Source organism: Methylobacterium sp. Leaf87 (genome assembly GCF_001422775.1).
In the GTDB taxonomy this organism is placed as follows: domain Bacteria; phylum Pseudomonadota; class Alphaproteobacteria; order Rhizobiales; family Beijerinckiaceae; genus Methylobacterium.
On the sequence record NZ_LMMI01000059.1, the window covers coordinates 57,420 to 115,090 of the forward strand.

Here is a 57,671-nt window from a genome sequence, read left to right on the forward strand (position 1 = left end):
GGCCGCGCGGGCGGCGGTGGTCTCCGGCACGATGCCGAGGCCGACGCCGCACTCGACGAGGCGGCACACGGCATCGAAGCTGCGCAACTGCACCCGCAACCGCATGGGCCGCCCCGTCCGCGCCGCCTTGTCGGTAAGAAAGCGGGTGAGGGCGCTCGTCCGGTCGAGGCCGACGAGGTCGTGCTCCAGCACGTCGGCGAACGCCACGGCCGGGTGGTCGCGCAAGGCATGGCCGCCGCCCGCCACGACGACGAAACGGTCCTGCCGGAACGGGTAGGTTTCGAGGGCTCCGGTGTCGACGGTGCCGGCCACGATGCCGAGGTCGGCGCCGCCCTCCGCCACGAGGCCGACGATCTCGTCCGACGTCCGCTCCTCGATGTCGACACTGACCCCGGTCTGGCGGGCGAGGAAGGCGCTCAGCACCTCGGGCAGGAACTCGGTCAGGGCGTTGGTGTTCGACAGGACCCGGATCTGACCGACGGTGCCGCCGGAGAAGCCCGCGAGCTCGCCCTGCATCCGGTCTATCCCATCGAGGAGTTCGCGCGCGTGGGCCAGGAGCGTGCGCCCGGCGGGCGTCGTGGTCACGCCTTGCCGGCCGCGTGTGAGGAGGGCGGCGCCGAGCGACACTTCCATGGCGCGGATGCGGGCCGAGGCGGCCGCCAGCGCGAGGTTGGCCCGTGCCGCCCCGTGGGTGATGGAGCCGGCCTCGACCACGTGGCGGAACAGGCCGAGATCGACGAGATCGAAGCGCATCATCGCGCCGTGTCCCCGCCCATGCCTCGCGAGAAGACTTTCTTAACCCTGCGGCGCGATGGTCTGACCATGGTGATCCGTCGTCGCGTCCGTTCCGTGCTGATGCCCCTGGCGTTGTACGCCGTCTCGGGGCTCGTCGTCGGCTATTTCGTGCATCAGGCCGAGGGCGGCAATCGCGGCCTCGAAGCGAAGCGCGCCCTGAAGATCCAGGCCTACGGCCTCAATCAGGAACTCACCGCCGTGAAGGCCGACCGGGCCGAGTGGGAGCACCGCGTCACCCTGCTGCGCAGCGAGCAGATCGACCGCGACCTCCTCGAGGAGCGGGCACGCGTCGTCCTCGGCCGGGTCCACGCCAACGATGTGGTGGTCATCAATCCGTAGCCCTGTTCCGCCGCTTCGCCGGGCGGCGATGGAGCGCACCTGACAACCGTTCCGATCTGTCGGGCGGCCGATCTCGCTTTCCGAAAACACGTGTCCTAGAACCTCCGGGAGAACAGACGGTCCCCGGGGAGAGAGCCGATGGATTCCGCAACCGAGGCGGGCCAGCCCAAATCCGATCCGACGCCGTCGGAGGCCGGCAGCCACGCGCCGGCGCCGAACACGCCGCAATTCATCCGCGACGAAGACCTCCACGCCTATCACGAGATGCTGCTCATCCGTCGCTTCGAGGAGAAGGCGGGACAGCTCTACGGCATGGGCCTCATCGGCGGGTTCTGTCACCTCTATATCGGCCAGGAGGCCGTCGTCATCGGCATGCAGATGGCCTCCATCGACGGCGATCAGGTCATCACCGGCTACCGCGACCACGGTCACATGCTCGCCTGCGGCATGGACCCGAAGGGCGTGATGGCCGAGCTCACCGGCCGTCGCGGAGGCTATTCCCGCGGGAAAGGCGGGTCGATGCACATGTTCAGTCGCGAAAAACAGTTCTTCGGCGGGCATGGCATCGTCGGCGCGCAGGTGTCCCTCGGCACGGGCCTCGCCTTCGCGGACGCCTACAGGAAGAACGGCCAGGTCAGCCTGACTTACATGGGCGACGGCGCGGCCAACCAGGGGCAGGTCTACGAGAGCTTCAACATGGCGCAGTTGTGGAAGCTGCCCGTGGTCTACGTCATCGAGAACAATCGCTACGCCATGGGTACCTCCGTCGCCCGCGCCTCGGCGCAGACGGACTTCTCGAAGCGCGGCATCTCGTTCGGCATTCCGGGCGAACAGGTCGACGGGATGGATGTGCGCACTGTCCGCGAGGCGGCCGCGCGGGCCATCGAGCACGCCCGCTCGGGCGAGGGTCCCTACATCCTGGAGATGCAGACCTACCGCTATCGCGGCCATTCCATGTCCGATCCGGCGAAATACCGGACTAAGGACGAGGTGTCGAAGATGCGCGACGAGCACGACCCCATCGAGATGGTGCGCAAGCGCCTGATCGAGGCGCACGGCGTGCCCGAAGCGGATCTGAAGGCCACCGACGCGAAGGTGCGCGAGACGGTCAACGACGCGGCCGAGTTCGCCACCCACGATCCCGAGCCCGATCCCGCCGAGCTGTGGACGGATATTTTGCTGGAAGCGCGCGCCTGAGCCGCGAGTCCCCGGACCGCGCCCCTCCTTCTCGATCGACGAGTCTTTCATGGCGACCGACATCCTGATGCCCGCCCTGTCTCCGACCATGGAGGAGGGCAAGCTGGCGAAGTGGCTGAAGAAGGAGGGCGATCCGGTGAAATCCGGCGACGTGCTCGCCGAGATCGAGACCGATAAGGCGACCATGGAGGTCGAGGCCATCGACGAGGGCGTGCTCGCCAAGATACTCGTCGCGGAGGGCAGCGAGGGCGTGAAGGTCAACACGCCCATCGCGATCATCACCGCCGAGGGCGAAGACGTCTCGGCCGCTTCCGCGCCGAAGCCCGCCGCCAACACCCCGGCCCAGACGGCACCGACGCCGACGATGCAGGCGGAAGGGCAGGCGGATGCCCCCGCCGCGACGGCGAAGAGCGGCGACGACGCTCAGAGGGCGCCGGCGGCCCCCGCCACCATCACCAACAAGGCGCCCGCCCCGGTGATGGCCGAGTTCCCAGAGGGCACCGAGATGGTCACCATGACCGTCCGCGAGGCCCTGCGCGACGCCATGGCGGAAGAGATGCGCGGCGACGATTCCGTCTTCGTCATGGGCGAGGAGGTCGCCGAGTACCAGGGCGCCTACAAGATCACGCAAGGGCTGCTGCAGGAATTCGGCGCGCGTCGGGTCGTCGATACCCCGATCACCGAGCACGGCTTCGCCGGCATCGGCGTCGGCGCTGCGTTCACGGGTCTGCGTCCCATCGTCGAGTTCATGACCTTCAACTTCGCCATGCAGGCCATCGACCACATTATCAATTCGGCGGCCAAGACCCTCTATATGTCCGGCGGACAGCTCGGCTGTCCCATCGTGTTCCGCGGCCCCAACGGTGCTGCCGCCCGCGTCGGCGCCCAGCACAGCCACGATTACTCTGCGTGGTACTCCAACGTGCCCGGCCTCAAGGTCATCGCACCCTACACGGCGTCCGACGCCAAGGGCCTGCTCAAGGCGGCGATCCGCGACCCGAACCCGATCATCTTCCTCGAGAACGAAATCCTCTACGGCCAGAGCTTCCCGGTGCCGAAGCTCGACGATTTCGTCCTGCCTATCGGCAAGGCGCGCATCCACCGCCCCGGCACGGACGTCACCATCGTGTCGTTCTCCATTGGCATGACCTACGCCCTCAAGGCGGCGCAGGCGCTCGCCGAACAGGGCATCGAGGCGGAGGTCATCGACCTGCGCACCCTTCGGCCCATGGACACCGAGACGGTGGTCGAATCGGTGAAGAAGACCGGCCGCTGCGTCACCGTGGAGGAAGGTTTTCCGCAATCGGGAATCGGCGCCGAGATCGTCGCGCGGCTCATGGTCGACGCCTTCGACTACCTCGACGCCCCGGTCCTGCGCGTCACCGGCAAGGACGTGCCGATGCCGTACGCGGCCAACCTCGAAAAACTCGCCCTGCCCAACGTCGCCGAGGTGATTGAGGCGGTGAAAGCGGTCTGCTACCGCTAAGCAGGTTCGCGTTGGCAAGCCAATGCTTCACCCAGCTTAGCTCCTTGATCTGTCGCAGGTTTTCGACGCAAAACCGGTGACCACTTTTGCGAAACCTGCTTAGGGTAGCTGGATGCGTCCCCCGGGGTGAGGTGGGCCAACGCTTTCGTTCGGATAGGACATGACGAAGACCTTCGTGGAACTCTCCGCCCCTCCGGATGCCATCGAGAATGGCGGCATCGAAGTCCTGCGTGCCGCCGTCGTGGACGGCGCGGTCAGCGTGGCCCTGCGCCGATCGTTCGACGATCCGGCGACCTGGGGCCGCCTGCTCATCGATCTCGCCCGACAAGCGGCGCGGACCTACGCCCTGGAGACCGAGATGTCGGACGAGGAAGCCTTCGAGCGTATCCGCGCCGGGTGGGAGGCCGAGGGTCTCGATCCCGGCGATCTGAACTAGCGGGGGGATTCAGCATGGCCGAGGCCGCGTTCCGCCGGGCCACCTACGCCGATCTCGAAGCCGTGCCGGATCATCTCGTGGCCGAGATCGTCGACGGCACCCTGGAGACGCATCCGCGGCCGCGCCCGCGGCATGCCATAGCGGCGGCGGGCTTGGCGGCCGAACTCGGCCACCCCTTCGGTCGCGGGCGTGGGGGGCCGGGCGGCTGGATCTTCATGGTCGAGCCGGAGCTTCACCTGGGGTCCCACGTCGTGGTGCCGGATCTGGCAGGATGGCGCCGCGAACGCCTCTCCGCCGAGCCGGAGACCGCCTATATCGAGACCCCGCCGGACTGGGTCTGCGAGATCCTTTCGCCCGCCACCGCGCGCCTCGATCGCGGCCCCAAGCGCCGCATCTACGCGGAGGCCGGTGTCGGCTATCTCTGGCTCCTCGATCCCGGCGACGGGGTGCTCGAAGCCTTCGCGCTCACCGGTCGGCAATGGCTTCTTCTCGGAACGGTCGAGCGCGGCGAGACCGTGGGCTTCCCGCCGTTCGACGCCGTCCCGTTCCCCCTCGACAGCCTGTTTCCCTTCGACGATCCGGCCGCCCCGCCGCCCCCCTCGCTCGAGACCTGATGCCATGCCGATCAACGTCCTGATGCCCGCCCTGTCGCCGACGATGGAGAAGGGCAACCTCGCGAAATGGCTGAAGAAGGAGGGCGACGCAGTGAAATCCGGCGATGTCCTCGCCGAGATCGAGACCGACAAGGCGACCATGGAGGTCGAGGCCATCGACGAGGGGATTCTGGCCAAGATTCTGGTGCCCGAGGGCACGGCCGACGTGCCGGTCAACGACCTCATCGCCATCATCGCGAGCGAGGGAGAGGACCCGTCGAGCGTCCAGGCCGGCGGGGCACCGAAGGCCGAGGCGCCGAAAGCCGAGGCATCGAAGGACCCCGTCGGCGAGAACGCGACGCCCGGCGGCGGCCAGATGTCCTATGCGCGGGTGAACGAGGCACCGGACGGCGCTCAGCCCGCCGCCACCCAGGGGGAGGGGGCCCGCGTCTTCGCTTCGCCGCTCGCCCGCCGCATCGCCAAGCAGGAGGGCATCGACCTCGCCGCCGTGACGGGCTCCGGCCCGCGCGGCCGCGTGATCGAGCGCGACGTCCGCGCCGCCAAGGCCGCCGGCCCCGCGCAGACCAAGGGCACGGCATCCAAGGAAGCGCCGGCCCCCGCCGAAGCTCCGAAGGCTGCCTCTGCGCCCGCCAAGGCCGCGAGCCCGGCCGGCCTGTCCGTCGATCAGGTGCGCGGCTTCTACGCCAAGGGCACCTACGAAGAAGTGCCGCTGGACGGCATGCGCAAGACCATCGCCAAGCGCCTCACCGAGGCGACGCAGGTGGCTCCGCACTTCTACCTCACGGTGGATTGCGAGCTCGACGCCCTGATGGCCCTGCGCGAGCAGCTCAACAGGAGCGCCGGCCAGGGCAAAGACGGCAAGCCGCTGTTCAAGCTCTCCGTCAACGACTTCGTCATCAAGGCCATGGGCCTCGCGCTCATGCGCGTGCCGGCCGCCAACGCCGTCTGGGCCGAGGACCGCATCCTGCGGTTCGACAACGCCGAGGTCGGCGTGGCGGTCGCCATCGACGGCGGTTTGTTCACGCCGGTGATTCGTAAGGCCGACCAGAAGACGCTCTCCACCATCTCCAACGAGATGAAGGATTTCGCGGGCCGCGCGCGGGCCAAGAAGCTCAAGCCCGAGGAGTACCAGGGCGGCGTCACCTCGGTGTCCAATCTCGGCATGTTCGGCATCAAGCACTTCACGGCGGTGATCAACCCGCCGCAATCCTCGATCCTCGCCGTGGGTGCGGGCGAGAAGCGCATCGTGGTGAAGGACGGCCAGCCGGCCGTGGCGCAGGTGATGACCGCGACACTGTCCTGCGACCACCGGGTGCTCGACGGTGCCTTGGGGGCGGAGCTGATCTCGGCGTTCAAGAGCCTGATCGAGAGCCCGATGGGCATGCTGGTCTGAGCTAAGTCCGCCTCACCTGAATCAACCCCGGCCCATTCCCGCAGAGGGGAGGGGCGTAGGAGCGCACAATGGCCGACACCTACGACATCCTCGTCATCGGCGCCGGACCCGGCGGCTACGTCGCGGCGATCCGGGCGGCGCAACTCGGGTTCAAGACGGCGGTGATCGACCGCGAGCACCTCGGCGGCATCTGCCTGAACTGGGGCTGCATCCCGACCAAGGCCCTGCTGCGTTCGGCCGAGATCTACCATTACATGCAGCACGCCTCCGATTACGGCCTGTCGGCGGAGAAGGTCGGGTTCGATACGGCCGCCATCGTCAAGCGCTCGCGCGCGGTCTCGACGCGCCTCAACGGCGGAGTCGGCATGCTGCTGAAGAAGAACAAGGTCGACGTGATCTGGGGCGAGGCCACCATCGCGGCGGCGGCCAAGGGCAACGCGCCCGGCAAGGTGACGGTGAAGGAGACCGCCCGCGCCCCAGCCCCGAAGGGGGCGCTCGCCGCCGGTTCGTATTCAGCCAAGCACATCATCGTCGCGACCGGAGCGCGGCCCCGTGCGATCCCGGGCATCGAGCCGGACAGACACCAGATCTGGACCTACTACGAGGCCATGGTGCCGGAGGCGATGCCGAAGTCGCTTCTCGTCATGGGCTCGGGCGCTATCGGCATCGAGTTCGCCTCGTTCTACCGCACCATGGGCGCCGAGGTGACGGTGATCGAACTGCTGCCGCAGATCCTCCCCGTCGAGGATGCCGAGATCGCCGGCCTCGCCCGTAAGCGCTTCGAGAAACAGGGCATCAAGATCCTCACGGGTGCCAAGGTGACGAAGGTGGAGAAATCCGCTGACGCGGTCACCGCCACCATCGAGACCGGTGACGGCAAGAGCCAGCAGCTCACGGCCGAGAAGCTCATCTCGGCGGTGGGTGTCGTCGGCAACATCGAGGGGCTCGGCCTGGAAGCACTCGGCGTCGGTATCGATCGTGGGATCGTGGTCACGGATGGCTTGGGCCAGACAAACGTGCCCGGCCTCTATGCCATCGGCGACGTCGCCGGGCCGCCGATGCTCGCTCACAAGGCAGAGCACGAAGGCGTGCTCTGCGTCGAGACCATCAAGGGCCTGCCGACCCATGCCATGGACAAGGCGAAGATCCCCGGCTGTACCTATTGCCAGCCGCAGATCGCCTCCGTTGGCCTCACGGAGGCCAAGGCGAAGGAGCTGGGATTCGCCGTCAAGGTCGGCCGCTTCCCGTTCGCGGGCAACGGCAAGGCCATTGCGCTGGGCGAGCCGGACGGTCTGGTGAAGACGGTGTTCGACGCGAAGACCGGCCAGTTGCTCGGCGCCCACATGGTCGGTGCCGAAGTCACCGAGCTCATCCAGGGCTACGTCGTCGCGATGAATCTCGAGACCACGGAAGAAGATCTGATGCACACGGTCTTCCCGCACCCGACCTTATCGGAAATGATGCACGAGAGCGTGCTCGACGCTTACGGCAAAGTGATCCACTCCTGATTCGGCAAAACGAAAGGCCGTCCATGCGCTAGCATGAACGGCCTTGAACGGTTGAACGACGGCGCTTGAGGCGCCGAAAGACTTACTTCTTCTTCGAATACTCGAAGGCCGGGGCGGACTTGAGCGTGTCCTTGTCGGTGTCGATGAGGGCGCGAAGGGTGTTTTCCTTCTTCGCCAGGGTGATGCTCGACGGGCTGACCGAGATGTAGCGCTCGCCCATGCCGAGAAAGCCGCCGACGCCGAGAATCACGGCGCTCACGGTCTTGCCGTCGACGATCACCAGATCCTCGATCTCACCCACGGTCTCGTTGGCGTTGTTGTAGACGTTGAGGCCGATGAGCTTGGACGACATCACGTCGGCGGGCTGCGCGGTCACGTAGGTGACCTTCACGCTGGCCTTGTCGGCCATGGTCATGCCGCCGGTGGTCGCGACGGGCACGGCCGGCTTCACCGTCTCCTGGGCGGAGGCGAGCGTCGGCAGCGCCGCCACGAGGGCAGCGGCGAAAATGGTCTTCAGGGCCATGGGGTTAACCTTCTGGGGCAGCTCGCAGCGCTCATCGCCGCGGAAACGCGGTCTGTAACGGGTTCGCCCGTAGTCGGTTCCCCCGATCGACGGCGATATGCGCGCGGATTGTGCAGCCAAGCGCGACTGACAGATCGGCCCGGGCGTTTGCGAACCCCCCGGGCTCGGTTTGCGATCGACCCGGCGACCCCTTAAGTCTGGCCTGTGGCACCCGCCGTCGCGGGCGCACCCTGTTGGTGTGAGATGGCCGTCGTTCTCGATCTCCTGCGCAACGATCAGCGCCCCCGGCACCCGGAAAAGGCGCACCGGCCCGACAAGCCGATCCAGCGCAAGCCGGACTGGATTCGCGTCCGGGCCCCCGGTTCCCCCGGCTGGGCCGAGACGAGCCGCATCGTCCACGAGCACGGCCTCGTCACCGTGTGCGAGGAAGCCGGCTGCCCCAACATCGGCGAGTGCTGGGAGAAGCGCCACGCCACCTTCATGATCATGGGCGACACCTGCACGCGGGCTTGTTCGTTCTGCAACGTTCGCACCGGCCTGCCGAAGGGTCTCGACGCCGACGAGCCCGAGAAGCTCGCGGATTCCGTGGCCAAGCTCGGGCTTCACCACGTCGTCGTCACCTCGGTCGACCGGGATGACCTCGCCGATGGCGGCGCCGAGCATTTCGCCCGCACGATCCGGGCGATCCGGCGGATGAGCCCCTCCACCACCATCGAGATCCTGACACCCGATTTTCTGCGCAAGGACGGCGCCCTGGAGGTCGTGGTCGCGGCGCGGCCCGACGTGTTCAACCACAACATGGAGACGGTGCCGGGCAATTACCTCACCGTCCGCCCCGGAGCCCGCTACTTCCATTCCGTGCGCCTGCTGCAGCGGGTGAAGGAGCTTGACCCGACGATCTTCACCAAGTCCGGCATCATGGTCGGTCTTGGCGAAGAGCGGAACGAGGTGGTTCAACTCATGGACGATCTGCGCTCGGCCGACGTCGACTTCCTCACCATCGGTCAGTACCTCCAGCCGACGAAGAAGCATCATGAGGTGGTCCGTTTCGTGCCGCCCGACGAGTTCAAGGGCTTGGAGACCACGGCCTATGCCAAGGGCTTCCTCCTCGTCTCGGCGACACCCCTGACCCGCTCCTCCCATCATGCCGGCGAAGACTTCGCTCGTTTGAAGGCTGCGCGGCTTGCCCGCTTCGCGCCGGAGATGGTGCACGCTTGACGCATCGGCCGGAAAACCGGTTCCCACCCTCCGGACCGATGCTGTAGAAGCCCCGCATGCCGTCTTTTCGTATCGACCGCCTCGTGCGGCACAGCCCGCGCGCGATGTACGACCTCGTCGCCGATGTGGAGCGCTACCCCGAGTTCCTGCCGCTGTGCGAATCCTTACGCGTCCTGCGTCGGCAGTCGGGTGAGAACGGCACCGAGATTCTCGTGGCCGAGATGGGGGTCGGCTACAAGGCGATCCGCGAGCGCTTCACGACCCGGGTGACCCTCGATCCGGCGAACCTGAAGATCATTGCCGAATACATCGACGGCCCGTTCCGCCACCTCGAGAACCGCTGGTTGTTCAAGGAGGCGGACGGGCGTGGGTGCAACGTCGACTTCTTCATCACCTATGAATTCAAGAGCCGGACCCTCGGCCTCCTCATGGGCACGATGTTCGATCGGGCTTTCCGCAAGTTCACGGATGCTTTCGAAGCCCGCGCCGACAAGGTCTACGGCGCCACCGCCTGACTGTCGCGGATTGCGTTGCGCATCACGGCGATCGCCCGGGTGCCGGGCGCGAACGGAGCTACGGGGCCCGTCGCCAGTTCCGGCGAGCCATCTGTCGACGACGTCGCGGTCGGCGTGCGTCGGGGCGTTCGACGGAGATCCTTCAGGGCAGGGGGCCTTCGACCGCCTCCAGGGGCGCCCGCATGCCGCGCAGGGCCCGCACGGCCCGATGCCAGCCATCGAGGCGCACCGAACGGTCGGCGTCCGGCATGGCGGGAGTGAAGCGGCGGTCTAGGTGCCAGAGGCCGGCGAAGTCGTCGGGTTCCGGATACAGGCCGGCGTGCCATCCGGCGAGGTAGGCGGCCCCCAGCGCGGTGGTCTCGCGCACCACCGGCCGGTCGACGGGTAGGCCGAGGAGGTCCGCGAGGCGCTGCATGGTCCAGTCGGAGGCGGCCATTCCGCCATCGGCGCGCAGGACTGTTCCGGTTTCCGCGTGCGGCCAGTCGGCCCGCATGGCCGCGAGGAGATCGTGGGTCTGGTAGCAGACGCTCTCGAGGGCGGCGCGTGCGAGGTCCTTCGGGCCCGTGTCGCGGACGAGGCCGAACAGGGCGCCGCGCACGTCGGGCTCCCAATGCGGTGCGCCGAGGCCGACGAAGGCCGGCACGAGATAGATCTCGGAGGCCGGGTCGGCCCTTGCGGCGAGGGGGCCGCTCTCGGCCGCGTCACGAATCACACCCAGCCCGTCGCGCAGCCACTGGATCGCGGCGCCGGCCACGAAGATCGAGCCTTCGAGGGCGTAGGTGCGCCGACCGGCGAACTGATAGGCGATGGTGGTGAGGAGGCGGTTGGTGGAGGCGCGAGGCTCCGCGCCGGTGTTGAGAAGGGCGAAGCACCCGGTGCCGTAGGTGGCCTTGACCATGCCGGGAGTGAAGCAGGCTTGCCCGATGGTCGCCGCCTGCTGGTCCCCCGCGATACCCCGGATGGGGATCGCGGCGCCGAACAGCTCGGCCCGCGTGCTGCCGAAATCCCCGGCGCAGTCGCGCACCTCCGGCAGCAGGGCGCGCGGAATGCCGAACAGGCCCAAGAGATCGTCGTCCCAGGTCCCGCGATGGATGTCGAACAGGGCGGTTCGGGCGGCGTTCGTGGCGTCGGTGGCGTGAAGGCCGCCGGTGAGGCGCCACAGCAACCAGGAATCCACCGTACCGAAGGCCAGTTCGCCGCGCTCGGCGCTGGCGCGGGCGCCCGGCACCGTGTCGAGGAGCCAGGCGATCTTGGTGGCCGAAAAGTAGGGGTCGAGGATCAGGCCGCTGCGGGCGGTGACGAGGGGCTCGTGCCCCTCGGCCTTCAGGCGCGCGCAAGCATCTGCCGTGCGCCGGTCCTGCCAGACGAGGGCCGGATGGATCGGCGCACCGGTGGCGCGATTCCAGATCAGCGTCGTCTCGCGCTGGTTGGTGATTCCGAGGGCGGCGACGGACGCCGCCGCCACCCCGGCGCGGGCCAGCACCGCCCGGACGGTGGTGAGCACGCTCGCCCAGATGCCCTCTGGATCGTGTTCGACCCAGCCCGGGGCCGGATAGGATTGGGCGATCTTGGCCTGTGCGATCCCGGCCACCGAAAGATCGGGCCGGAACAGCATCGCCCGCGTCGAGGTGGTGCCCTGGTCGATGGAGAGGACGAAAGTGGGCATGGGCAAGCCTCCGATCGGCGTCAGGCCGCGCTGGCGACACGGTGGAGATAGGCGTCGAGGGTGGCAACCTCGGACGGCCGGACGCGCAATCCGAGCTTCGAGCGTCGCCAGAGGATGTCCTCGGCGGTGCGCGCCCATTCGACCCGCACGAGGTAGTCGACTTCGGCCCGCGTCAGGTCGGCGCCGAAGACTTCGCCGAGGCCGGCTGGAGCGGTGGCGGTCCCGAGAATTTCCCTCGCGCGGGTCCCATAGGCCCCTGCCAGCCGCGCTGCATGCCCCGGGGCGAGCCAGGGCGCCGCGCCCCGAAGCCTTGCGACCAGGGTCGGCATCCCGTCGCGTGAGAAATCACCGCCCGGAAGCGTGCTTCCAGCTGTCCAGGGCGGCGCCAGGGCAGCGGGGAGGTGAGTCTTCAACCGGTCGAGGGCGTGCTCGGCGAGGCGCCGATAGGTGGTGATCTTTCCGCCGAACACCGACAGCAGCGGCGCTTCGCCATCCGGTGCATCGAGGTCGAGTCTGTAATCGCGCGTGGCCGCCTGGGCCGCGCCGGCCCCATCGTCGTGGAGCGGGCGCACCCCCGAGAAGCTCCGGACCACGTGCTCCGGTCGTACGGGTGCGCGAAACCACCGGCTCGCCGCATTGCAGAGATAGGCGATCTCCTCGGGGCCCGCCGCGACCTGGGCCGGGTCGCCGGCATAGTCGCGGTCGGTGGTGCCGATGAGGGTGAAATCCCCCTCGTAGGGTATCGCGAAGACGATGCGCCCATCGCCGTTCTGGAACAGGTAGGCGCGGTCATGGGTGAACAGGGCCGGTACCACGATATGGCTGCCCTGGACGAGGCGGATGGCGGCCCGCGTGTTGCGGCCGACGATCCCCGACAGCACGTCCGCGACCCAGGGGCCGGCGGCGTTGACGAGCACCCGGGCACGCACGACGGCGTTTCCTCCGGCCGCCCCCGTCTCGATCTCCCAGAGACCGTTCGTCCGACGCGCCCGCATCACTTTCGTGCGGGTGTGGATCGCGGCACCGCGCTCGGCGGCATCCAGGGCATTCAGAACGACGAGCCGGGCATCGTCGACCCAGCAATCGGAATACTCGAATGCCCGCGACGGTCCGGCCCGCAGGGGCGATCCGGCGGGATCGCGGGCGAGGTCGAAGGCGCGGGTCGGGGGCAGGTCACGGCGGCCGCCGAGATGGTCGTACAGGAAGAGCCCGAGGCGCAGGAGCCAGGCCGGGCGCTGCTCTGCCGTCTGCGGCAGGACGAACCGCAAGGGGCGAATGATGTGCGGGGCCATGCCCCACAGAATCTCGCGCTCGATCAGCGCCTCGCGGACGAGCCGGAAAGCACCCTGTTCGAGGTAGCGCAAGCCGCCGTGGACGAGTTTCGTCGAGGCCGACGAGGTGGCGCCCGCGAGATCGCCCTGCTCGAAGAGTACGACGCGCGCGCCGCGCCCCGCTGCGTCCCGCGCGATACCGCAGCCATTCACCCCACCGCCGATGATGGCGAGATCGTAGGGATGGACGTCCTCCGTCACGAGACCTCCGGGCCGAAATCGCTTAGCCGGGCCGATGTCGCGCGCGACGGAGACCGGACCGCCCGCATCCTTCCACGAGGTCGGCCCCGTCGTCGACCGTGACGGAAACGCCCGGTTTCAGGCGGCCAGGGGCAGGACCAACGGTTCGGCCTCGACGGTCGCAACGGCAGCGGCGGAGCGGGGGCCGAACAACGCGGCGTAGAGAGCCGTCGGGTTGTGGCTCCGCCCACTCGCATCGACGATGCGGACATCCGACATGCCGGCGGTCAGGAGGGACAGCCCCTGCTCGAGGGCACTGACGATCGAACCGTGCTGGTACGAGAGCGCGCGCAGCGAAATCCGCGCGTGGACGGTAAAGCTCACGGTTCATATCCTATGATGGCCGCCGAGCCGGCACGGGGCCGGCCCCGATGCAGGGTGTGGAAAACGACGGGGAAGGGAGCGTTCGATATCGGCCCGTTCGATCCGGTGGATCGTTGCGGCGGCCGGCCGTGCATGTGACCGGCAATAATGTCCAAGTCTTGACGAAGTTCTTACGAAATCATGGTGCCCGCCCATTGAACTTCACGAACCGCTGGATCTGTCAGGCGTGCTGTCTGGCCACGCAGGGGGTCGCCGGTTCTGCAGGGGGGATAGGTCGATGCGCGGGGTGGAAGGATTTTCCGCGCGCCTCAAACGTGCGCGGATAAGCACAACCGATCGGCCTTTGGCGTTGATCCGAAAGGAACTTTTGCCCCCATGCGGGCGTCATCGACCGCCGATCACAGCGGGAGATGCGGGTGACGACCGAACCGACGATCCGTGTTCTCGACGCCCCCCGGTGCCATCTCGGCGAGGGGCCGAGCTACGACCCGGCAACGGATACGGCCTGGTGGGTCGATATCCTGGACCGACGCCTGTTCGAAATGCCCCTTGGGGAGGGGGCCGGGCCCGTACGCGTCCACGACTTGCCGTTCATGGCCAGCTACATCGCCGCTATCGACGGAGCGCGCCACCTCCTGGCGGGTGAGGATGGTCTCTATGTCCGCACGCCCTTAGATGGCCGTCTGACGCGTCACTGCGCCCTTGAGGACGACGATCCGTCCACCCGTGCCAATGACGGCCGCGTGCACCCGAGCGGTGCCCTCTGGATCGGCACCATGGGACGCGACGCCGAGCGGGGGCGCGGCGCGATCTATCACGTCGCCGGCACCCGGGTGACGCGGCTGTATTCCGGGATCACGATCCCGAACGGTATCGCGTTCTCGCCCGATGGCGGGGTCGGATACTTCGTCGATACAATGGAGGGCGTGCTTCGGCGCGTCGCCGTCGATCCCGCCACCGGTATTCCGGTGGGGGAGCCGGACACCCATTACCACCACGGCGACGGCCCCGGTGGCATCGACGGGGCGGCGGTGGACGCGGACGGGGTGATCTGGACGGCGCGCTTCGGTGCTGCCTGCCTCGACGCCTACAGCCCGGCGGGAGACCGCATCCTCACCGTTCCGGTGCCGCCGCGCCAGCCGACCTGCCCGACCTTCGCCGGGCGCGACCTCGACCAGCTTTTGGTGACCTCGGCCTACGAGGGCCTGGACGAGGCGGAGCGTGCCGCAGACCCGGAGCACGGCCGGACGCTCCTCGTCGGCATCGGTGCACGCGGGCTGCTCGAACCGGCGTTCCGTCTCACCGCCTGACTGAACCGGTGTTCCGCATCCCACATTTCCACAGAGCGGGCGGCCGCCGAGCAGTGCCCCGCACAGGATCCCCATGACAGCGTTCGGCGACCGGCCCTACCAGCCCATCGAGGCCTATGCCCTCATCGGAAACTGCGAGGGCTGTGCCCTCGTCGCCCGCGATGGCGGTATCGACTGGGCCTGCCTCGAACGCTTCGACGCGGACCCGACCTTTTCGCGGCTCCTCGACCGGACGCGCGGCGGATACTTCACCCTTCAGCCAGCGGAGCGATTCGAGACGGCGCGGCAGTACGTGAGCCGCACCAACATCCTGGAAACGACGTTCACCACCCCGAGCGGCCTCGTCACCGTGCACGACTTCATGGTTCCGAGGCAGGCCGGCGTGGACCGCCCCCGCCTCGTGCGCCTCGTCACCGGTGTGTCCGGCGCCGTCCCGATGGTGACGCTCTACCGCCCCCTCGACGGATTCGCGGAAAGTTTCGCGGATCTGATGATTACGGACGGCCAGGTGACTGCCCCGGATCACCCCCATCTCGTGTCCGATGCGGCGTTCACCGTCGAGGACGGCATCGCGGTGGCCCGCTTCACCGTGGAGGGCGGCCAAGATGTCGGCTTCGCGCTCTATCTCCATGCAACCCCGGCTGCCCTGCCGAAGCTGCGCGACCTGCTGCAGGAGACACGTCGGGCCTGGTCGCTGTGGACGGAGGACGCGGCCTATCGTGGGCCGCTCGCCGATGAACTCATCCGCTCCGCCCTGGTCCTCAAGGCCCTGACCTACGAGCCCACCGGCGCCATCGTGGCGGCGGCCACGACCTCGCTGCCGGAAGAGATCGGCGGCATTCGCAACTGGGATTACCGCTTCTGCTGGATCCGCGACGCGTGCCTGTCGTTCTACGTTCTGAAGAAGTTCGGCATGATCGGAGAGGCGGAGGCGTTCTTCGGCTTCGTGGCCGATCTGGCCGACCGCAACACCGGCGCCCTCGCGCCGCTCTATAGCATCGCCGGCGAGGCAGATCTCACCGAGCGCACCATCACGCATTTCGAGGGCTGGCGCGGCAGTGCGCCCGTGCGCCATGGCAACGAGGCGGCCGAGCAGCACCAGAGCGACGCCTACGGTCAGGTGCTCGATCTCATCTATCTCTACGAGCGCCTCGGCGGCACCCTGAGCGGGTCGATGCGGGCGCACGGCGCGAAACTCGCCGACTTCTCGGCCGCGCACTGGAACGAGCCCGATGCCGGCCTGTGGGAGCCGCGCAAGCCGGAGGAACGCTACCTCCATGCCGCGATCATGAACTGGGTCGCCCTCGACCGGGCGATCCGTCTTTTCGGCGAGCGGCCGGACTGGTGTCGTGAGCGCGACCGGATCGTCGCCTGCGTCAACGGAGAGGCGGTTCACGCGGCGGGTTACTATCCGCAGTTCATCGGTAGCGACGATGTCGATGCCGCGCTCCTCATCGCCCCCATGGTGGGCTTTCCCGCGGACGAGGCGGTCTTCGCCCGCACCGTCGACGAAATCATTGCCCGCCTCGGGCACGATCATCTGGTGTACCGCTACGAGACCGACGACGGGCTGCCGGGGCATGAGGGCACGTTCGTGATCTGCGCGTTCTGGCTCGTCGACGCCCTGCTTTGGCTCGGGCGCGACGGCGAGGCCCGGACCCGCTTCGAGGCCCTGCGCGCCCTTCAGAACGATGTCGGGCTCTACGCCGAGGAGGTGGCGGAGGACGGGACGTTCCTCGGGAACTTCCCGCAGGCGTTCAGCCACCTCGCCTTCATTCACAGCGCGCTGATGCTCGACCTGTTCGACCATGGCGGCCGTGCGGCCCTGAAGGGCACCTACGCCGACCGCTCCTTGCGCGAGACCGCGGCGCGGCGGGCACCGAGCTTGACCACGGCCTAACGCGGATCAGGTCCTGACGCGGATCAGGTCATGGCAGCGTGACGCTCGGCGGCTTGGTGTCCGGCGGGTGCGATCGTTGAGCGGGGCGCCTGCACGGTGGCGGTGCGCCGGTTCGCATCCGGCCCCTGGTAACGTCCGACCTTGCGGGCGCAGAGGGCGAACAGGGCGGTGAGCGCCAGCAGAACGCCGTCGAACCAGAGGAAGAGCGCGGCATCGCCCGTCCCCGCGCGAAGAGGGTGCGCGGGCATGGTGGCGACGTCGATCACCGGCACCGCGAGGGTGAGCATCGCCAGCACCGCCATCGCCTCGACCCAAGCCCTGCGCTGCGGCCGGGCGAGGGGAAGCAGGATGGCGAGCGCCCAGGTGCAGAAGAAGGCGTAGACCTCCCAATCGGCCCGGCCGACCAACCCGACGGGCAGGAGACGGTTGGCGAGGAAGTAGGCGGCGATGCCCCCCGGCAGGCCCGCGACGGTGCCGATGTTGAGGGCCTGCACCAGGCGCAATCCCAGGAACGGCTGCGTGCCGGGCTTCGGCAGGCGCGCCACCGACCACAGGATCAGACCCGTCGCCACCATGGCGCTGCCCATGAGGCCGCAGACGAAGAACAGAATGCGCAGGGCCGTGCCGGCGAAATGCGCCTCGTGCAGGCCGACCATGGTGGTGAAGGTCTCGGCTGCCGGCTTGAGACCACCCTGCAGGACCTCCACGACGGCCCCCGTTGTGCCGTCGAAGGCGACCTGCGGATGCGCGTGCGACAGGCCGTGCGGCTCCTCGAACACCGCCACCACGGTGGCGTTGGCGTCCTTCGGGTTGATGACGGAGAGGCGTTCGAGGGGCTCGGAGACGAGTGCCGTCGCCCGGGTCACCATTGGTCCGACGGGTGCGAGCTGTCCGGGGCGCCCGGCGGCTGGGCGTTGCGCCGTGATCTGTCCGCTCTCGGCGTAGAACGTCTGATTGTCGCCCCGATACGCGGTGGTCACGCCCCACGGCATGTACATCAGCGCGAGGGTGACGATTCCCGTGTAGGTGATCATCAGGTGGAACGGCAGGGCGAGCACGCCGGTGACGTTGTGGGCGTCGAGCCAGCCGCGCTGGGCCGACTTGTCCCGCCGCAGGGTGAAGAAATCCGCGAAGATCCGCCGATGGGTGACGATGCCGGACACGATGGCCACCAGCATGATCATCGCGCAGATGCCGACGATCCAGCGGCCCCAGAGGGGCGGCATGTGCAGTTCGAAGTGGAATCGGTAGAGGAAATCGCCGCCCTTGGTGTCCCGCATGAGGGCCGGGGCACCGGTCACCGGGTCGAGGACGGCATGGCCCGGTGGCGTGCCGGGCTTCGTGCGCCAGAACAGATCGAGGACGGGGCTCTCGGCCCGGGGCAGGCCGATGAACCAGATCCGGGCGTTCGGCGCGTGCTCGGTCATGTAGGCGACGCCGATCTCGGCGGCCTTCGCCAAAGCGGCCGGATCGGTGGCCGCCGAGACATGCTGCAACTCGGGCCGCATCCAGCGCGAGAGGTCGGCCCGATAGTAGCTCGCCGTCCCGGTCACAAAGACCGCCAGCAGCACCCAGCCGACGATGAGGCCGGCCCAGGTGTGCAGCCAGGCCATGGATTGGCGAAAGCCGTTCTTCATGTCCGGCTCCCTGAACCTTACCAGCGGTAGCGCAGGGTCGCGTAGACCGTGCGCGGCAAGCCGTAATAGCAGCTCGTGTAGCCGTTACACCCACTGACGTAGCGCTCGTCGAGGAGGTTGGTGGCGTTGACCTGCATGGAGAAGCCCTGGAGCGAGGGATCGAGATACTTCAGGTCGTAGGAGGCCGTCGCATCCACCAGCACGCTCTCGGGCACCTTGAAGGTGTTGGCGGCGTCTCCCCAGGACGGTCCGAGGTAGCGCACGCCGCCACCGATCTCGAGGCCGAGCATCGGTCCGTCGAGGAAGCGGTAGGTGGCCAGCAGCGAGGCGGTCTTGTCCGGCACCAGTACGGGACGGCGGCCTTCGAGGGCCACGTTCTGCTGGGTTAGGTCGTTCAGGGTCCTTCCGTCGTCACGCACGTTGACGGCGTCGAGAACCGAGAAGCCGCCGATGAGGCTGAGACCTTCGGCGAGGTTCGCCCGTGCCTCGAACTCGAAGCCCTGCACGCCGACCTGCCCGGTCTGCAGCACGAAGCCGGTGGGACGGCCGAGGGTCGTGTCGGCTGTGGTCCGGTTCGACTGGCGGATGTCGAAGGCCGCCGCGGTGAGCAGGATGTCGGTGCCGGGGGGCTGATACTTGATGCCGGCCTCGTACTGATCGCTCAGCTGGGGGTTGGGAATGCGTCCGACGGTGCCGAAGGCGGGGTCGAAGACTCGTCCCGAGACGATGGGCTCGAAGGCCTGGCTGTAGGACACGTACGGGGCGACGCCCGAATCGAACAGGTAGAGCAGGCTCGCGCGCCCGGTGAAGGCATCGGCCGGCGCATCCTGAAGGGTCAGGGTGCTGGTGTTGTTCGCGAGGTTGAAGGACCGGGTCGGACCGGTCTGGCTCGCGACATCGTATCGTCCGCCCAACGTGAGGACGAGACGGTCGAACTTCGCTTGGTCCTGGAAGTAGACGCCGGTCTGCTGCGCATCGACACGCGATGCGGTGTTGAAGGCCGGGAACGCGATGTTCATCGCGTAGTCCGGCGCGAGGGCGTTGAGGCTCGGCGCCGTCGGGAACGGCGTCCCGAGGGTCCGGGTGCTGAAGGTACGGTGGTCGACGCCCACCAAGGCCGTATGGGCGATGAAGCCCGTGTCGAAGGTCATCACCGCGTTGGTGTCCATGGTGTAGGCTTCGGCATCGACCTGTGTGCCGATGACCGCGCGCGGCAGCAGCGGGCCGGACGCGAAGGGCCCGTTGAGTGGGCTGAAGGCGCTGTAGACGCTGCGGTAGTCGCCCTGCGTGCGCAGGTACCGGCCGGCGGAGTGGAACCGGAGGTTCTCGTTCACGCGGTGGTCGAACAGGTACTCGATGGAGGCCTGGGTGCGGTCGGAGCGCTCGATGTTGCGGTCGCCGTCGTAGAAGTTGACGGGGAGGCGACCGATGACGCCGCTGCCGAAGTTGCGCGGGAACACCGTGCCGACCGCCGGGAAGCCGCCGTAGAAGCCCGAGAACGGATCGCGCTGGTAGTTGCCGATGATGGTCAGCGAGGTGTCGGAGGACGGGCGCCACGTCACGCTCGGGTTGATCAGCACACGCTCGACGCGTGTCGTGTCCACGGGGCCGTCGCCGTTCCAGCCGAAGCCGACGATGCGATAGGCGAACTGGTCGGCGAGACCGGGCACGTCGGAATGGATTGGGCCGCCGACATCGACGCCGCCGCGGACCTCGTTGAATCCCCCGCCCTGCACGAAGATCTCGCCGTGCTCCACGAAGCGCGGCACCTTCGAGACGAGGTTGACGATGCCGCCCGGACCCGACTGGCCGTAGAGCACCGAAGCCGGGCCCTTGATGACGTCGATGCGCTCCAAGCGGTAGGGATCGACACTGGCGTTGGCATCGCGCCCACCGAGCAGCGCCATGCCGTCGAGGAAGACCGGAGCGTTGAAGCCGCGAATAAGGAACTGTTCGAGGCGGGTCGAGCCGGCTCCGCCGCGTTGCTCCGTGGTGACGCCGGGCGTGTAGCGCAGCGCTTGGTTGATGGTCAGCGCGTTGGCGTCCTCGATCTGCTTGCGCCCGATCACCGAGACCGATTGCGCCGTCTCCAGGATCGGCGTGTCGGTCTTCGTGGCGACCACGCTGCGAGAGGCGACGTAACCCGGCACGGCTCCGAGGGCGCCCCCCGGATCGGTTCCGGCGACGGCCGGCCCGCGGCCAACCCCCTCGACGGACAGGGTATCGAGCGTCACGGTCTGGGCAGCGGGCTGAGCAGAAGCCCCGCCGGCGGACAGGCCGATCATGGCGACGCTCGAAAGCAACACCAGGACAATCAAGCGTTGACCGCTCGGTTGAATCTGCATCTCGCAAGACTTCGCAGGAACGTGATCCACGGGATTTCTGACTCGCACTGGAACTCGATGAACGCCTGCGCCGGATTGGAATAGTTCTACTTCAGGCATCGGCGCACTCTTTTCATTGGCCATGGCGGCCGAGCGCTGCAAGCGCTATGTTCTGGATCTATTCCAAATCCAAAATACAAAATCACGCCTCGTCCGGGTCTGTGCCCTCCTCCATGCGCGGCCTCTAACTGGCGGCTGCGACGGGGGCGCCGGTTCTGCCTGCACAACGTGCGTCCGCGCGATACCAGAGCGGATCCCGGTGCGGCGGCCTGCACCGAGTCGGCTCGATATGCCCGGGACCGGTACGGCGGTTTCGTGACTGGAACGAGCGTATTCGCCCAGGAAAAAAGCTCTCGCCCGCCTCAAGGCTGAGGTTTCCCTACATCGTCATCGGCTCGGTTTTCGGTGTCGCCGATGCATTTATGCATCGCCCAGGTGACGCCAGCGGTAGACAACTTTTGATTGGCCGAACGCGAAGTTCACCGGCCGGTGGTTTCGATCAGACAACCATCCAACGATGCGCGCCCCCACCGTGCCCCTGAATTTCACCGGTCGGTCTACCTGGTACGTCGATGCCGAGGGATGTCCTGACGACCGCGTTCAGAACGCCAGCTTCATCCCACTGCCGATGTTGCGTGGGGCACCGGCGAGGACACCGAGCCGGGCGTGGCGGCGAGCACCGCGGCCGCGTTCTCCAGGCAGGTTCGGGGATCGACGCTGTTGGCGAGGTTCTGGGCCGAGGCCGCGTAGGTGCGGTCGAGGAGGTTGCGGGCTTCGAGATAGAGGATGACTCGCTTGGCATACGGGCCGGGCAGATCGAGGGCGTAAGGCACGCTGGCGTTGAGGATCATGTCGCCTGGGGGTCGTCAGCAGATCGGCGCTGTCGCGGAAGGCCCCGTCCTGGGCCACGGCCTCGACGAACGTTCCGAACCCATTGAATGGGCCACCGGCCTGCTCGTAGCCGAGCCGCGCCAGCCCGTAGTGGTTGTCCGGGGTCGGTGCCGACTTCGTAGCCGTCGATCTCGCGGCCCGTCCGGGTGCGCAGGGCGATGGCGCCGCCGGTGGAATAGTTGCCGAACAGCGCCGATTGCGACCACCGGAACACGTCGATGCGTTCGGAGGTGCGAGGATCGACAGGTTCGAGGCGCGACACGCCATCGGGCTGGATCAGGGGAAAGCCGTCTTCCAGAGCGACGGTGTTGCGCATGACGCGTGCGGCGCGGGGGAGCTGCCAAGGATGTGCGCGGAATGGTGTCGCCGTTCATCAATCTCCACGGCTTGGTGCTGCCAGCGAGCGGGAACGCCCTGTTTCGGGATCTTCTACAATCTCTGGCGCGCACTGGTGCGACCACGGGAGACCGGACGGAGGCGACCGCCACCGCGACCTTAGGCGCCCTGCTTGGCACGACACTGGGAGTCAGTGCTGGAAACGTGAGCGGCATGCCGCTTTTTGATGCAGCAAAGCGCAGCCAAATGCCCGGCTCCATCGAAGCGAACCCCGCTCGCCTCGATCTCACCGCCGAGTTGATCGCGTTGCGGACGGGTGTGTCGCGCAGCGTGCTGTACCGTATGTTCGAGCCCCTCGGCGGCGTCGCGACTCGGGTGCGGCATCGCCGGCTCCACCCGATGCGCCGGGCCCTGTCCCGTGGGGACGACGTGCGTTCCATCCGGGAGGTCGCCTGGACCAGCGGCTTCACCAGTGCGAACCACGCCAATCGCAGTTTCCGGGAGGCGTTCGGAATGACGCCGGGCGAGTTCCGCCAGCGCATCGTGGTCGCTGGTGCAGGTCCTGCCCGGGATGCTTCGCCGAAAGCGAGCTTCAAGCGCTGGTTCGTCGAGGTCCGCTAATCCGTCTCCGCGAAGGCGGACAGCATGTTTGGGATTTATCGCGATCAGAATGGACCGTTGAGGCAACGCCAAACGATTGCTGCGTTCCCGACCGATCCCTAGAAGAAGCCTCTCCACCGCTGGGCAGGCCTGTACTTCTCGGCGTTCCGAGGAGTGTGTCCCGTGTATCGTCTCCAAATCAGATCCGCCGACGCGATGGTTTGGCGTGCCCCCCAGACCCTCGAAACCTCGCTCCTCGCCGACGCGATGCAACTGGCCGATCGGCTGGCCCGGGCCTGCCGCTGGACGGCGCCGCCGAGCCGCAATGCGACGCGGACCTGGGTCGTCGAACTCACCGGTGAGACTAGCGGCATCTTCTATCGCGCCCCGATACTTCAGGCCTGAAGCCGCCAGTCCCGTTTCACTCATCGATCGTTGCCGGCCGGCGGATTGGTGCCATCGTCTCGCATAGGATGCTTCCGCCCATGGCTCGCCTCACGAAGACACTTCTCTTTCTCGGTCCCCTTCTGGTTCCGACCGTCGCGCAAGCAGATCCCTCGGCGATCCGCGAAGTTCTCAAGCGGTCCTGTACGGAGGATTACCTCGAGCATTGCGGCGACCACGCGCCGGGTGGTCCTGAGGTGGAGGCCTGCTTCCGGGAGAACATCAAGAAGCTCACGCCCGCCTGCGCTTCGGCGATCACGGCCTACAAGCGCGAGCAGAAGGTCAAGCGCGCGACGGAAGTGCATTGAGACGGGCACCCGTCGCAGGCGCCGTCGCCTGACCGGAGAGTCCAGGGGTCGGTCCGGTGACCCGTTCCACCCCGTTCGGGCCGTGGGCGCGGTGGCATGACCCTTGATGACAGGTTGGTCCGCGCATGGATGCCGCCCCTCGCGGCGCTGCGACCGCGACAATCTGGAGACGAGTATGAAGCGTGAAGACCTCACCGAGAAGCTCCTCGACATCAAGCGCGAGAAGGGCTGGACCTGGAAGCATATTCAGGCCGAAATCGGTGGCATTTCGCCGATCCTGATCACTGCCGCGTGCATGGGGCAGATGAAGCTGCCGAAGGCACAGGCGGCGAAGGCGGCGGCCCTGTTCGGCCTCACCCAGGCCGAGGAGCGGATGCTCAACGAGGCACCGTATCGCGGCTCGATTCCGCAGATGCCCCCCACCGACCCCCTGATCTACCGCTTCTACGAACTGGTGATGGTTTACGGTACCACCTGGAAGGAGCTGATCCAGGAGGATTTCGGCGACGGCATCATGTCGGCCATCGACTTCAACATGACCATGGAGCGTGAGCCGAACAACAAGGGCGACCGGGTGAAGATGAATCTCTCGGGTAAGTTCCTGCCCTACAAATATTACGACAACGAGGACGGTGTACCCGAGTACGGCTTCAAGGAAAGCTGAAATCGCGCACTCGATAGCGAGAGGCGGGGTCCGGGCGTTCGACCGGATGCACGCCTCCCGCAACCGCAGTCAGGCGGCGAGCCGGACCGGACCGCCTTCGATCAACCGTGCGATATCCTTGGCCGGTTGCGGCGGATGGAACAGGAAACCCTGTACATCGGTGCAGCCCGCCGCCCGCACGAAGGCCAACTGCTCCTCCGTCTCGACGCCCTCGGCGGTCACCCGGGCTCCGAGATCCACCGCCAGCGCCACGATCGCGCGCGTGATGGCGACGGTCCGTGGATTCGACATGCCGACCACGAAAGACCGGTCGATCTTGATGGTGTCGAAACTGAAGTTGTGCAGGTAGCTCAGGCTCGAATACCCGGTTCCAAAGTCGTCGAGGGCGATGCGGACCCCGAGTTTGCGCAGGCGCCGCATGGTCCTGCTCACCGTTTCGGTCTTCTGCATCAGGATCGTCTCGGTGATCTCGAGTTCGAGGCGGTGCGGTGGCAGGCCCGAGGCCGCGAGGGCGTGCAGGACCGTCTCTTCCATGCTGATCTGCTGGAATTGCAGCGCCGAGACGTTGACCGCGACCCGCACGTGGTCGGGCCACGCGGCCGCCTCCCGGCAGGCTTCCTTCAGGACCCAGGCGCCGAGGGAGATGATGAGGCCGCTCTCCTCGGCCAGCGGAATGAACTCGCTCGGCGCGAGTTCGCCCCTGCGGGGATGGCGCCACCGCATCAGGGCCTCGAACCCCGCGATGGTACCCGTCGCCAGGTCTACGATGGGCTGGTAGTTCAGCAGGAAGCCACCCCGCTTCATCGCGCCCTTCATCTCCGCCTTGAGGGGACCCGGCTGCGTCGACGCCGGATCGGCCGCCGGATCGTGGAAGCGGTGGGTGTTCCGCCCGGCGGCTTTCGCCTGATACAGGGCCATATCCGAGCGCTTGAACAGCGCCACGGCATCGAGGGCGCCCCCACTTTCGAGGGCGATGCCGATGCTGGCCCCGACGCTCATGCTGTGGCCGTTGAAGCCGATGGGGCGGTTGATCGCCTCGATGATGCGCCTTGCGAGGATGCTTGCATCGTCCCGCGTCTCGATCCGGCCCAGGATGATGGCGAATTCATCGCCGCCGAGGCGGGCCACCGTGTCGGTTTCGCGCACGACGGCGAGGAGGCGCGCGGCGATGATCTGCAGCAGGTGGTCTCCGGCGGGATGACCGAGGGTGTCGTTCACGAGCTTGAACCGATCGAGGTCGCAGGTGAGGACGGCGACCCGGGTGCCGTGCTGCGCCGCGTAACGGGTCTCCTCCGCCAGACGTTCCCAGAACAGGGTTCGGTTGGGCAGGTCCGTCAGGGGATCGTGCAGGGCGAGATGGGCGATGCGCCGTTCATCGGCCTTGCGCTCGGTGATGTCGCGTAGGGAGGTCACGTATCCGGCCGGTGCGCCCGTCATGGGATCGCGCGCGAGGCTCTGCGACACGTCCATGAACACCCACGTCCCGTCCTTGCGCCGGTAGCGCTGGCAGGTGGAGGCATGCTCCACCCGGCCGCTGGTGAGGTCGTCGAGGACGCGGCTGAAGTTCCCCGCATCGTCGGGATGAACGAAGTCGAGGGGTTTCGTGCCCAGCATTTCCTCGGGCGTGTAACCGAGTACCGTCCGGATGGAGGGCGAGACGTACAGACGCGTGGTATCGAGCCCCGACCACAGGATCACATCCGTGGTGGTCTCGGCCAGGAGCCGGAAGCGTTGCTCGCTATCCCGCAAGGCGCACTCCGCCTTGAGGCGCCTGGCCGCGTCCGCCTCACCGTCGACCCGAGCCTCGTGAAGGCGCAGGTGTGCTTCGACGATGAGGGCCAGGTCCCTGAGTTGGCGCGCGTGTCGCTCGGTGAAATCCGGCCTCGGCGTACAGTCCATGATGCAGAAGGTGCCGAGGTTGAACCCGGAACCCAGGGCGAGCGGCACGCCGGCATAGAAGCGGGCATTGGGTGGCCCGGCCACGAGCGGACTTTCGGCGGATCGGGGATCTCCCGTGAGATCGTGAATGATCAGCGGTGAACCGGCTTGATTCTGGATCGTCAGATCGCAGAACGCACCCTCTCGGTCGATGCCCTCCCCGTCGACACCCCACTTGGCCTTGAACCAGACGCGCGTCTCATCGACGAGGAGCACCAGGACCATGGGCACGTCGAACATGTCGGAGGCGATGCGGCACACGGCGTCGAGATGCGGCTCGGGCGTGGACCCGAGGATGCGCAGGCGATGCAGGGCGTCCAACCGTTCCTGCTCGTGGGTGGGATGCACCATGGACATCGCGCTCCTGTCTTGCGTGTCTTGCAACCAGGACACAGCCTGAGTGCGAACTTCTAGCTTCGATCGAACCTGATCGATGTTAGTGCGAAGTTATGGAAGAGAAACTCGCCTTTCAGTTGATCTGCGACTATGGTTTGAAAGTGCTTAAGATCGTGAGGCTACAAGCATCGGGGCGGTCGTCGCGTACCCCCGATGGCAGGCCGAGCGGTCGTGGTTAAGTGCCTGATCGATCTCGATCATCGCGTGGTCCGGAGGGGCACCAGAAACACGGCTGGTTGGCTCTGGCAACATCCAAGCCTTCCGTTGAAGAATGTTCGGGGATGTGGATAGCGATTCATCTGGCGATACATGTCGCCTCAGTAGCATTCGCCAGATGTACTATTTCAAGCTTTCTCGTACGCCACGAAAGGGCGCGAATCCGATGCGGATGTTGCTGCGGAGCACGGGACGTTCGACGGCTCTTGCATCGGGCAGGCGGCGCATTTGCAACGGAGGGGTGAGAACGACGCGCCTTGTGCGCCCGTCCAGGGCATTGGCCGCTCCGTCCAATCCATTATAATTTTACACCTTTTCGAAATACCGCAAAAAAATAAACTCAACCGCTGGCGCCGTTTGCCATACCCTCCAAATCATGGCTGTTTCCCAACCCAAATTTCAATTTGTTTGTCTTGATCTTAGTATCAGGTCATCCTGAACCTAGTTTATTTTGAGGATTGCTTGCTACCTAAGTATTTTGAAGTTTACTCCAGACCGAGTGGCATGCTGGCCTTCGGGCTTATTTGCCTGTAGGAGTGCCGGTCATACCTGGGCGGGCGAAGTCCGTGCACATCGAATGGCCGGGGGGCTTGGTATTCAGCGTCGACCAAGTCTCCATACACGCAAAACTTGCATTATCCGAAGCGAGGATGTAGCAAAGACAATAATGGTGAGTTTGCGGCAAAAAGTTCGATCGGTGAATTTAACCTATGATCGGGTATCCGCTGGCGAACACCTTAATGTGAAACCCGGGTTGGATTGGCGCTTCGCTGTTTCTCCCTTACAGCTCGCCGCGGATCAGAGTTCCAGGCATGTGCGAGGCTTGGAGAACGTGACGAATGGGTTTCTGGTAACTGGACGGCGTTCGTGAAGCCAGTGACAAAGACCAAGATCGAGCAAGACGTTATGGCTGAGCCGAACAAAGAGTTTGCCGCAGGTGAGATTGGTCACCGCATCAAATCCTTGCGGCGTTCGGCTGGCCTGAGCCAAGCCAATCTCGGTAACGCGCTCGGCGTGACGTTCCAGCAGGTCCAGAAGTACGAAAGCGGTCGTAGCCGGATCGCGGCCGATAAGCTTCACCAGATCGCTCAGACGATGGGTGTCGATATCAGCTACTTTTACGATGGAAAGCCCGAGAACAGCGCAGCCGAGCGGGGCGCTTTGGCTTCTCCCGTGAGCTCGAGCGCCAATGCAGAGGATAAGATCTTCAGGGATTCGTTCGAGAAGATCCGGGATCCGCGCGCACGCTATCTCCTGTCCGAGCTTGCCCGCGTGATTTGCGAGATCGAAGCCGGACGGTAGCGTACTGAGGCCGGTCCGGCCCGCCGCGAAGTCACGGACGCGTGCGCTGGGGCGAGCGTGGTCCGCTTCACCCTCCCGTCTTGCGAGTCCCCCACCGTTTCTCCGAACCGACAGCGAGCCCCTCGGTTGCCCGAGGGGCGAAGCGGCGCGGTACTGAGCCGAACCCCCGGGCTCGCCTCAGTACCATGACCGGACGAAAGCCACGGTTCAGCGTTCCCGCCAAGCCTTGGCGACCTGATCCCCCAACGGCTTGAGGAGATACGAGAGGACCGAGCGCTCGCCGGTTTGGATGTAGGCTTCCACCGGCATGCCTGGTACGAGGCGCACCTTGCCCAGGCGATCACGCTGTGCCTCGGGCACGCGGATCCGGGTGGTGTAGTAGCTGACCCCGGTTTTCACGTCCTGGCTCACATCCGCCGAGATGCGGGTCACGAGACCGTCGATCTCGGGTGTGACCCGCTGGTTGAAGGCGGGAAACCGCAGCACGGCCTCCTGATCGAGATGGACGTTGTCGATCTCCTGCGGCTGGATCCGCACCTCGACGGCGAGGCTGTCGGCATCGGGCACGATCAGCATCGCGGGTTCGCTCGGGACCACCAGGCCGCCGACGGTGTGCACTGTCATCTGATGCACCACGCCGTCCTGCGGCGCGCGCAGGTCGGTGCGTTTGAGCTGGTCCAGGGCCGCGACGCGCTTCTCCGCCAGCTCGGACCAGCGCCCGCGAATGTCGGCGAGTTCCTTGCCGACTTCGCCGCGCATGTCCTGATCGATCTGCAGGATCTGCAGCTCCGTCTCGGAGATCTTGCCCCGTGCCTGAGCCTGCGCGGCGATGAGCTGACCGCGCTCGCCCTTGAGACGGGCAGCATCCCGCTCCAGGGCCGTCACCCGCGAGAGGGCGACGAGGTTCTTCGCCCGTAACTCATGGACGCCTACGAGTTCGTCACCGATGAGGGTGATCTCCTGCGCCTTGGCGGCGGCCTGTTCGGTCAAGCCGCCGATCTCCTGCCGGATCTGGAGGACCCGCTGCTCCAGCTGAGCCTTCTGGCCCTCGCGCCCCGACCGCCGCGTCTCGAACAGGCGAACCTCGCCGTCGATGAGCTGGGCGACGGCGGCGTCCGCGGATCGGCGGGCGACGAGTTCGTCGGGAAACCGGATGTGCGGGGTCCCGTCCCGTTCGGCCTCGTTCCGGGCCCGGCGGGCGCTCAGCTCGTCCATGGCCTTGAGGACGATGTCGAGGTTGGCCCGAATCTGGGTCTCGTCGAGGGTGATGAGGATGTCGCCGGCGGTGACCCGGGATCCGTCGCGGACTCGGATCGTACCGACCACGCCGCCGGTCGGATGCTGGACCTTCTTCACGTCGCTCTCGACCACGAGTTGGCCCGACGCCATGACGGCTCCGTGGATGGGGGTGAAGGTGGCCCATCCGCCGACACCGAAGACCAGCACGGAGATCACAGCGGAAACGCTGAGAAGGTGGACGCCGATGGATCGATCCGCGTCGAACGGCCGGGCACCGGCCCCGCTGGGAGACGGAACCACTGGAGTGGGGATTGTGGGATTGGGGATCGCGGAGGTCATGCGCGTGCCTTGAGGTTCGCTTGCGGGGCGGGGTCGGCCTGGACCGCGGGGGGGCGTTTCGATGCGCGGACGCTCGGCACGGCCGTCGGGCGCATCAGCTGCTTCATGATCTCGTCCTTGGGGCCGAAGGCTCGCGCCCGGCCCTCTTCCATGACGAGGAGGAGATCGACGGCCGCGAGGGCGCTCGGCCGGTGGGCGACGACGACGACGATGCCGCCGCGCTGCCGCACGCTGAGCATGGCGCGGGTGAGAGCGAGCTCACCCGGCTCGTCGAGGTTGGCATTGGGTTCGTCGAGGACCACGAGGAACGGATTGCCGTAGAGCGCGCGCGCCAGCCCGATCCGCTGGCGCTGGCCGGCAGAGAGGTTCGCGCCGCTCGGTCCGATCTGGGTCTCGTAGCCCTCCGGCATCCGCAGGATGAGATCGTGCACGTCGGCCGTGCGGGCGGCGGCGATCACCGCCTCCGCATCGGGGGAGGGGGACAGCCGGGCGATGTTCGACGCGATGGTTCCGGCAAAGAGCTCGGCGTCCTGCGGGAGGTAGCCGATATGACGGCCGAGGCTGTCCGCGTGCCACTGATCTAGGGTGGCGCTGTCGAGGCGGATCGAACCGCGGGCCGGGGTCCAGACGCCCACCAGCGCACGCGCGAGGGTGGATTTGCCCGATGCGCTCGGGCCGATGATCCCGACGCCCTGACCGGCCTTCAGTCCGAAGCTCATGTCGGAAACCACCACCCGTTGGGTGCCGGGCGGCACGAGACAGGCCTGCTCCACGGTCAAGGCCTCGCGCGGGGCGGGAAGTTCGAGGGTGTCGGCCTCCGGGGCGAACCGGGTCAAGATCTCGTTGAGACGGGCCCATCCCTGTTGGGCGGCGACGAATCCCTTCCAATGGGCGATGGCGATCTCCGCCGGGGCCAGGGCCCGGGAGACGAGGATCGACGATGCGATGATGATGCCGCCCGTGGCCTGGCCCTGGATCACCAGATAAGCGCCGAGCGCCAGGACCCCGGACTGCAGGATCATGCGAAACACCTTCGAGGCGGTGCCCAGCGCCCCGGCGATGTCCGAGACGCGGCGCTGTCGGCTGAGGTAGGATCTGCTCTCCTCGCTCCAGATCCGTGCGAGGTTCCGTTGCATGCCCATGGCGTGCAGCACCTCCGCATTGTGGCGCCCCGCATCCGAGAGTTCGTTGCGGCGTGCGCCGTGCCGGGTGGCCTCGCGCTGCGGCTGCCGGGTCAGCCGGTCCGTCAGCAGGGTCAGCACCGCCAGGATCACCGCACCGGCGAAAGCCGCGAGCCCGATGAGCGGATGGAACAGGAAGCAGATCGCGAGGTAGACCGGCAGCCAGGGCAGATCGAAGAACGCCGTCGGTCCGAGGCCCGAGAGGAAATTGCGGATCTGGTCGAGATCCCGCAGCGGCAGCAACCCGTCGCCACCGGTCGGCGACTTCAGTGGGTAGCGCACGACCGCGTCGAACACGCGGGGCGCGACCGCCTCGTCGAGGGAGCATCCGATCCGGGCGAGCACCCGTCCGCGGATGAGCTCGATAATCCCCTGGAACAGGAACAGGGCGAGGGCGAGGGCGCCGAGGCCGATGAGCGTCGGAATGGAACGGGCCGGGATCACACGGTCGTAGACCTCCAGCATGAAGAACGACCCCGTCAGGTACAGGACATTGACGACACCGCTCATGACCGCGACGCCGAGGAAGGCACGTCGGCAGCGCAGGAGCGCTCGCCTCAACTCGGATGTTTGATCCGCTCGCATGCCAGATCGCCTCTCGATGGTGATGATGCGGGAGTATGGCGAATTCATTCGCCTCTATATCGTTAATTTGAGCGAATTCGGTTGTGCTAATTCGCCTAGAGCAGGGATGGGCACAACCATGACGAACGGGCGACTGTTAAGACATTCCTAAAATGCCGACCCGTGAACCGGAAAATCCGAACACGATCGGCAGTTAAAATCCGATCTTTACCGTTCATTCACAATAATTGGGACGAGTAGCGTACAGAACGGCAAAATCAGGAAAAATAATGGCTTAGGCCGGGATCGGGCTTGAGGCCGGACTGTTCTTCTGTAGGTTGATATATGCAACCGGGCCGCGGATGCTTCGACGCCCGCCGAGACGCGCACCAAGTTCATTCAGGCATCGTCATCCCCGCCCGGAGGTCCCTCCGCGGCGCATGCGGGAACGTGCCTCAGAAACGGGAAATGCAGATGGCCGGCACCCTCGCACTTGTCCTCGCCCCGACGAGCGATACGGGCCTTCCGCTCGATGGGCTCACCCGGCGCAACGGCGTCGATGTCGGCATCGTCGGCCTCAATCTCCTCGGTGGTCCGATCACGATCTTCGACGATCGCGACAACAGCGGCACCCCCGGGACCGGCGAGATCCTCGCGACCGTTCCGGCGGGACTCCTCGGCACCTCACTCTCGTCCGTGCGCCTCAACCTGTCGGAGGGCACGCACAACCTGCGTGCAACCCAGAGCGCGACCCTGCTCGGCATCACCACGACGACGACGTCGTTGGCGCTTCCCGTCCGCGTCGACACCACCGGACCGACCATCGTCTCGGTCAACCAGCTCGATACCCTCGATCCCCTGGGTCTTCTCGATCTCGTCGGTGTGCTGCGCTACGAGGTCACCTTCTCGGAGCCTGTGCTCGGCCTCACGGCCAACCTCTTCCAGGCGACGGGAACGCTGCCGGGCATCCACCTCGTCACCCTGCTGCCGACCCTGAGCCCCAACACCTACATCGTCAGCGTCGGCCTCGGCCTCGACGGCGTCAGCCTCGATCGGCGCGCCGGCACCCTGGGTCTCGCGCTCAATCCGTCGAATCTCTCGGGCGTGACGGACCTTGCCGGCAACGGCCTGCGCGGCGCCGATTTCGCTCTTCTCGCCCCGGTCAACATCGGTCCGGCGCGTGAGACTGCGACGGCCGACTTCAACGGCGACGGGCTCGGGGATGCGGCCTTCCTCGTCAACAACACCGTGGTGGTGACGCGGGGCACCGGCACCGGTTCGCTCGGTGCGACCCAGACCGTGACCGTCGCGGCGGGGCAGAACACCATCGCCACGGGCGACATCACGGGCGATGGCCTCGCCGATATCGTCACCGCCGGCAATGGCACGGTCCAGATCCTGAAGCAGGGCACCAACGGCACCTTCACGGTCACCAGCCGCGCGACCGAGAACGCGGACGGCGCCTTGATCGCCGACGTCAACGGCGACGGCTACGCCGACCTCGTCGTGAAGGGTCTCGCGGGCGGCACCGCCACCGTGCTGACGAACAACGGCACCGGAACCTTCAGCGCCGGGACGGCACAATCCTTCGGGGTCCGGCCCGATGCCTTCGTGGCCGCCGACTTCAACGGCGACGGTCGCATCGATCTCGCGGCCCTGGCGGACAACGGCACCCAGATCGCGGTTCTCACCCAGGCGGCCAACGGCACGTTCGCACGCTCGACCCTGACCGTCGGCGCCAGCGCCGGCGGCCTTGCGGCCGGCGACCTCAATGGCGACGGCCGGGCCGAGATCGTCTCGTCCGGCACGGGCGGCACCCTCGAGATTCGCGGCAGCTCCGCCGCCGGGGCGATCCAGACGACCCTTCAGGCCGGGGCAGCCGCCACGGATATCCGCATCGGCGACACCAACGGCGACGGTCGCCAGGACATCCTCTACGCCGGCGCGGACGGCAATGTGCGGGTCGTCTACGGCGACGGCGCCGGCAACTTCTCCGCCCCGGTCATCCTCGAGACCCAGGCTGGCCTCGGCGCCCTCGCCCTCCTCGACATCAACGGCGACGGCCGCCAGGATCTCGCCCTGGCGAGCGGCACCACCGGCACCCTGCAGGTCGGCACCGGCATTCCGGTCGCGGGTGTGCTCGGCTCCGTCTACAACCTTGTCGCGCCGGGGCCCGTGCAGACGGTCACCGCCGTGCGGGTGGCAGGCGACAACGTGGTCAACATCGCGGAGGCCGCCGCCGGAACCGTCCCCGTCACCGGGACCCTCGCGGGGCCGCTCGGCGCGGGCGAGACCCTGGCCGTCCGTCTCGGCGGCACCGTGACGCCGCTCACGGGTGCCACGGTCGTGACGGCGAACGGCGTCACGACCTTCTCGGGCATCATTCCGGTCCTGCAGGCGTCCGGCGACGTCAGCGTCCTCGTCCAGCGGACCGACGGCGCCACCTCCGTCGCCCTGAGCCAGGCGGTCACCGTCGATCTCGTGAGGCCCACCCTCTTGAGCGTCACCTCACCGGACGCCGCGGTGACCAAGGACACGGTGATCGATTTCACCCTGACCTTCTCCGAGGCCGTCACCGGCCTGACCGCGGCCAATCTCGGTCTCACGGGTACGGCCGTCACCACGACCCCCGGGGGCCTCGTTCCCACCGTCGTGACGGCGGATGGCGGGCGCACCTACACGGTCACGGTTCCGGCCGCCACCGCCGAAGGCACCCTCGGCCTCACCTTCAACCCCGCCGGGATCGTCGATGCCGCCGGCAACGCCCTGCCGGGCGTGTCCGCGCCCGTCGGCCCCATCCTCACCCTCGATCGCACCGCGCCGGTCCTGTCCGTCCAACCCATCGCCGGGAACGGCGTCCTCTCCCAGGCCGAACTCGCGGCCGGCGTGGTTCTCGAAGGGACTGCGGCCGGTCTCGCCGCCGGCGCCACCGTGACGGTGACCATCACCAACGGCGCCGGCACCGCGGTTCTCACCACGACCGCAGCCGTGATCGACGGCGCTTTCGCCCTGCCGCTGGCGGCGGGGGCGGGCACGGCCCTGACGGACGGATCCTATGCCGTTTCCGTCAGCGCCACCGATGCCGCGGGCAACGTCGCCATCCCGGCGCTCGCCAATCTGACCATCGATCTCACCGCCGATGCCGGCACACCCTTCACCCTCGGCGTCAACGGGGGCCTGCCCGTCGGAGCCGGCGTGATCGCCGCCGTGCCGGTGGCGGTGAGCGGTCTCGATGCGGGCGCCATCGCCGCCGTCACCTTCACGGATGCGAACGCAAATACGGTCACCGCCACCCTGGGGTCGAACGGCAGCGCCCTGGTTAACCTCTCCGGCCTCGTTGGTCCGGTCACCTCGTCGATCGTGCTCACCGATCCGGTGGGCAACACCGCGCCCCTCACGGGCCCGGCCCTGACAATCGATCTCATCGCCCCCGTCGGCACGGCTGTCCTCGGCGCTCGGGCGGCCGCAACGGTCTCGTTCGACGTGACCTTCCCCGAGACCGTCACGGGGCTCGACACCACCGACTTCCAGGTCGTCGGGACCGGATCCATCGTCGGCACCGTCACCCAGGCGACAGCGAACGGAGCCGGCGGCTACACCGTCGTGGTCGGCAACCTCTCGGGTGCCGGAACCCTCGGCCTCGCCCTGTCCGCCAACGCGAACATCGTGGACACCGCCGGCAACCTCGCGACACTTTTCCCAGTCGCCCCGGTGTCCCTCGATCTCGTGCCACCGCCGAGGCCCGTCATCACGGGTCTGGTGAGCGACGGTGGTGGGGTTCCGAACGGTTTCCTCACGGCGGACACCACGCCGACCCTGTCCGGCACCACGGAGGCGGGAAGCACCGTCACGGTGACCTATCAGGGGCCCGGCGGAGCGACCGGGATCCTCGCGGCCACCGTCGATGGGGCCGGTAACTGGACGGCCACGGTGCCGACCGCCCTCGCCAATGGCGGCTACGCCTTCACGGCGACGGCCCAGGATCTCGCGGGCAATGTCAGCCTTCCCACTGCGCCGAAGGTCGTCACCATCGACACGCCGACGGCTCTCCCCTTCACCCTCGCCATCGATTTCGACGGCAACATCATCAACCGAGCGGATGCGGCGGGCCTGTCCTATACCCTCGGCGGTCTGCCCCCCGGCGCCGTCCTGTCGGTGACCTTCACGGACGCGGACGGAACGCAAGCCGTGGTCCCGCTCGTCAACGGGGGCGGTACCCTCGATCTGTCGGCCCTCGACGGCCTCGTGACCTCGAGCCTCACCTATACGGTCCAGAACGGCATACCCGCAATTCTCGTCGGGCCGGGCGCGATCTTCGACACGGTGCTGCCGACCGTCCCGACGATCCAGGGCTTCGCCTCCGCCGGGCCCGTCGCGGTGACGGCGACGAACGATCAGACCCCGATCCTCGTCGGCACCGGCGAAGCCGGGTCCATCGTCACCGTGGTGGTCGGTGGACAAACCCTCACGGCGGAGGTCGACACCAGCGGCAACTGGCGCATCCCGGTGACCACGGCCCTCGGCGCCGGGACCGTGAGCCTGACCGCGACCGCACAGGACGCCGCCGGCAACGTCAGCGCCCCGTCCGTCGGCCTGCCCGTGACCATCGACCTCCTGGCCGACGGGGATGCGACACCCCTCAGCGTCACCCTGAATCTGCCGGCCGACCGCCTTCTCAATGCTTCGGAGGCCGCAGCCCTCGTCGGAACCGTCTCGGGCATCGATAGCGATGCCACCGCGACGCTCACCTTCACGGGGCAGGGCGGAACCGTGTCCGTCGTCCTCACCAATGGACCGCTCCCGCCCGTCGACCTGTCCGGCCTCGGCGGGACCGTGACGGCGAGCGTCTCCGTGGTCGACCTTGTCGGCAACCGCGCGACCCTGCCGCTCGACCCCATCACCATCGATGCCGTGGCTCCGGCGGCCATCATCGTGGCCGACCCGGCCGCCCCCGCCGGCGCCACGAGCCTCACCTACAAGGTCACCTTCCCGGAGGCGGTGGCGAACCTCGACCGTACCGATTTCGTCCTCACGGGCTCCGGGACGGCGGCCGGTACGATCGTTTCCACGACGGAGATCAACGGCACATATGTGGTCACGGTCGGCAATGTCACCGGGACTGGGTCCCTCGCCCTCGGGCTCGCGGGCTCGTCCAACATCGCGGATCTCGCCGGCAACGCCGCCATCGTGGCCCAGGCCGGTCTGCACCTCGTCAACGTCCCCGTGGTGGTCCAGCCGGGCGATCTGCCCGTCATCGCCGCCATCACGGCCGATTCCGGCGCGCTTGGTGATTTCATCACCAACGATGCGGACCCCGTCGTCAGCGGCACCGCTCTGGCCAACGGTACGATCACGCTGACCTATACGGATCAGGCCGGCGTGCCGGCCAGCGTGACCGTGCGGGCCAATGGCAGCGGCGACTGGTCCGTCCCGCTGCCGTCCCTCGGCGACGGCACCTATGCGCTGACGGCGACCCTCACGGACGCCTTCGGCAACGTGCTCGGCACCTCCGCCAGCCGTCCCCTGGTGATCGATACCGTCGCCGATGCGGGCGTGCCGGTCAGCCTCGCCGTGTCCGCCACCGCCGATGGCGTGATCGACGCGACCGAGGCGACCATGGTCTCCTACACGGTGGCCGGCCTCGATGTCGGCAGCACGGCCATCGTCCGCTTCGCCCTCGGCGCATTGGTCAAGGACGTTCCGATCTCGGCCGACGGTACCTTCATGGTCGATCTGTCCGGCTTCGACGGAACGGTCGCCACCAGCCTGATCGTCACCGATCCGGCGGCGAACATCGCGACCGTGACGGGCAACGCCATCCGGGTCGAGACCACGCCGACGGCTCTGCCCATCATCACGGCCGTGGTCACCGACACCGGTACGCCCGGGGACGGGATCACCTACGACAACACGCCGGTCCTCACCGGCACGGCCGAGGCGAATGCCGCGGTCCTGGTCACCGTGAGCGGGCCGGGCGGTGTCCAGACGATTCCGACCGTCGCCACTGGCGGCGTCTGGAGCGTCACGGTGCCGACCCTCGTCGACGGCGCCTACACGGTGACCGCGTCGGCCACGGGTCCCAGCGGCCTGCCGAGCGCCAGCACGGCGCCGTTCGCCATCACCATCGACACGACCGCGGACGTGGTCCCCCTGGTGGCCGTGCAGTTCGCCTCCGGCGATACCCGCCTCGGCGCAAACGAGGCCGGTGCCGTGACCTTCGAACTCACGGGCCTCGACACCGGATCGTCTGGAAGCATCCTGTTCACAGACGGCCGGACCACCGTCACGGTTCCGATCGCCGCCAACGGGACTTACACGGCCAATCTCTCGACCCTGTCCGGTTCCATCACGGCGGAGGTGGTTCTGGCCGATGTCGCCGACAATTCCATTAGAGCAAATCTCGCCCTGCCGGCGGGTCTGACCGTGGACGTGGTGGCTCCGCAGGGCACGGCCGTGGGCGATCCCTCCGGCGGCGTCACGGTGGCGAGCTTCACCTACGCGGTGACCTTCTCGGAGGCCGTCGCGAACGTCACGGCAGGTGATTTCTCCCTGTCCGGCCCCCCCGGTCTCACCGGCGAGATCACGTCGGTAACGGGCTCCGGTGCAAGCTACGTGGTCACGGTGGCGGGCATCCAGGGAACCGGGCTGCTGACCCTCGGCCTGGCATCCGACTCCGACATTGCCGATCTCGCCGGCAACCTCGCTACCCTGGTACCGGCCACCCGCCTCGTCACCGGCGTCGCTCCGGTCCAGCCGGTCATCACCGGCTACACCGTCGACACCGGCGTGCAGGGCGATGGCGTCACGTCCGACCAGGCTCCCACCCTGTCGGGTATTGGCTTGGCGAACGGGACCGTCACCATCACCGATACGGCGTCGCCCGGATCACCGTCCGTGCAGGCGACGGTCGCGGCGAACGGCACCTGGAGCGTCACGCTCCCGACCCAGTCGGACGGCGCCCACGCGTTCGTGGCGAGCCTCGCCGATGCGAACGGCGCCCCCGTCGGGACGTCGGCGCCGCTTCCCCTGACCATCGACACCACCGCCGATGGTGGTGCCGTCGCGACCCTGTCCGTGGATCCCGGCGGAGATCAGAGGATCGATGCCGCCGAGGCCGGAACCGTGGCCTTCACCGTGGCGGGCCTCGACCCGGACGCCATGGGAACGGTGACATTCCGCGACGTCACCCATGGTCTGACGGTCATGGATGTCCGCAACGGGACCTACACCGTGGACCTGTCGAGCTTCGCCGGTCCGGTTTCCTCCGTCCTGGCCATTCAGGACGCCGCCGGGAACTCGATCACCCGTGACGGCACCGCGGTGGTCGTCGACGCGGTCGCTCCGATCGGGACCGCCATTCCGTCCACGCCGACGGACACCGGCGCCACCGGGTTCACCTACACGGTGACCTTCCCGGAAACGGTCCTCGACGTGACACTGGACGACTTCGTCCTCGCGAGCACCGGGACCGCGGCGGGGCGGATCGTCTCCGTCAGCGGCACCGGCGGCACCTATGTGGTGTCGGTGCTGGACGTGACCGGCACCGGTACCCTGTCGCTCGGCCTCGCCGGCACTTCGGACATCGCGGACGGGTTCGGCAACGGCGCCACCCTGTCGGCGACGTCGCGATCGGTGGCGATCGGCGCCACCCCGCCACCGGCGCCGACCTTCATCACCGGCTATGACGTGGATAGCGGCATCCCCGGCGACGGCATCACGCGCGACACCACCCCGATCCTCTCGGGGACCGCCGCGCCGGGTGGCACCGTCACGGTCGTCTACGTCGAGGCCGGCGTGCCGAAATCCGTGACCGGTCCGGTGGACGGCACCGGTCAATGGACCCTCGCGATCCCAACCCTGACCGATGGCAGCTACAGCTTCACGGCGTCGGCGGTCACGGCCGCGAACGTTCCCTCCGGAACGTCCGTGCCCCTGGCTCTGACCATCGACACCATCGCGGATGCGGTGCCGGCCGTGTCGCTCAGCGTGAACGGCCCAGCGGGCGGTAGCCTGACCCCGGCCCAGGCGGCGGCCGTAGGATTCACGGTCGCGGGCCTCGACGCCGGCTCCTCCGCCCTGGTCACCTTCACCGACGGGTCGAATACGGTGCGGGTCAACGCCGGGGCGGACGGCACCTATCAAGCCGACCTGTCGGGACTGACCGGAACCGTCACCTCCACCTTCGCGGTCTCCGATACCGCCGGCAACACCGCATCGGGCAGCGGCAACGGCCTCGTCATCGGTCAGACCGGCACAAACCCCCAGAACCCCAACCCGCAGAATCCGAATCCTCAAGACCCCAATCCCCAAGATCCGACGACTCCCCCGATCGTGCCTCCCGGCACGGGCACGGAGCCCGGTCAGAACGCTCCGCCCTCCGTCGTCGCCCCGGTGGTCGTCGGCCTCCAGCCCGACACGGGTGTTCCCGGCGACGGCATCACCAGCGATCCGACGCCGACCGTGACGGGAACCGGTACGCCCGGTGCCCTGGTCACGGTGACCTACACCGACGGGACCGGCCCCCGCACCGTCACGGTGCCGGTCGGTGCCGACGGCAGCTTCACGGCGCCGCTGCCGAATCTGGCCGATGGGAACTACAGCGTGGTCGCCGCAGGGCGTGACGCGGCGGGCAATGTACTGCAGGCCGGCCAGCCCTTCACCGTCGTCGTCGACACGGTGGCGGATACCGGCCCGGCCGTCGCCCTCAGCATCGAGCCGACTGCGGACGGGGTGATCAACGCCCGGGAGGCCATCGACACGGCCTACACCGTGTCCGGCCTCGATGCCGGAGCGGTCGCCCTGGTGACGTTCACGGACGGGACGCACGCGCTCACCACCCGGGTCACCGCCGATGGACGCTACGCCGTCGACCTGACGGGCCTGAATGGGCCGGTGACGAGCGCCGTGCTCGCCACCGACGCCGCTGGGAACGAAGCCCGGGCCACCGGCAACGCCGTGACCCTCGACACCGTCGGCCCCGCCGCTCCGGTGGTCACGGGCTTCACCGAGGATACGGGACTCGTCGGCAACGGCGTCACCGCCGATACGACGCCGACGCTTCTCGGCGCCGCCGAGCCCGGCAGCACCGTGTTCATCGCCTATGAGACGCAGGGCGGACCCCGGACGGCCACGGTGGTGGCGGGAACCGACGGTGTCTGGAGCGTCGAACTGCCGCCGTTGCCGGAGGGAGCCTACGCCTTCACGGCCAGCGCGACGGATGCGGCGGGCAACCGCGGTCCGGCCTCGATCCCCTACGGCCTCACCATCGATCCGCGCGACGCCGGACCGGTGGGAAGCGGTGGCGGGAATGCGACGGACGGCGGCAACCTCGCGCCCACACCGGTTTCGGATGGGATCGCGACCGCGACCCACGCGGCTGCGGTGATCGGCAACGTGCTCGCCAACGATACCGACCCCAACGCGGGTGACAGCCTGCACGTCACCGCCGTGCGGTTTGCCAGCGGCATCACCGTGGCGGTCCCGGCGGACGGCACGACCACGATCCTCGGCGAGCACGGGACGCTGCACATGGCGGCCGATGGCAGCTACAGCTACCAAGCCATCGGTTCGAGCAACCTCGGTGCCGGCGGGCAGTACACCGAAGTCTTCACCTACACTGTCTCGGATGCGAAAGGCTTGTCCACTTCGGCGGGGCTTTCCGTCTCCCTTGGCAGCGCGGTTCCGCCACAGAGTCTCGCGTTCGGCTTCGCCTTCAGCGAGGCGCGGGTCGACCTGAAGGGGGAAACCCTGGTTCTCACGGCCCCCGACGGGACCCAGCACGACCTGAATGGAATCGGGACCTTGACCTTCACCGACGGGTCGATCCGGCAGAACGACGGGCACGGAGTGGTGGACGACGTCTGGTACCTGTCGCACAACCTCGATGTCTGGGCGGCGAAGATGGACGCCGGCACCCATTACGCCACGTATGGCTGGCAGGAGGGGCGAGACCCCAACGCCTACTTCTCGACCCTCGAATACCTCGGCACCAACACGGATGTCGCGGTCGCCGGCCTGAACCCCCTCGAACACTACGTTACGTACGGCGAGCGGGAAGGGCGCAGCCCCAGCGCGCATTTCTCGGCGGATGCCTACCTCTCCCTCAACCCGGATGTGGCGGCGCACGGTGACAACGCCCTGGAGCATTACTTCCAGTACGGGCGCGGCGAGGGCCGGAACGTTCAGGAGGGGGAGAACGACCGCGGCCATACCGGGGCCTTCGATCCAGGATTCTACCTCACGCAGAACCCCGACGTTGCCGCAGCGGCGGCCGCGGCTGCGCCCCTGACCGTCACCCCGTCGGACTACGCCTTCCGGCATTACCTGAACTACGGCGCCGACGAGGGGCGCGCTCCGAACGCCCTGTTCGACCCGGGCGCCTATCTCACCGCCTACACGGACGTGGCGGAGGCGGGCCTCAATCCCCTCCTTCACTACGAGGAGTTCGGCTGGCGCGAGGGGCGCAACCCCGGCCCGGCTTTCGACACCAACGCCTATCTCGAAAACAACCCTGACGTGGTGGCCGCCAATATCGATCCGCTCCAACATTTCCTCGATTACGGGATGAAGGAGGGACGTTTGCCGGGTTGATCGGAGAATCATCCCCAACGGCTCGGTGATAGGTCCATCGCCGAGCCGCTGCCGGGTGCCATTCGAACCATCGCTGTCGATCAGTCTTCAAGGCAGCGAATCCAAAGCAGGTAAATGGATAAAATGCTCAATGCGAGCATGATAAGCAAAAATATCGCTTAAACTGCAATAATTAACGGTCGTATTAACTATCCTATGGCTTTGACGGGCACATGTTGTTCCACCAGACGTTGAGATGGGGACGCGTATTCAAGGGTTCTAACTTCATAAATCGAAACACGCGATCTGGAGTTTGCTGATGTCGTATTCGATTTTTGTCAGACGAATCGATCCTGCCCAATGTTGCATGCCGGAGGTTCTGGCCTGCGAAATCGAGAGCGAGGGAGAAGCCTCTCGGATCGTGCGGCACCTCGCGACCTCGTTCGGAGAATTCGGCCTCGACACGTGCCGGAGCGTCTACTGGTTTCGCAACACCGGTGGCCTGCACGAGATCTGGTCTGCCGCTTCGGCTTGAGGCCAAACGGCGACCAGAGCGAAGAGATACGCGAGCTTTCGAGTGGGTTCGATGGTCTCGCAACGAACCTCAGACAGTCATCGCATCTTGACGGGTCAGGGCCTCGATCTTCGCGCCAGGACGCATCCGATCTCCAGCAGGAGCATGTCGACCATGAGGGCCAAGTGGGTGTCACCGCTCCGCCGGATCGCCGCATGGGCGCGCATGCAATGGTCGGCGGCCTGATGAAGCGGGTCGGTGTCGGCCTCGACATCGGGCGGCGCCAGGGCCCGGTGGGCGTCCGTTGTGTCGATGTAGGTTCCATGTCCACGCATCACACCGGTCGCGTCGCGGTGGAGATGCCCGCGGTTCAGGATCCACCGGATTTCACCGGATGCGGTCAGGACACGAAACTCGGCCGCAACGGGGCCGCCGATCTCACGCACATGGCGGACCCATGCGAACACCCACTCGCGGTCGTCGGGGTGGATGCGCGCGAACGCGACATCGAGGGGGATCGGCTTGCCCGCGATATCGGGATTCCCCGCAAGCAAGGCGGCGGCCCCCTCGTCCAGCAGGGAGAGGCCCGCGGCGACATCGGTGTTCCAAGTTCCGACGATGCCCGCAGCCTCGGGGGCGAAAACGCTCGTCATCGCTGATAACATCCGTCCCTCGCTGTTCTAGATCAAACCGTCTTTCCAAATCTGTTTCGACGGACCCTCGAATACCGGGCACTGCAATACGCTGGGCACGATTGTTGCGGTGTTCGGTCTCGCCCATGCGTCGATCGGACGCCGTTCTGTAGCAGTCGGATCGGTGCACCACGTTGAAATACCAACCGTGGATGTCGGCCAATCATCGAAGTCTCGCCCATGACCCTGACCTCAGAAATGCGTGTTCTTAGGCATCGGCACCGGTTGGGATATCCGCCGATGAGATCTGCAATGAACCCATGATGTGCGGAAAATTTTCCAATCCGATTTATACTCAGCAATTGCAACGCGCCAGAGCGTCGCTTGGTACCAAAAAGTCTACCAACTCTCTAATGTACAAAATCGTACATGAATACGATTTGGATAAACTTGATTGTTTCTCCGAAGCTTGGCGATTATTTTATCGAATCGACCTGCCTCATAGCACTCGGCGATGCCGAGCCACTTGTAACGTTCGAGATAGTCGACCTCTCGAAAGCATTGAATCATAGCATCGCGAAATCTACGCAAGGGCTTGCCAGCACGATGCACCAATCGGAGGTTCCGTCGTCAATAAGCCGGAGAAAAATTAAATAATCGTACCGTTAGAATAACGGTAAACGATTGTAGACGCAGGTCGCCCACGCCGAATTGATTAGCGAAAATTTATAAACGGGCCTGCCGCGTCGTCGAACACAGGGCCTCGGCCCGGGTGGCCCCCGCGTTACCAGGCCTCGCCGGGCTGGTGGACAGGCATCTGCGACCCTTCGTGGCCCTTGCGCCATGCCCGCTCGGGGATAGCCCCCGTGCCTGGTGCGTCGGGGCCGGCTGCGCTAGGAGCCCCCCGGGACAAACCGTGTCCCCCCGTGCTGGCGGCCGCCAACGGCGGCGCACCAGTTGCCTGCGCCACCGGCTTCCGTGCCTGACCATCTGCGGGAGGGCCTGTTCCGCCCTTCACTCTCTTAACGCCTGACCGGGTTTCCGATGCTGAAGGCCTTTCTCGCCTATTACCGGCCGCACCGGACCCTTTTCCTCGTGGATTTCGGCTGCGCCGTCCTGTCCGGCCTGTTCGAGCTCGGCTTCCCCATGGCGGTGAAAGCTTTCGTCGACGTGCTGCTGCCGCGCCAGGACTGGCAACTCATCCTGCTCGCTGCCCTCGGCCTCGGGCTCGTCTACGTGGCGAATGCGGGACTCATGGTGGTGGTGACCTACTGGGGCCATGTGCTCGGCATCAACATCGAGACCGAGATGCGGGCGCGGGCCTTCGACCACCTGCAGAAGCTCTCGTTCCGATTCTACGACAATCAGAAGACCGGCCACCTCGTCGCGCGGGTGACCAAGGATCTCGAAGAGATCGGCGAGGTCGCCCATCATGGGCCCGAAGACCTGTTCATCGCCGTGATGACGCTGTTCGGCGCCTTCGGACTCATGCTGTTCGTGCATCCGCCGCTCGCCCTGATGACGGCTGCGATCCTGCCGGTGATCGCCTTCGTCACCCTCCGCTATGGCGGGCGCATGACACGGAACTGGCAGGCGCAGTACGGCCGCGTCGGCGCCTTCAATGCCCGCATCGCGGAGAATGTCGGCGGCATGCGCGTGGTCCAGGCCTTCGCCAACGAGCCGCACGAGCGGCGTCTCTTCGCCTCCGACAACGCGCGCTACCGGTCCACCAAGCTCGAAGCCTACCGGATCATGGCCGCCAGCCTGTCGATCAACTACCTCGGCATGCGCCTCGTCCAGATCGTGGTGCTGCTCGGCGGTGCCGCCTACGTGGTGCGGGGCGAACTCACCCCCGGCGGCTTCGTCGGCTTTCTCCTGCTGGTCGGGGTGTTCTACCGGCCCCTCGAGAAGATCGGCGCCGTGGTCGAGACCTACCCCAAGGGGATCGCGGGGTTCCGGCGCTACGCCGCGCTCCTCGCCACCGCGCCCGACATCGTCGACCGCCCGGGCGCCGTCGCGGCGCCGCCCTTGCGCGGCGACATCCGCTTCGAGGGCGTCCGGTTCGGTTACGCGGAGGACCGTCCGGTCCTGTCCGGCCTCGACCTCGCCATCCGGGCGGGCGAGACCGTGGCGTTCGTCGGCCCCTCGGGCGCGGGCAAGACCACCCTGTGTTCCCTGATCCCGCGCTTCTACGAGGTCGACGCCGGGCGGATCACCATCGACGGCTTCGACATCCGCGACGTGACCCTCGCCTCCCTGCGCCGCCAGATCGGCATCGTGCAGCAGGACGTGTTCCTGTTCGCCGGTTCGATCCGCGAGAACATCGCCTACGGCCGCCTCGATGCCGACGATGCGGCTATCCGCGCGGCCGCGAGCCGGGCTCGCCTCGACGGGCTACTCGCCGGCCTGCCCGAGGGGCTCGATACCCTCATCGGCGAACGTGGGGTCAAGCTTTCCGGCGGCCAGAAGCAGCGCCTCGCCATCGCCCGCGTGTTCTTGAAGAATCCGCCGATCCTCATCCTGGACGAGGCGACTTCGGCCCTCGACACCGAGACCGAACAGGAGATCCAGCGCTCGCTCACGGACCTCGCCCGGGGCCGAACCACCCTGGTCATCGCGCACCGCCTCGCCACCATCCGGCAGGCCGATCGCATCGTCGTCGTGGGAGAGGCCGGCATCGTCGAGCAGGGGCCGCACGAGACCCTTCTGGAGGCCGGTGGCGCCTACGGGAAGCTCTACGCGGCGCAGTTCGCGCAGGGGCGGCGGTAGACCGTCCGTCAGCCCTCCGGCGTCCCCGAGATCCAGAGCGCATGCGCCGGTCCCGTCGCCGTGTCGGGCTTCGCCGCCCCGATGAACACGATCAGCGGCCCGTACGCGGTCTTGGGCGGATGGTAGAAGTCGAGCAAGCCGGGATGCAAGGCCTGCAGGAATCGCGGTGGCCGCTCGGCCGCGCGCAGGAAATGGTCGATGACGACCTGATCCCCGTGCACGGCGTTCGGCACCGGGCCGCACGAGCCCGGCGCCATCCAGTGCTGCGGATCGGTGGCGAACCGCTCGTACAGGAAGGCGAGATCGTCCGCGTGCCACCGCACGAAGGCGCTGGAGACCCTGCCCTTGTGGAAGTAGTCCTCCATGGTGGCAAAGCCCGGTTCGGCCAGCGCAGACGCATCGCCCGCGAACACCGTGTCGAGGTCGCACAGCACCGTGGTACCCGTCGCAAGGCCCGGCCGGAACGCCTCCATCTTCGACCACCAGGTGGGCCAGTCGTGCCGCAGCGGCACGATCTCGACCCCCGGACAGGCGATGGTGCGATCGGTCAGGCAGACGATCCGGTCGAAGGCCGGTGCGAACCGGCGGGCGCCGGCAGCGAGACGCTCGACCCAGACCGCATCGTAGCGGCCCCCATGCTTCAGGACGGTGAGGAGGGTGGCCATGGGCGATCCGGGTGAAAGGGAGGGGACGTCAGGACGCGATAGGCGGATGGAGTCGCAGGCGCCCGTCCGCCTGGGCTTCTTCGAACCAGTGCCGTTCGGCGTCCCACGGGTGCCCCGGCCACCCGGCGAACCCGAATCCGTAGACATCGATGGGCGGCAGCGACGGGACGCGCGCGTCCAGGATCGCAAGGGCGACGAGCAGACCCGTGCTGGGGTTCGGCGGCCCGGAGGTTCGAGGCGCCAGCACGTCGTGGGCGCGCGCATGCAGCGCGCGGGTCAGGGTATGCACGGGGCGGCCGGTAAGGCGGTCCCGAAGGGGCGCCGTCCAGCACACGCGTTCGGACGCGCCTTCCTCGTCGGGCGCGAGTTCGGGAAACGGCAGCAGGAACCGCGCGGCTCGCCGGATAGCCGGGCGTGCGGTAAAGCCGTCCTCCTCGACCCAAGCCCGCGCCTGCCCGCCGCGATTGACGAGGGCGAGGAGGGTCACGCGCGTGCCCGCCGGGCCGCCGAAACCGGGTGCGTTGTTGAATCGCACGATCGATGCCGACGCGTCGATGGCCTGCCCCCGGTCGCCGAGCTCGGGGGCATTGCCCACGAGGGCGAGGCTCGGGGCGTTGAAATCCGGGATGGACGGCATGGAACGGGACGCCTTCGGACCTGAAAGTCGAGCCGGGTCATAAGAGATGCGGGGTTCGCCCCGACAGTGTACGCAGCGTCGCGCCGAACAGTCGGGCAGGGGCAGGAGCGACCGGAACCATGCGACGCTGTTTCGTCTGCCTGGCTGATACCCTGGAGCCGACGGACCGATCGATCGCCTACGAAGACGGTGTCCGGCGGAGGTTTCCGTTCGCCTGCGCCTCCTGCGGCGTGCTGTTCGAGCGCGGTGCCGACGAAGCGGCATGCTGGGACCACCTCGCGGCGCATCTCGCCGGTGAGACGTTCCGACTCGCGCCGGACGCGCCCTACGGCCTCGACCTCTACACCTTGCGCACCGCCGCGACCCGGCTCGCGCGGGGCATCCGCGCCCTGAGCGAGGACGACCGCGCGGCGCTTCTCCGACCGCATTCCGAGCGTGCGGCCCACGGCGGCCTCGTCGACCTCGCGGCGATGCCGAAGGCCCAGGTTTCCCTCGGGGTTCTCTGCCGACCTGACGACCTGCAATCCGTCCTGGGTGGCCTGGTGCCGCACGCGGCCTGGACCCGGGACGTGGCTGTGCTCGTCGATGCGTCGGAGGCTCCGCCGGAAACCAGCGCGCTGGCCAGATTTCCGCCCGGCGCGGTACGGGTTGCGGCGCGTCCCCTTGCGGGTGATTTCGCGGCCCAGCGCAACGCGCTCCAGGCCCTCGCGCGGCAGACCTGGATGCTTCAGCTCGACGCCGACGAAGCGCTGTCGCCCGCCACCGCCGGGCTGCTTCCGGCGCTCGCCGCGCTGGCGGAGGAGGGCGCCGCCGTGTCCATCGGACTGCCCCGACGCAATGTCGTCGATGGCGTGCTGTCGGACGTGTACCCGGACGTGCAGTACCGCCTCAACCACGCGACGGTGCGCTTCCAGGGGCGCGTGCACGAGCGGCCGGATCTCGGCGGCGACTGGCGCCGAAGCATCATCGCCCTTCACGGCTCCATCGATCATCGTCTGTCGCGCGCCCACGTGGCGGCGCGCTCGATACGGTACGAGGCCCTGGACCCCGGCCGCGGACGCGTCGAGGAGGCGGCGGCCCTGTTGCGGGTCTATCGACCCTGACGCGCCGCCGCGATGGCGCGCTCGTAGAGCGCCAAAGTCTCGCTCCCGAGGCGCGCCCGGTCGAAGGCCCCGCTCGCCGCCAGGGCCCGCGCGCGCAGTTTTGTGCGCAGGTCCGGGTCCCGAAGCAGCGGCCGGATGGCGTCGGCCAGCGCCGTACCGGTCGCTTCCTGTGCGAGCAGGCCGGCCCCCGGCCGCCCGACGAAGGCGCGGGCGCTGGCATCGGCTGCGCAGGCGACCACCGGGCGGCCGTAAGCGAGGGCCTCCTGATAGACGAGGCCGAAGCTCTCGTAGCGGGAGGGCGCCAACACGAGGTGCGCTCGCGCGTAGGCTTCGGTGAGGGATGCCGCGTCGATGCGGCCGAGGGGGCGCAAGTGCCGTCGTGCCAAAGCCGAAACGCCCTGCGGAAGGTCGGCTTCGCAGACGCCCACGAGATCGACGACGAAGGGCGGTAGGATGCCGGCTTCGCAATCGGCCCCGAGCAGCGCGGCGGCATCAAGGAGAAGGTCGAAGCCCTTCCGGGCCTCGGCCCGGCCGACGAACAGCAGCCGCACCGGAGCCTCCACGGCATCGGGGTAGGGTGCGGTCCGGCCGCGTTGGAGCATGTCCGGCGGCAGGCTCAGGCCGATCACGGCGTGAGCCTGCCGGGGCGGGATGCCGTAGAGGCTCGCGATACGGACCGCGTGGTCGTCCGTGTTCGAGATCAGGCCGGCGCTGCCGCGCGCCTGCCAGCGCTCCAGCCGGTCGGCGGTACGGCCGTCGAGGCGGTCGCGGAGGGACGTCGCGGGACCCCGCGTGAACGCGGCCGGGGTCGAGTTGCGTGTGACCAGCGGCGGTCCCGACCGCGTCAGGAAGGCGGCCGGCGCATACCAATTCGTGGCCTCGATGCAGTCGAAGGGCTGCCGTGCGTGGGCATCCAGAACCGCCCGGTAAAACGCCAGCGGCGCGGCGAGGTGTCCGGCCGAGCCCCACCGGCGCAAGCGCGCCAGGGCCGAGCCCGGCGCGAGGCCGATGCCCCGCACGGCGACACCGCCGGTCTCGCCCATGCCGATGCGGTCGAGGGTGAACACCGTGACGGCCACATCCCGAGCCGCCAGGCTTTCGGCGATCTCCCGCGCGGCGGTGGAGAGGCCGCTCGGGGCCGGCGGGTAGTCCCAGGCGAGCAGCGCCGTGCGCACGATTCCACTCACGCGGAGAGCAGCCGGCGGTAGATCGAAAGGTAATCGGCCGCCATGCGCTCGGATGTGAAGCGTGCCTCGAATCGCTTCCGGACGCGCGCCCGGTCGAGGTCTCCCACGCGGGCGAGCGCCGCCACTGCCTCGGCCTCGGACGAGACGATGAAACCCGTGATGCCGTCCTCGATGATTTCCGGCACGGAGCCACGATTCCAGGCGATCACCGGCGTCCCGCAGGCCATGGCCTCGATCATCACCAGGCCGAAGGGCTCGGGCCAGTCGATGGGAAACAGGAGTGCCCGCGCATCGCCGAGCAGCCGACCCTTGGCGGCGTCGTCCACCGGACCGACATAGACCGCGTCGTCGGCGAGGAGCGGGCGCACGGCCCGGTCGAAGTAGTCGGGATTGCCGACATCGACCGTGCCGGCGAGACGGATGGGCAGGCCCGCCGCACGTGCGACGCGAATCGCCGTATCGGGGCGCTTCTGATCGGTCATCCGGCCGACGAACGCGAGGTGGCCCTTCGGATTCGAATTCAGGGCGTAGCGGTCGCGGGCGATGCCGTGGTGGACGATGCCGGCCCTGTTCGCCGCCGGGACGCCGGCTTCCTGTGCTGCCGAGATCGCCGCCACCGGCAGATCGGGGAAGCCGGCGAAGAACAGTGCCCGGTCGCGCTCGTCCACCCGCCAATGCACCGTCGTCAGGCTGCGGCATCGGCGCGCGCCGAGGATCGCCGCATGGGCGAATTCGCCGTGGCAATGCACGATGTCGAAGCTGTCGAGCCGGCGGGCAAGCGCTTCCATCTGCAGAGCTTCCAAGGCCGAGGGCACCCCCGGTGCGACCTGGCCCTCGCGGGCTTCGAGGGCTGCGAGACTGGGGTAATCCCCGACCCTTGGTATATCTGTCGCACTGTCGGACGGCGCGAACAGCGTTACCTCCACGCCGAGGTTCTGCAGGGCTACGCTCAGATCGTGAACGACGCGCTCCGTCCCCCCATGGTGCAGGGGCGGCGTCGGAAAGATGTTGGGGGCAACCTGTGCGACACGGATCGCGGATGATATTTCGGCTTTAGACATGAATTTCGTCGAGTTTCCCACGCGTCATCTTGTGACACCTTGACTTTGATGTTCGTTCTTCATATCGCGCTTCAGGGTTGTCTTCGCGGCGAAGATGTCGCTTACGGGCTCACGGCGGATACGGGCGGTCATATCCGCTACCTGCTGGATCTGGTCGAGGCCTGCGCGCAGGACACCGAGATCGCCCGGATCGTGATCGCGACCCGCCTGTTCGGAAGCGCGTTCGGCGACGCCTACGCCGTGCCCGAGGAGCCAGTGTCGAGCAAGGTGACCATCGTGCGACTCGCGAGCGCGTCGCCGGGCTACCTGCCGAAGGAGGCGCTCCACGCCGAGGTGGAGAGCCTGTCGGACGCTCTGGTCGCGTGGATCCTGGCGCAGCCGACCCGTCCCGACGTGATCCACGCCCATTATGCCGATGCCGCCGTCGTCGCGGCGAACGTCGAGGACCGACTCGGCATTCCGTTCGTGTTCACGGCTCATTCCCTCGGGCGTGTGAAGGCGAGGGCGCTCGGATGCCCGGCGACGGACACTCCGTCGCTCGACCACCGCATCGCGGCCGAAGAGACGGGTCTCGCGCGCGCGGCCCTCGTCATCGCGTCGTCCCGCGACGAAGCGGAGGTCCAATACGCGACCTACGCAGCCTACGATGCCGGCCGCATTCGCGTCCTGCCGCCGGGAAGCGACCTCGCACGCTTCCAGTCGGCTCGGACCTGCGCGCGGGTGGACGCCACCCTCGACCGGTTCCTTCGCGAACCCTGGAAGCCGGCACTGCTGGCGCTCGCCCGTCCGGTGGCGCGCAAGAACCTCGCCGCCCTGGTCACGGCCTACGGCGAGAGCCCCGAACTTCAGGCCCGGGCCAACCTGATTCTCGTCGCGGGAACCCGCGACAACCTCGATGACCTCGACGGCGGCATGGCCGAGACCATGCGCGAGTTGCTCGTACTCATCGATCGTTACGATCTCTACGGGCGGGTGGCTTATCCGAAGACCCACCGCCCGGAGGACGTGCCGGCGATCTACGCCTATGCCCGCACCCGGGGCGGGGTCTTCGTCAATCCGGCCCTGAACGAGCCTTTCGGCCTCACCCTGCTGGAGGCTTCGGCCGCAGGGCTCCCCCTGGTGGCGACGGACAGCGGCGGTCCCAATGATATCGTCGAGACCTGCGGCAACGGGCTCTTGGTCGATCCGCGCGCGCTCTCCGAGATCGCGCGGGCCTGCCTGCGGATCCTCGACGAGCCGGGCCTGCGCGAGCGTTTCGTCGCCGGTGGCGCGCGGGCGGCCGCCGCCTACGATTGGGACCGGCACGCCGCGCGCTATCACGCCCTGTTGCGCGCCCTTTCCGTCGCCGAGCCGCCCCTCAGCAATCCGCGCCAACTGCTCATCTGCGATATCGACAACACCCTGGTCGGTTGCGAGGCGGGCCTGAAGGCCTTCAGTCAGTGGCGCAGCGAGCAGGAAGGCCTCGCGTTCGGTGTCGCCACCGGGCGCTCGTTCCACAGCGCCATGGCGATCCTGGAGCAGCAGGCGAGCCCGCGACCCCAGGTGATGATCACCTCGGTGGGGTCGGAAATCTATCACCTCGACCCCAACGGGGTGAGCTACACGGCCGACCGGACCTGGCGGGATGTGGTGTCCCGCGGCTGGGACCGGGCGCGCGTCCACGCGGTGCTCGCCGAAGTCGCGGGCCTCGTGCCGCAGGGGCCCCTGGAGCAGCGGACGCACAAGCTCAGCTATTTCGGGGACGTCGCCACCGCCCGGCAGGTGCAGGCGCGGCTCGACACGGACGGCCTCGCGGCCACGATCATCCACAGCCATGGCCGCTACCTGGACGTCCTGCCGCCGGCGGCCTCGAAAGGGACCGCCGTCGATCGCGTCCGTGCCCTCTACGGTCTCGCCGAAGCCGATGTGTTCGTGGCGGGCGATTCCGGCAACGATGTCGAGATGCTGCGTGCCCGACGGCAGGCGATCATCGTGGCGAATTTCTCCGACGACCTCGCGAGCCACGCGGCGCTCGGCCATTCCTACGTCGCCCGCGCCACCCATGCGCGCGGCGTCATCGAGGGCGTCGCCCATTTCCGGAAAAGTCCGGCGCATGCCATCTGATCGAGCGGCCGGCGTCAGCGTCCTCACCCTGGTGCGAGGCCGCGACGCGCACCTGCGCAACCTCATGCTCGGGCTCGCCGGGCAGATGATGCTCCCCTTGGAACTCGTCATCGCCTGGATGCAGCCGGAGCCCGCGCTGGATCTGCCGGATACCGGCTGTCCCGTCCGCCACCTCCACGTGCCCGGGGAGCCGATGCCGCTCGCCGCCGCCCGCAACAGGGCCGCCGCTGCGGCGCGGGGCGAGCGCCTGATCTTCCTCGACGTGGACTGCATCCCGAGCCCGGGGCTGGTCGCGGCCTATGCGGGTGCCGAGGGGGAGGGGCTCCTGCTCGGCGAGGTACTCTACCTTCCCGAAGGCGCCATCGGTCCGCACCTCGATTGCGCAGCCCTCGACCGGGTCGGGCGGGTGCATCCGGCCAAACCCTCCATTCCCGCCAGCGGCCTGCGCCGGGAACCCGAGGCGAAGGAACTCTGGGGCCTGTCCTTCGCCCTTCCGGCCCGCGCCTACGCGAAGATCGGCGGCATGGATGAGGGCTATGTCGGCTACGGTGGCGAGGAGACGGATTTCGCCGTGCGTCTGGCCGCGTCCGGCGTGCCGACCGACTGGATCGCCGGCGCGCGCGCCTATCACCAGCATCACCCCGTCCACGTGCCGCCCCTGCCGCACTTCGATTCCATCCTGCGCAACGCCGCCCGCTTCCACGCCCGGCACGGGACATGGTGCATGGAGTACTGGCTCGGCCAGTTCCGCGACGCCGGGCTCATCGCTTGGGATGCGGACGCGCCCGCGATCCGCCGTCTGCGCGCGCCGTCGCCTGCCGAGATCGCCGCCGCCCGCCGGCCCGGTACCTGCCTGTTCTCCTGACCCGCCCGAGGCCCATGCCGAAACCCATCGCCTTCTTCGTCCACCATCAGGGGCGCGGCCACGCCAACCGCACCCGCGCCCTGGTGGCCGAATTCTCCGTCGCGCGGCCGGTTTCGGTGCTGACCGCCGATCCCGGCCTGTTCGACGGCTTCTCGCGCGACATCGAGATCATCGCCCTGCCCAACATGATCGGCGCCGCCGTGCCGACGGCGCGCCTATTCGCCGAACCGACGCCGCAGGTGATGCATTGCGTGCCGCTCGGCGTCGCCGAGACCCGCCGGACCATGCGGACGATCCTCGACCACCTCGACGATCGGCAGGTCGGTCTGTTCGTGGTCGACGTCTCGGCCGAGATCGCCCTGCTGGCCCGCGCCGCGAGCGTGCCGGCCGTGCAGATCCGCATGCACGGCGATCGTTCCGATATCGGCCATATCGGGTCCTACGAGGCCTGTGTCGGCATGCTCGCGCCGTTCGACCCGCGCCTGGAACAGGACGACTACCCCGACTACCTGCGCACCAAGACCTTCTACAGCGGCGGTCTGTGCACCAGCGTCGATCCGGTGCCGTCGCGCGCTGACGCCCGCGCCCGCTTGCGGCTCGACCCCGACCGCGAGATCGTCGTCGCCGTCACGGGAGGCGGAGGCAGTGGTACGCCCTACGCGCCGCTGACGGTTGCCGCGCGGGCCGTGCCGGACGCCCTGTGGCTGACCCTCGGACCGACCCATCGCGAAGGTCACGAAACCGATTTCGCCAACCTGCGCGAGCTCGGCTGGGTCCCATCCGTCACCGATTACCTCGCGGCCGCCGACATCGTCATCGCTTCGGCCGGCGACAACACGGTCCACGAGGTCGCACGGGTGGGGGGACGGCTCGTGGTGATGCCGGAATGGCGCTACTTCGGCGAGCAGACGCGCAAGGCCGACGCCCTCGTACGTCTCGGCGCAGCCGTGCAGGCGCCGAACTGGCCCGGTGACCTCCAGGGCTGGCGCGACCTCCTCGACCGCGCCCGCCGCCTCGACGGCGAAACCCTGCGCCTGCTCCATGCGCCGGACGCCGCAACCCGTGCCGCGGGCTGGCTCGAGAGCCTCACCGACGACCTCTGGGCCGGCGCGCCCGGCGTGTGATCGTATGCTCAACTCCAGCTCGGACCCGCAAAATATGTCGACCGTTTCCGTCGTGACGCTGGCCAAGGGGCGGCCGGAGCATCTCGCCAACGTGGTGCGGGGCCTGATGCGCCAGACCCGAATGCCGGACGAACTCATCGTCGCATGCATGCAGGAGCAGCCCTACAATTTGCCGGAGGCGCCGTTCCCGATCCGCCAGATCGTGATGGCCGGCGATCCGCTGCCCCTGGCGGCCGCGCGCAACCGCGCCGTGGCGACGGCGTCGGGCGGGGTGATCGTGTTCCTCGACGTCGATTGCATCCCGGCGCCGTCCCTTGTCGCGGATTACACCCGTCATCTCAAAGAATTCGACGGCCTGCTCATGGGCGAGGTGCTCTATCTCCCGGCCGGTGCCACCCTGGGCGACTGGACCTACGAGGCCTTCGCTTCCGTCGCCGAAAAGCACTCGGACCGGCGCGGACCACCGGCCGAGGGCATCGAGGTCTGCGGCGACTACCGCTGCTTCTGGTCGCTGAATTTCGCAATGCTGCGCGCGACTTTCTTGCGGCTCGGAGGCTTCGACGAGCGCTACTCCGGCTACGGCGGCGAGGACACGGATTTCGGCAAGACCCTGGATGAACGCGGCATCGCCATTGCGTGGTTGAAGGGTGCGCTGGTCTATCACCAGCACCATCCGCACCATATGCCGCCGATTCACCACATCGCCAGCGTGGTGCGCAACGCCGAGCTGTTCGAGGCCAAGTGGGGCTACCGCACCATGGGCCACTGGCTCTACGCCTTCCGCCTCATGGGCCTGATCGACGATACGCCCGGCCAGCCGATCCGCATCCTGCGCGAACCGGATGCCGACGATCGCGCACTCACGGGCCAGCATGGCCACCAGCCCTATACCAACACCGCCTCGGTCATCCGCATCCTCGACGCGCGAATCGCGGCTGGGCAACCCGCAGGTACGGAGCCCGCGGCCGCATGAGGATCGCCCTCCTGGCGCATGTGCGCCAGCCCATCGCGCCGCCGTTCCGGGGGGGCATGGAGGCCCATAGCTGGCACCTCGCCGAGGGGCTCCGGGCGCGCGGCCACGACGTCGTGCTGTTCGCCTCGGGGGACAGCGACGGGCGTTTCGCGATCGATCCGGTGCTGCCCGAGCATCAGGAAAAGTCGTTCCCGGGCGAGGAGCACACCGGCAATCCGGCGCTCATCGCCCATCTCGACGCCGGCTATGCGGCAGCCTGCGACCGCATCGCCGCCGGTGGCTTCGATGTCCTGCACAATAACAGCCTGAGCCGCCTGCCCCTGGAACAGCGGCGGACGCGGGCCGTGCCGACGGTCACGTCGCTGCACGTTCCGCCCTACGACGCCCTGCGCTGGTTCGTGCAGAACAGCATCTCGCCCGCGCACCGCATCACCGCCACGTCGCACGGCCAGATGCATGCGTGGTTTCCGCAAGGAAGCCCACCGGAGGTCTCGGTGCTGCACAACGGCGTCGATCCGTCGGCCTGGCCGTATCGCGACCACGGCGATGGAAGCGCGGTCTGGTGCGGCCGGATCACCCCCTTCAAGGGCACGCATCTGGCGATCCGAGCCGCACGGCGCGCCGGCATCGCCCTGACCCTGTTCGGCTCGACGGAGGACACCGCGTACTGGGAAGGCGTGGTCTTGCCCCTACTCGGCGGCGCGATCCGCTATGGCGGGCACCTCGACGGTCCATCCCTGGCACGGGAAATCGGAAAGGCCTCCGTGTTCCTGTTCACGCCGTGCTGGGACGAGCCGTTCGGCCTCGTCGCCATCGAGGCCATGGCGTGCGGGCTTCCCGTCGCCAGCATCGATCGGGGTGCGGCCCGCGAAGTCATCGGCGAGGCGGGGGCCTTCGCCCCATCCGGCGACGAGGACGCCCTGGAGGCCGCCCTGGCCGGTGCCATCGCGGAGGCTCTCGCGATCCCTCGCCGAATCGCGCATGCGCGCGTGCGACAAAACTTTACCCAGAATCTCTGGCTCGACCGCTGCGAGCGTCTCTACGCGGAAGCCCGCAACGCATGAATCCGTGCTGGCGTACAGCGATGTGATCTCGACCGTAGAACAATCCGAGCGTATTGCCCCTATATCCATTTTCGCGTGTGCCCTGCGGGCGAAGATTCCGTGAATCTTCGTAGGCCACTTCCGGTCGCTGTTGACGGTCAGCCGGCCTCGAACCTGTCGCGGCGGCTTTTTGCGGCCGACCGATGGCGTCGCCGTCTGGAGCGCAAGTCTGTTTTGCGGCAAGAGACGCCTATGGAACGACGCCCACTCTCCGATATTCGCTTGCCACCGTATTCCCGTCCCACGGCCGGCCGCATCGACGCGGGGTGCAAGATTTGGCCGTGCCCGTCCGAACCGCTCGCTGCTCAAGTCATCCGCTGCGCCCCTTCGAGCTCGTCCGTATGACGGGTCCGGAGGCTGCCGAACTCCTGCAGCGTGCCGACGCCCTCGCGGAGGAAGCCGCGCGGTTGCGTGCTCAGGTGCACGGGCAGGTGCCCTGGGCCAAAGACCCAACGACCGTGCCGGAGTCCGGGATCTCCCCGCCTGGGCCGGGAGAGGCCGAGGGGCACGCGCGAGCGATCCTCGACAGTACCACCCGCATCGCCATCATCGGCATGGACCCGGACGGACGCGTCACCGACTGGAATACGGGCGCCGAGCGCATCTTCGGCTGGACCCGCGAGACGATCCGGGGCCAAGCGATCGAACGGCTGTTCACGCCGGAGGATGTCCTGTCCGGCCACCCCGCAGCCGAGCGGCGCCGTGCCCATGACCAGAGCCGTGCCGACAGCGAGCGCTGGTATCTGCGGGCGGACGGGTCCCGGTTCTGGGCGTCCGGGGAGACGACGCCACTGCGCGATCCCGGTGGCGACCTCATCGGCCTCGTGAAGGTCCTGAGCGACCGCACCGAGGAGCACCGGATCGGCACCGCCCTCGAAGAGACCGAGACGCGTCTGCGCCGGGCGCAGGAAGCCGGCGGCATCGGGGTGTTCTCCGTCGGGATCGACGACGCCATCCTCTACACCACGCCGGAATTCTGCCGCCTCTACGGCTTGCCCGAGCGGGCGACCTATCCGGCGGCGGCGTTCGAGGTTCTGATCATCCCGCAGGATTCACACCTCGTCTCGACGGCGGAGAGCCGCCGGCGCGGGGACCTGATCCGTGACGTCGAGTACCGGATCCGGCGACCCGA

The 57,671-nt window shown here is 67.8% G+C and carries 42 protein-coding genes (2 of these 42 cut by a window edge); 25 read left to right on the plus strand and 17 right to left on the minus strand.

From position 1 onward, the window contains the following. Positions 1-756: the 5' portion of a LysR substrate-binding domain-containing protein gene (locus tag ASF22_RS20240; RefSeq protein WP_200927165.1), read on the minus strand. 141 nt of this gene lie to the left of the window's left edge; 756 of the gene's 897 nt are visible here — the first part of the coding sequence; its start codon is at positions 754-756; the stop codon falls past the left edge of the window. Positions 757-822: 66 nt separating this feature from the next. Here ASF22_RS20240 and ASF22_RS20245 point away from each other — a divergent pair, with 66 nt between their 5' ends. The 7 genes from ASF22_RS20245 (at position 823) to lpdA (ending at position 7,768) form a co-directional block, all read left to right on the plus strand. Continuing rightward, positions 823-1,134 carry a septum formation initiator family protein gene (locus ASF22_RS20245; RefSeq protein WP_056267931.1) on the plus strand — a complete coding sequence of 104 codons (312 nt, stop codon included), beginning with the start codon at positions 823-825 and terminating at the stop codon, positions 1,132-1,134. Positions 1,135-1,272: 138 nt separating this feature from the next. Beyond that, on the plus strand, positions 1,273-2,331 hold the full coding sequence (gene pdhA, locus ASF22_RS20250) for a pyruvate dehydrogenase (acetyl-transferring) E1 component subunit alpha (protein ID WP_056267685.1): 1,059 nt from the start codon (positions 1,273-1,275) through the stop codon (positions 2,329-2,331). Between the two features lie 49 nt (positions 2,332-2,380). Further along, positions 2,381-3,817, plus strand: coding sequence for a pyruvate dehydrogenase complex E1 component subunit beta (locus ASF22_RS20255; RefSeq protein ID WP_056267688.1), 1,437 nt, complete (start codon positions 2,381-2,383; stop codon positions 3,815-3,817). A gap of 160 nt (positions 3,818-3,977) precedes the next feature. Next, positions 3,978-4,253, plus strand: coding sequence for a DUF5076 domain-containing protein (locus ASF22_RS20260; RefSeq protein WP_056175852.1), 276 nt, complete (start codon positions 3,978-3,980; stop codon positions 4,251-4,253). A 14-nt stretch (positions 4,254-4,267) separates the two neighbouring features. Continuing rightward, entirely contained in the window at positions 4,268-4,867 is a 600-nt protein-coding gene (locus ASF22_RS20265) for a Uma2 family endonuclease (RefSeq protein ID WP_056267691.1), read from the plus strand. 4 nt (positions 4,868-4,871) lie between these two features. Beyond that, entirely contained in the window at positions 4,872-6,260 is a 1,389-nt protein-coding gene (locus ASF22_RS20270; RefSeq protein WP_056267693.1) for a pyruvate dehydrogenase complex dihydrolipoamide acetyltransferase, read from the plus strand. A 68-nt stretch (positions 6,261-6,328) separates the two neighbouring features. Next, positions 6,329-7,768, plus strand: coding sequence for a dihydrolipoyl dehydrogenase (gene lpdA / locus ASF22_RS20275; RefSeq protein ID WP_056175860.1), 1,440 nt, complete (start codon positions 6,329-6,331; stop codon positions 7,766-7,768). An 82-nt stretch (positions 7,769-7,850) separates the two neighbouring features. Here the strand turns inward: lpdA and ASF22_RS20280 are convergent, their stop codons facing one another. Continuing rightward, positions 7,851-8,291 (minus strand): PRC-barrel domain-containing protein, encoded by a 441-nt coding sequence (locus ASF22_RS20280; RefSeq protein WP_056267697.1) that lies wholly within the window; start codon positions 8,289-8,291, stop codon positions 7,851-7,853. A 243-nt stretch (positions 8,292-8,534) separates the two neighbouring features. Between ASF22_RS20280 and lipA the strand changes: the two genes are divergently transcribed. Beyond that, a complete protein-coding gene (gene lipA / locus ASF22_RS20285; RefSeq protein WP_056267700.1) occupies positions 8,535-9,509 on the plus strand; it encodes a lipoyl synthase in 975 nt (324 codons plus the stop codon). A gap of 56 nt (positions 9,510-9,565) precedes the next feature. Continuing rightward, complete coding sequence (locus ASF22_RS20290) at positions 9,566-10,024, plus strand: type II toxin-antitoxin system RatA family toxin (protein ID WP_056175869.1); 459 nt, start codon at positions 9,566-9,568, stop codon at positions 10,022-10,024. A gap of 142 nt (positions 10,025-10,166) precedes the next feature. On the opposite strand, the gene glpK is transcribed toward ASF22_RS20290, so the two are convergent. The 3 genes from glpK to ASF22_RS20305 form a co-directional block, all read right to left on the minus strand. Next, on the minus strand, positions 10,167-11,690 hold the full coding sequence (glpK, locus tag ASF22_RS20295) for a glycerol kinase GlpK (RefSeq protein ID WP_056267704.1): 1,524 nt from the start codon (positions 11,688-11,690) through the stop codon (positions 10,167-10,169). 20 nt (positions 11,691-11,710) lie between these two features. Then, complete coding sequence (locus tag ASF22_RS20300) at positions 11,711-13,222, minus strand: glycerol-3-phosphate dehydrogenase (RefSeq protein WP_056267706.1); 1,512 nt, start codon at positions 13,220-13,222, stop codon at positions 11,711-11,713. A gap of 117 nt (positions 13,223-13,339) precedes the next feature. After that, complete coding sequence (locus ASF22_RS20305; protein ID WP_056267709.1) at positions 13,340-13,585, minus strand: hypothetical protein; 246 nt, start codon at positions 13,583-13,585, stop codon at positions 13,340-13,342. Between the two features lie 416 nt (positions 13,586-14,001). Here ASF22_RS20305 and ASF22_RS20310 point away from each other — a divergent pair, with 416 nt between their 5' ends. Together ASF22_RS20310 and ASF22_RS20315 are read left to right on the plus strand one after the other, a co-directional pair. Next, the gene (locus ASF22_RS20310; RefSeq protein ID WP_244474359.1) at positions 14,002-14,895 is read left to right on the plus strand and encodes an SMP-30/gluconolactonase/LRE family protein; all 894 of its coding nucleotides are present in this window, start codon (positions 14,002-14,004) and stop codon (positions 14,893-14,895) included. 73 nt (positions 14,896-14,968) lie between these two features. Beyond that, positions 14,969-16,795: a glycoside hydrolase family 15 protein gene (locus ASF22_RS20315; RefSeq protein WP_056267716.1), complete on the plus strand. Its 1,827-nt coding sequence runs from the start codon at positions 14,969-14,971 to the stop codon at positions 16,793-16,795. Positions 16,796-16,818: 23 nt separating this feature from the next. On the opposite strand, the gene ASF22_RS20320 is transcribed toward ASF22_RS20315, so the two are convergent. The 4 genes from ASF22_RS20320 to ASF22_RS25090 form a co-directional block, all read right to left on the minus strand. Beyond that, positions 16,819-18,432 (minus strand): PepSY-associated TM helix domain-containing protein, encoded by a 1,614-nt coding sequence (locus tag ASF22_RS20320; protein WP_056267719.1) that lies wholly within the window; start codon positions 18,430-18,432, stop codon positions 16,819-16,821. Between the two features lie 17 nt (positions 18,433-18,449). Continuing rightward, complete coding sequence (locus ASF22_RS20325; RefSeq protein ID WP_056267722.1) at positions 18,450-20,777, minus strand: TonB-dependent siderophore receptor; 2,328 nt, start codon at positions 20,775-20,777, stop codon at positions 18,450-18,452. 653 nt (positions 20,778-21,430) lie between these two features. After that, positions 21,431-21,667 (minus strand): hypothetical protein, encoded by a 237-nt coding sequence (locus tag ASF22_RS20330; protein WP_056267724.1) that lies wholly within the window; start codon positions 21,665-21,667, stop codon positions 21,431-21,433. After that, positions 21,664-22,023 (minus strand): hypothetical protein, encoded by a 360-nt coding sequence (locus ASF22_RS25090; RefSeq protein ID WP_244474360.1) that lies wholly within the window; start codon positions 22,021-22,023, stop codon positions 21,664-21,666. Before ASF22_RS25090 ends, ASF22_RS20330 begins: the two co-directional genes overlap by 4 nt. A 41-nt stretch (positions 22,024-22,064) precedes the next feature. Here ASF22_RS25090 and ASF22_RS23495 point away from each other — a divergent pair, with 41 nt between their 5' ends. The 4 genes from ASF22_RS23495 to cynS all read left to right on the plus strand — a co-directional run bounded on the left by ASF22_RS23495 (position 22,065) and on the right by cynS (position 24,059). Beyond that, positions 22,065-22,664, plus strand: coding sequence for an AraC family transcriptional regulator (locus ASF22_RS23495; protein WP_082483878.1), 600 nt, complete (start codon positions 22,065-22,067; stop codon positions 22,662-22,664). A 195-nt stretch (positions 22,665-22,859) separates the two neighbouring features. Next, positions 22,860-23,048, plus strand: a complete 189-nt coding sequence (locus ASF22_RS20340) for a hypothetical protein (RefSeq protein WP_056267729.1) — start codon at positions 22,860-22,862, stop codon at positions 23,046-23,048. 80 nt (positions 23,049-23,128) lie between these two features. Continuing rightward, positions 23,129-23,395, plus strand: coding sequence for a hypothetical protein (locus tag ASF22_RS20345; RefSeq protein WP_056267734.1), 267 nt, complete (start codon positions 23,129-23,131; stop codon positions 23,393-23,395). Between the two features lie 175 nt (positions 23,396-23,570). Next, entirely contained in the window at positions 23,571-24,059 is a 489-nt protein-coding gene (gene cynS, locus ASF22_RS20350) for a cyanase (protein WP_056175899.1), read from the plus strand. A 69-nt stretch (positions 24,060-24,128) separates the two neighbouring features. Here cynS and ASF22_RS20355 read toward each other — a convergent pair whose 3' ends face one another. Continuing rightward, positions 24,129-26,348, minus strand: a complete 2,220-nt coding sequence (locus ASF22_RS20355; protein WP_056267737.1) for an EAL domain-containing protein — start codon at positions 26,346-26,348, stop codon at positions 24,129-24,131. 1,128 nt (positions 26,349-27,476) lie between these two features. On the opposite strand from ASF22_RS20355, the gene ASF22_RS20360 reads away from it, so the two are divergent. After that, positions 27,477-27,911 carry a helix-turn-helix transcriptional regulator gene (locus ASF22_RS20360; RefSeq protein ID WP_156368916.1) on the plus strand — a complete coding sequence of 145 codons (435 nt, stop codon included), beginning with the start codon at positions 27,477-27,479 and terminating at the stop codon, positions 27,909-27,911. Between the two features lie 207 nt (positions 27,912-28,118). On the opposite strand, the gene ASF22_RS20365 is transcribed toward ASF22_RS20360, so the two are convergent. After that, positions 28,119-29,489: an HlyD family type I secretion periplasmic adaptor subunit gene (locus tag ASF22_RS20365; RefSeq protein ID WP_082483880.1), complete on the minus strand. Its 1,371-nt coding sequence runs from the start codon at positions 29,487-29,489 to the stop codon at positions 28,119-28,121. Further along, complete coding sequence (locus tag ASF22_RS20370; RefSeq protein WP_056267936.1) at positions 29,486-31,255, minus strand: type I secretion system permease/ATPase; 1,770 nt, start codon at positions 31,253-31,255, stop codon at positions 29,486-29,488. Before ASF22_RS20370 ends, ASF22_RS20365 begins: the two co-directional genes overlap by 4 nt. Before the next feature lie 453 nt (positions 31,256-31,708). Between ASF22_RS20370 and ASF22_RS20375 the strand changes: the two genes are divergently transcribed. After that, on the plus strand, positions 31,709-41,824 hold the full coding sequence (locus ASF22_RS20375) for an Ig-like domain-containing protein (protein WP_162239596.1): 10,116 nt from the start codon (positions 31,709-31,711) through the stop codon (positions 41,822-41,824). A gap of 609 nt (positions 41,825-42,433) precedes the next feature. On the opposite strand, the gene ASF22_RS20380 is transcribed toward ASF22_RS20375, so the two are convergent. After that, positions 42,434-42,970 (minus strand): PAS domain-containing protein, encoded by a 537-nt coding sequence (locus ASF22_RS20380; protein WP_244474361.1) that lies wholly within the window; start codon positions 42,968-42,970, stop codon positions 42,434-42,436. A gap of 1,023 nt (positions 42,971-43,993) precedes the next feature. Between ASF22_RS20380 and ASF22_RS20385 the strand changes: the two genes are divergently transcribed. After that, on the plus strand, positions 43,994-45,718 hold the full coding sequence (locus tag ASF22_RS20385; RefSeq protein WP_056267747.1) for an ABC transporter ATP-binding protein: 1,725 nt from the start codon (positions 43,994-43,996) through the stop codon (positions 45,716-45,718). A gap of 8 nt (positions 45,719-45,726) precedes the next feature. On the opposite strand, the gene ASF22_RS20390 is transcribed toward ASF22_RS20385, so the two are convergent. Next, a complete protein-coding gene (locus tag ASF22_RS20390) occupies positions 45,727-46,383 on the minus strand; it encodes a hypothetical protein (RefSeq protein ID WP_056175921.1) in 657 nt (218 codons plus the stop codon). 28 nt (positions 46,384-46,411) lie between these two features. Next, positions 46,412-47,020 (minus strand): hypothetical protein, encoded by a 609-nt coding sequence (locus ASF22_RS20395; RefSeq protein WP_056267749.1) that lies wholly within the window; start codon positions 47,018-47,020, stop codon positions 46,412-46,414. A 119-nt stretch (positions 47,021-47,139) separates the two neighbouring features. Between ASF22_RS20395 and ASF22_RS20400 the strand changes: the two genes are divergently transcribed. Continuing rightward, the gene (locus ASF22_RS20400) at positions 47,140-48,123 is read left to right on the plus strand and encodes a hypothetical protein (RefSeq protein ID WP_056267751.1); all 984 of its coding nucleotides are present in this window, start codon (positions 47,140-47,142) and stop codon (positions 48,121-48,123) included. Here the strand turns inward: ASF22_RS20400 and ASF22_RS20405 are convergent. Together ASF22_RS20405 and ASF22_RS20410 are read right to left on the minus strand one after the other, a co-directional pair. Continuing rightward, positions 48,111-49,298, minus strand: coding sequence for a glycosyltransferase family 4 protein (locus ASF22_RS20405; protein ID WP_056267754.1), 1,188 nt, complete (start codon positions 49,296-49,298; stop codon positions 48,111-48,113). The genes ASF22_RS20400 and ASF22_RS20405 overlap by 13 nt on opposite strands. An 8-nt stretch (positions 49,299-49,306) precedes the next feature. Then, positions 49,307-50,371 carry a glycosyltransferase family 4 protein gene (locus ASF22_RS20410; protein WP_056175932.1) on the minus strand — a complete coding sequence of 355 codons (1,065 nt, stop codon included), beginning with the start codon at positions 50,369-50,371 and terminating at the stop codon, positions 49,307-49,309. 48 nt (positions 50,372-50,419) lie between these two features. On the opposite strand from ASF22_RS20410, the gene ASF22_RS20415 reads away from it, so the two are divergent. The 6 genes from ASF22_RS20415 to ASF22_RS20440 form a co-directional block, all read left to right on the plus strand. Then, on the plus strand, positions 50,420-52,474 hold the full coding sequence (locus tag ASF22_RS20415; protein ID WP_056267756.1) for an HAD-IIB family hydrolase: 2,055 nt from the start codon (positions 50,420-50,422) through the stop codon (positions 52,472-52,474). Beyond that, entirely contained in the window at positions 52,464-53,339 is an 876-nt protein-coding gene (locus ASF22_RS20420; protein WP_056267758.1) for a galactosyltransferase-related protein, read from the plus strand. The genes ASF22_RS20415 and ASF22_RS20420 overlap by 11 nt, the downstream gene beginning before the upstream one ends. A gap of 14 nt (positions 53,340-53,353) precedes the next feature. After that, complete coding sequence (locus ASF22_RS20425) at positions 53,354-54,463, plus strand: glycosyltransferase (RefSeq protein WP_056267761.1); 1,110 nt, start codon at positions 53,354-53,356, stop codon at positions 54,461-54,463. Positions 54,464-54,497: 34 nt separating this feature from the next. Continuing rightward, positions 54,498-55,436 (plus strand): galactosyltransferase-related protein, encoded by a 939-nt coding sequence (locus ASF22_RS20430; protein WP_056267765.1) that lies wholly within the window; start codon positions 54,498-54,500, stop codon positions 55,434-55,436. After that, positions 55,433-56,500: a glycosyltransferase gene (locus ASF22_RS20435; protein WP_056267768.1), complete on the plus strand. Its 1,068-nt coding sequence runs from the start codon at positions 55,433-55,435 to the stop codon at positions 56,498-56,500. Before ASF22_RS20430 ends, ASF22_RS20435 begins: the two co-directional genes overlap by 4 nt. 380 nt (positions 56,501-56,880) lie before the next feature. Next, on the plus strand, positions 56,881-57,671 hold the start of the coding sequence (locus tag ASF22_RS20440) for a hybrid sensor histidine kinase/response regulator (RefSeq protein ID WP_082483883.1). Its footprint extends 2,164 nt past the window's final position; only the first 791 of its 2,955 coding nucleotides appear in the window; the start codon lies at positions 56,881-56,883; the stop codon falls past the right edge of the window.

Excerpts from the sequence above, each read along its gene's own strand:
- ASF22_RS20245 (WP_056267931.1), top strand. The coding sequence starts at position 823 with ATGGTGATCCGTCGTCGCGTCCGTTCCGTGCTGATGCCCCTGGCGTTG.
- pdhA (WP_056267685.1), top strand. The coding sequence starts at position 1,273 with ATGGATTCCGCAACCGAGGCGGGCCAGCCCAAATCCGATCCGACGCCG.
- ASF22_RS20255 (WP_056267688.1), top strand. The coding sequence starts at position 2,381 with ATGGCGACCGACATCCTGATGCCCGCCCTGTCTCCGACCATGGAGGAG.
- ASF22_RS20260 (WP_056175852.1), top strand. The coding sequence starts at position 3,978 with ATGACGAAGACCTTCGTGGAACTCTCCGCCCCTCCGGATGCCATCGAG.
- ASF22_RS20265 (WP_056267691.1), top strand. The coding sequence starts at position 4,268 with ATGGCCGAGGCCGCGTTCCGCCGGGCCACCTACGCCGATCTCGAAGCC.
- ASF22_RS20270 (WP_056267693.1), top strand. The coding sequence starts at position 4,872 with ATGCCGATCAACGTCCTGATGCCCGCCCTGTCGCCGACGATGGAGAAG.
- lpdA (WP_056175860.1), top strand. The coding sequence starts at position 6,329 with ATGGCCGACACCTACGACATCCTCGTCATCGGCGCCGGACCCGGCGGC.
- ASF22_RS20280 (WP_056267697.1), bottom strand. The coding sequence starts at position 8,291 with ATGGCCCTGAAGACCATTTTCGCCGCTGCCCTCGTGGCGGCGCTGCCG.
- lipA (WP_056267700.1), top strand. The coding sequence starts at position 8,535 with ATGGCCGTCGTTCTCGATCTCCTGCGCAACGATCAGCGCCCCCGGCAC.
- ASF22_RS20290 (WP_056175869.1), top strand. The coding sequence starts at position 9,566 with ATGCCGTCTTTTCGTATCGACCGCCTCGTGCGGCACAGCCCGCGCGCG.
- glpK (WP_056267704.1), bottom strand. The coding sequence starts at position 11,690 with ATGCCCACTTTCGTCCTCTCCATCGACCAGGGCACCACCTCGACGCGG.
- ASF22_RS20315 (WP_056267716.1), top strand. The coding sequence starts at position 14,969 with ATGACAGCGTTCGGCGACCGGCCCTACCAGCCCATCGAGGCCTATGCC.
- ASF22_RS20320 (WP_056267719.1), bottom strand. The coding sequence starts at position 18,432 with ATGAAGAACGGCTTTCGCCAATCCATGGCCTGGCTGCACACCTGGGCC.
- ASF22_RS20325 (WP_056267722.1), bottom strand. The coding sequence starts at position 20,777 with ATGCAGATTCAACCGAGCGGTCAACGCTTGATTGTCCTGGTGTTGCTT.
- ASF22_RS20330 (WP_056267724.1), bottom strand. The coding sequence starts at position 21,667 with ATGATCCTCAACGCCAGCGTGCCTTACGCCCTCGATCTGCCCGGCCCG.
- ASF22_RS25090 (WP_244474360.1), bottom strand. The coding sequence starts at position 22,023 with ATGCGCAACACCGTCGCTCTGGAAGACGGCTTTCCCCTGATCCAGCCC.
- ASF22_RS23495 (WP_082483878.1), top strand. The coding sequence starts at position 22,065 with ATGGTGTCGCCGTTCATCAATCTCCACGGCTTGGTGCTGCCAGCGAGC.
- ASF22_RS20340 (WP_056267729.1), top strand. The coding sequence starts at position 22,860 with ATGGTTTGGCGTGCCCCCCAGACCCTCGAAACCTCGCTCCTCGCCGAC.
- ASF22_RS20345 (WP_056267734.1), top strand. The coding sequence starts at position 23,129 with ATGGCTCGCCTCACGAAGACACTTCTCTTTCTCGGTCCCCTTCTGGTT.
- cynS (WP_056175899.1), top strand. The coding sequence starts at position 23,571 with ATGAAGCGTGAAGACCTCACCGAGAAGCTCCTCGACATCAAGCGCGAG.
- ASF22_RS20355 (WP_056267737.1), bottom strand. The coding sequence starts at position 26,348 with ATGGTGCATCCCACCCACGAGCAGGAACGGTTGGACGCCCTGCATCGC.
- ASF22_RS20365 (WP_082483880.1), bottom strand. The coding sequence starts at position 29,489 with ATGACCTCCGCGATCCCCAATCCCACAATCCCCACTCCAGTGGTTCCG.
- ASF22_RS20370 (WP_056267936.1), bottom strand. The coding sequence starts at position 31,255 with ATGCGAGCGGATCAAACATCCGAGTTGAGGCGAGCGCTCCTGCGCTGC.
- ASF22_RS20375 (WP_162239596.1), top strand. The coding sequence starts at position 31,709 with ATGGCCGGCACCCTCGCACTTGTCCTCGCCCCGACGAGCGATACGGGC.
- ASF22_RS20380 (WP_244474361.1), bottom strand. The coding sequence starts at position 42,970 with ATGACGAGCGTTTTCGCCCCCGAGGCTGCGGGCATCGTCGGAACTTGG.
- ASF22_RS20385 (WP_056267747.1), top strand. The coding sequence starts at position 43,994 with ATGCTGAAGGCCTTTCTCGCCTATTACCGGCCGCACCGGACCCTTTTC.
- ASF22_RS20390 (WP_056175921.1), bottom strand. The coding sequence starts at position 46,383 with ATGGCCACCCTCCTCACCGTCCTGAAGCATGGGGGCCGCTACGATGCG.
- ASF22_RS20395 (WP_056267749.1), bottom strand. The coding sequence starts at position 47,020 with ATGCCGTCCATCCCGGATTTCAACGCCCCGAGCCTCGCCCTCGTGGGC.
- ASF22_RS20400 (WP_056267751.1), top strand. The coding sequence starts at position 47,140 with ATGCGACGCTGTTTCGTCTGCCTGGCTGATACCCTGGAGCCGACGGAC.
- ASF22_RS20410 (WP_056175932.1), bottom strand. The coding sequence starts at position 50,371 with ATGTCTAAAGCCGAAATATCATCCGCGATCCGTGTCGCACAGGTTGCC.
- ASF22_RS20415 (WP_056267756.1), top strand. The coding sequence starts at position 50,420 with ATGTTCGTTCTTCATATCGCGCTTCAGGGTTGTCTTCGCGGCGAAGAT.
- ASF22_RS20420 (WP_056267758.1), top strand. The coding sequence starts at position 52,464 with ATGCCATCTGATCGAGCGGCCGGCGTCAGCGTCCTCACCCTGGTGCGA.
- ASF22_RS20425 (WP_056267761.1), top strand. The coding sequence starts at position 53,354 with ATGCCGAAACCCATCGCCTTCTTCGTCCACCATCAGGGGCGCGGCCAC.
- ASF22_RS20430 (WP_056267765.1), top strand. The coding sequence starts at position 54,498 with ATGTCGACCGTTTCCGTCGTGACGCTGGCCAAGGGGCGGCCGGAGCAT.
- ASF22_RS20435 (WP_056267768.1), top strand. The coding sequence starts at position 55,433 with ATGAGGATCGCCCTCCTGGCGCATGTGCGCCAGCCCATCGCGCCGCCG.